This window comes from Janthinobacterium woesei, assembly GCF_051380875.1.
Lineage (GTDB): Bacteria > Pseudomonadota > Gammaproteobacteria > Burkholderiales > Burkholderiaceae_D > Janthinobacterium.
In genome coordinates this window covers 1-57,312 of the sequence record NZ_JBNYXW010000009.1, presented here as the reverse complement: position 1 = coordinate 57,312, position 57,312 = coordinate 1, and the positions used below count along the sequence as shown (strand labels likewise).

Annotated in this window: 49 protein-coding genes and 1 pseudogene (1 of these 50 only partly in view); 12 read left to right on the top strand and 38 right to left on the bottom strand. The window is 62.2% G+C overall.

Annotation, left to right across the window (positions count from 1 at the left end):
* The 8 genes from cheA to flhD form a co-directional block, all read right to left on the bottom strand.
* A protein-coding gene (cheA, locus tag ACQ4W6_RS11890) for a chemotaxis protein CheA (protein ID WP_436567405.1) crosses the window boundary here: on the bottom strand, positions 1-823 show its 5' end (the start). The gene continues 1,394 nt to the left of window position 1, outside the view; 823 of the gene's 2,217 nt are visible here — the first part of the coding sequence; it begins with the start codon at positions 821-823; its stop codon lies beyond the left edge, outside the window.
* Positions 824-866: 43 nt separating this feature from the next.
* Positions 867-1,232 carry a response regulator gene (locus ACQ4W6_RS11885; RefSeq protein WP_436567404.1) on the bottom strand — a complete coding sequence of 122 codons (366 nt, stop codon included), beginning with the start codon at positions 1,230-1,232 and terminating at the stop codon, positions 867-869.
* A gap of 78 nt (positions 1,233-1,310) precedes the next feature.
* Positions 1,311-1,859, bottom strand: coding sequence for a chemotaxis protein (locus ACQ4W6_RS11880; RefSeq protein WP_436567403.1), 549 nt, complete (start codon positions 1,857-1,859; stop codon positions 1,311-1,313).
* A 47-nt stretch (positions 1,860-1,906) separates the two neighbouring features.
* On the bottom strand, positions 1,907-2,884 hold the full coding sequence (motB, locus tag ACQ4W6_RS11875) for a flagellar motor protein MotB (RefSeq protein WP_436567402.1): 978 nt from the start codon (positions 2,882-2,884) through the stop codon (positions 1,907-1,909).
* 58 nt (positions 2,885-2,942) lie between these two features.
* Positions 2,943-3,803 carry a flagellar motor stator protein MotA gene (gene motA / locus ACQ4W6_RS11870; protein WP_436567401.1) on the bottom strand — a complete coding sequence of 287 codons (861 nt, stop codon included), beginning with the start codon at positions 3,801-3,803 and terminating at the stop codon, positions 2,943-2,945.
* 218 nt (positions 3,804-4,021) lie between these two features.
* Positions 4,022-4,783, bottom strand: coding sequence for a class I SAM-dependent methyltransferase (locus tag ACQ4W6_RS11865; RefSeq protein WP_436567400.1), 762 nt, complete (start codon positions 4,781-4,783; stop codon positions 4,022-4,024).
* Positions 4,784-4,892: 109 nt separating this feature from the next.
* Positions 4,893-5,456, bottom strand: a complete 564-nt coding sequence (flhC, locus tag ACQ4W6_RS11860; RefSeq protein WP_436567399.1) for a flagellar transcriptional regulator FlhC — start codon at positions 5,454-5,456, stop codon at positions 4,893-4,895.
* A 42-nt stretch (positions 5,457-5,498) separates the two neighbouring features.
* On the bottom strand, positions 5,499-5,816 hold the full coding sequence (gene flhD, locus ACQ4W6_RS11855; protein ID WP_034758381.1) for a flagellar transcriptional regulator FlhD: 318 nt from the start codon (positions 5,814-5,816) through the stop codon (positions 5,499-5,501).
* A gap of 606 nt (positions 5,817-6,422) precedes the next feature.
* Between flhD and kynU the strand changes: the two genes are divergently transcribed.
* Genes kynU through ACQ4W6_RS11840 form a run of 3 tightly spaced genes read left to right on the top strand, consistent with a single transcriptional unit; the run spans position 6,423 to position 9,121 of the window.
* The gene (gene kynU / locus ACQ4W6_RS11850; RefSeq protein ID WP_436567398.1) at positions 6,423-7,673 is read left to right on the top strand and encodes a kynureninase; all 1,251 of its coding nucleotides are present in this window, start codon (positions 6,423-6,425) and stop codon (positions 7,671-7,673) included.
* Between the two features lie 20 nt (positions 7,674-7,693).
* Positions 7,694-8,566, top strand: a complete 873-nt coding sequence (gene kynA, locus ACQ4W6_RS11845) for a tryptophan 2,3-dioxygenase (protein WP_436567397.1) — start codon at positions 7,694-7,696, stop codon at positions 8,564-8,566.
* A gap of 9 nt (positions 8,567-8,575) precedes the next feature.
* A complete protein-coding gene (locus ACQ4W6_RS11840; RefSeq protein WP_436567396.1) occupies positions 8,576-9,121 on the top strand; it encodes an RBBP9/YdeN family alpha/beta hydrolase in 546 nt (181 codons plus the stop codon).
* A 58-nt stretch (positions 9,122-9,179) separates the two neighbouring features.
* Here ACQ4W6_RS11840 and ACQ4W6_RS11835 read toward each other — a convergent pair whose 3' ends face one another.
* From ACQ4W6_RS11835 to ACQ4W6_RS11825, 3 genes are all read right to left on the bottom strand, one after another.
* The gene (locus ACQ4W6_RS11835; protein ID WP_436567395.1) at positions 9,180-10,217 is read right to left on the bottom strand and encodes a hypothetical protein; all 1,038 of its coding nucleotides are present in this window, start codon (positions 10,215-10,217) and stop codon (positions 9,180-9,182) included.
* Between the two features lie 407 nt (positions 10,218-10,624).
* Positions 10,625-12,544: a molecular chaperone HtpG gene (gene htpG, locus ACQ4W6_RS11830; RefSeq protein WP_436567394.1), complete on the bottom strand. Its 1,920-nt coding sequence runs from the start codon at positions 12,542-12,544 to the stop codon at positions 10,625-10,627.
* 261 nt (positions 12,545-12,805) lie between these two features.
* A complete protein-coding gene (locus ACQ4W6_RS11825) occupies positions 12,806-13,369 on the bottom strand; it encodes a LysR substrate-binding domain-containing protein (RefSeq protein WP_436567393.1) in 564 nt (187 codons plus the stop codon).
* Here ACQ4W6_RS11825 and ACQ4W6_RS11820 point away from each other — a divergent pair.
* Complete coding sequence (locus tag ACQ4W6_RS11820) at positions 13,360-14,175, top strand: amidohydrolase (RefSeq protein ID WP_436567392.1); 816 nt, start codon at positions 13,360-13,362, stop codon at positions 14,173-14,175. The genes ACQ4W6_RS11825 and ACQ4W6_RS11820 overlap by 10 nt on opposite strands.
* Positions 14,176-14,284: 109 nt before the next feature.
* Here the strand turns inward: ACQ4W6_RS11820 and ACQ4W6_RS11815 are convergent, their stop codons facing one another.
* Positions 14,285-15,736 carry an aminotransferase-like domain-containing protein gene (locus ACQ4W6_RS11815; RefSeq protein ID WP_436567391.1) on the bottom strand — a complete coding sequence of 484 codons (1,452 nt, stop codon included), beginning with the start codon at positions 15,734-15,736 and terminating at the stop codon, positions 14,285-14,287.
* A 135-nt stretch (positions 15,737-15,871) separates the two neighbouring features.
* Here ACQ4W6_RS11815 and ACQ4W6_RS11810 point away from each other — a divergent pair, with 135 nt between their 5' ends.
* Both ACQ4W6_RS11810 and ACQ4W6_RS11805 read left to right on the top strand, forming a co-directional pair.
* Entirely contained in the window at positions 15,872-16,786 is a 915-nt protein-coding gene (locus ACQ4W6_RS11810; RefSeq protein WP_436567390.1) for a DMT family transporter, read from the top strand.
* Positions 16,787-16,938: 152 nt separating this feature from the next.
* Positions 16,939-18,132, top strand: a complete 1,194-nt coding sequence (locus tag ACQ4W6_RS11805; protein ID WP_436567389.1) for an aminotransferase-like domain-containing protein — start codon at positions 16,939-16,941, stop codon at positions 18,130-18,132.
* Positions 18,133-18,219: 87 nt separating this feature from the next.
* Here the strand turns inward: ACQ4W6_RS11805 and ACQ4W6_RS11800 are convergent, their stop codons facing one another.
* Entirely contained in the window at positions 18,220-18,534 is a 315-nt protein-coding gene (locus tag ACQ4W6_RS11800) for a hypothetical protein (RefSeq protein ID WP_436567388.1), read from the bottom strand.
* Between ACQ4W6_RS11800 and ACQ4W6_RS11795 the strand changes: the two genes are divergently transcribed.
* Complete coding sequence (locus tag ACQ4W6_RS11795; protein WP_436567387.1) at positions 18,533-19,891, top strand: diguanylate cyclase domain-containing protein; 1,359 nt, start codon at positions 18,533-18,535, stop codon at positions 19,889-19,891. The genes ACQ4W6_RS11800 and ACQ4W6_RS11795 overlap by 2 nt on opposite strands.
* Before the next feature lie 24 nt (positions 19,892-19,915).
* Here the strand turns inward: ACQ4W6_RS11795 and ACQ4W6_RS11790 are convergent, their stop codons facing one another.
* The 3 genes from ACQ4W6_RS11790 to ACQ4W6_RS11780 all read right to left on the bottom strand — a co-directional run bounded on the left by ACQ4W6_RS11790 (position 19,916) and on the right by ACQ4W6_RS11780 (position 24,767).
* Entirely contained in the window at positions 19,916-21,496 is a 1,581-nt protein-coding gene (locus ACQ4W6_RS11790; RefSeq protein ID WP_436567386.1) for an FGGY-family carbohydrate kinase, read from the bottom strand.
* Positions 21,497-21,567: 71 nt separating this feature from the next.
* The gene (locus tag ACQ4W6_RS11785) at positions 21,568-23,160 is read right to left on the bottom strand and encodes a glycerol-3-phosphate dehydrogenase/oxidase (RefSeq protein ID WP_436567385.1); all 1,593 of its coding nucleotides are present in this window, start codon (positions 23,158-23,160) and stop codon (positions 21,568-21,570) included.
* Positions 23,157-24,767 (bottom strand): FAD-binding oxidoreductase, encoded by a 1,611-nt coding sequence (locus ACQ4W6_RS11780; RefSeq protein WP_436567384.1) that lies wholly within the window; start codon positions 24,765-24,767, stop codon positions 23,157-23,159. Before ACQ4W6_RS11780 ends, ACQ4W6_RS11785 begins: the two co-directional genes overlap by 4 nt.
* A 176-nt stretch (positions 24,768-24,943) precedes the next feature.
* Here ACQ4W6_RS11780 and ACQ4W6_RS11775 point away from each other — a divergent pair, with 176 nt between their 5' ends.
* Positions 24,944-26,011 (top strand): AraC family transcriptional regulator, encoded by a 1,068-nt coding sequence (locus ACQ4W6_RS11775; protein WP_436567383.1) that lies wholly within the window; start codon positions 24,944-24,946, stop codon positions 26,009-26,011.
* 93 nt (positions 26,012-26,104) lie between these two features.
* Positions 26,105-26,887 carry a 3-hydroxybutyrate dehydrogenase gene (locus tag ACQ4W6_RS11770; protein WP_436567382.1) on the top strand — a complete coding sequence of 261 codons (783 nt, stop codon included), beginning with the start codon at positions 26,105-26,107 and terminating at the stop codon, positions 26,885-26,887.
* 78 nt (positions 26,888-26,965) lie between these two features.
* Here the strand turns inward: ACQ4W6_RS11770 and ACQ4W6_RS11765 are convergent, their stop codons facing one another.
* From ACQ4W6_RS11765 to ACQ4W6_RS11755, 3 genes are read right to left on the bottom strand one after another with little or no spacing between them, the layout of a single operon-like run.
* A complete protein-coding gene (locus tag ACQ4W6_RS11765) occupies positions 26,966-28,339 on the bottom strand; it encodes a c-type cytochrome (RefSeq protein ID WP_436567381.1) in 1,374 nt (457 codons plus the stop codon).
* Positions 28,340-28,357: 18 nt separating this feature from the next.
* On the bottom strand, positions 28,358-30,133 hold the full coding sequence (locus ACQ4W6_RS11760; protein ID WP_436567380.1) for a GMC family oxidoreductase: 1,776 nt from the start codon (positions 30,131-30,133) through the stop codon (positions 28,358-28,360).
* Positions 30,134-30,137: 4 nt separating this feature from the next.
* Positions 30,138-30,854, bottom strand: coding sequence for a gluconate 2-dehydrogenase subunit 3 family protein (locus ACQ4W6_RS11755; protein ID WP_436567379.1), 717 nt, complete (start codon positions 30,852-30,854; stop codon positions 30,138-30,140).
* Positions 30,855-31,124: 270 nt separating this feature from the next.
* On the opposite strand from ACQ4W6_RS11755, the gene ACQ4W6_RS11750 reads away from it, so the two are divergent.
* Positions 31,125-32,822 (top strand): methyl-accepting chemotaxis protein, encoded by a 1,698-nt coding sequence (locus ACQ4W6_RS11750; RefSeq protein WP_436567378.1) that lies wholly within the window; start codon positions 31,125-31,127, stop codon positions 32,820-32,822.
* 123 nt (positions 32,823-32,945) lie between these two features.
* On the opposite strand, the pseudogene ACQ4W6_RS11745 reads toward ACQ4W6_RS11750, so the two are convergent.
* The 3 genes and pseudogenes from ACQ4W6_RS11745 to ACQ4W6_RS11735 all read right to left on the bottom strand — a co-directional run.
* Positions 32,946-33,311: pseudogene (locus tag ACQ4W6_RS11745) on the bottom strand (methyl-accepting chemotaxis protein); the annotation flags it as partial.
* Complete coding sequence (locus tag ACQ4W6_RS11740; RefSeq protein WP_436567377.1) at positions 33,299-33,808, bottom strand: PAS domain-containing protein; 510 nt, start codon at positions 33,806-33,808, stop codon at positions 33,299-33,301. The pseudogene ACQ4W6_RS11745 and the gene ACQ4W6_RS11740, both read right to left, overlap by 13 nt.
* A 269-nt stretch (positions 33,809-34,077) precedes the next feature.
* Positions 34,078-34,656 carry a hypothetical protein gene (locus ACQ4W6_RS11735; protein WP_436567376.1) on the bottom strand — a complete coding sequence of 193 codons (579 nt, stop codon included), beginning with the start codon at positions 34,654-34,656 and terminating at the stop codon, positions 34,078-34,080.
* 251 nt (positions 34,657-34,907) lie between these two features.
* On the opposite strand from ACQ4W6_RS11735, the gene ACQ4W6_RS11730 reads away from it, so the two are divergent.
* Positions 34,908-36,998 (top strand): S9 family peptidase, encoded by a 2,091-nt coding sequence (locus ACQ4W6_RS11730; protein ID WP_436567375.1) that lies wholly within the window; start codon positions 34,908-34,910, stop codon positions 36,996-36,998.
* 81 nt (positions 36,999-37,079) lie between these two features.
* On the opposite strand, the gene ACQ4W6_RS11725 is transcribed toward ACQ4W6_RS11730, so the two are convergent.
* From ACQ4W6_RS11725 to ACQ4W6_RS11690, 8 genes are all read right to left on the bottom strand, one after another.
* Complete coding sequence (locus ACQ4W6_RS11725; RefSeq protein WP_436567374.1) at positions 37,080-39,134, bottom strand: esterase-like activity of phytase family protein; 2,055 nt, start codon at positions 39,132-39,134, stop codon at positions 37,080-37,082.
* A gap of 60 nt (positions 39,135-39,194) precedes the next feature.
* On the bottom strand, positions 39,195-40,145 hold the full coding sequence (locus ACQ4W6_RS11720) for a helix-turn-helix domain-containing protein (RefSeq protein WP_436567373.1): 951 nt from the start codon (positions 40,143-40,145) through the stop codon (positions 39,195-39,197).
* Between the two features lie 55 nt (positions 40,146-40,200).
* Positions 40,201-41,118 (bottom strand): helix-turn-helix domain-containing protein, encoded by a 918-nt coding sequence (locus tag ACQ4W6_RS11715; RefSeq protein WP_436567372.1) that lies wholly within the window; start codon positions 41,116-41,118, stop codon positions 40,201-40,203.
* A 16-nt stretch (positions 41,119-41,134) separates the two neighbouring features.
* Entirely contained in the window at positions 41,135-42,616 is a 1,482-nt protein-coding gene (locus tag ACQ4W6_RS11710) for a mannitol dehydrogenase family protein (RefSeq protein WP_436567371.1), read from the bottom strand.
* Positions 42,616-43,665 carry an ABC transporter ATP-binding protein gene (locus tag ACQ4W6_RS11705; RefSeq protein WP_436567370.1) on the bottom strand — a complete coding sequence of 350 codons (1,050 nt, stop codon included), beginning with the start codon at positions 43,663-43,665 and terminating at the stop codon, positions 42,616-42,618. Before ACQ4W6_RS11705 ends, ACQ4W6_RS11710 begins: the two co-directional genes overlap by 1 nt.
* 21 nt (positions 43,666-43,686) lie before the next feature.
* Positions 43,687-44,505, bottom strand: coding sequence for a carbohydrate ABC transporter permease (locus ACQ4W6_RS11700; RefSeq protein WP_071324500.1), 819 nt, complete (start codon positions 44,503-44,505; stop codon positions 43,687-43,689).
* A 10-nt stretch (positions 44,506-44,515) separates the two neighbouring features.
* Complete coding sequence (locus ACQ4W6_RS11695) at positions 44,516-45,376, bottom strand: carbohydrate ABC transporter permease (RefSeq protein WP_436567369.1); 861 nt, start codon at positions 45,374-45,376, stop codon at positions 44,516-44,518.
* Positions 45,377-45,593: 217 nt separating this feature from the next.
* Positions 45,594-46,904, bottom strand: coding sequence for an ABC transporter substrate-binding protein (locus ACQ4W6_RS11690; RefSeq protein ID WP_436567368.1), 1,311 nt, complete (start codon positions 46,902-46,904; stop codon positions 45,594-45,596).
* A gap of 309 nt (positions 46,905-47,213) precedes the next feature.
* Between ACQ4W6_RS11690 and ACQ4W6_RS11685 the strand changes: the two genes are divergently transcribed.
* Positions 47,214-48,482 carry a maltoporin gene (locus tag ACQ4W6_RS11685; protein WP_436567367.1) on the top strand — a complete coding sequence of 423 codons (1,269 nt, stop codon included), beginning with the start codon at positions 47,214-47,216 and terminating at the stop codon, positions 48,480-48,482.
* A 73-nt stretch (positions 48,483-48,555) separates the two neighbouring features.
* Here ACQ4W6_RS11685 and sorB read toward each other — a convergent pair whose 3' ends face one another.
* From sorB to ACQ4W6_RS11645, 8 genes are all read right to left on the bottom strand, one after another.
* Entirely contained in the window at positions 48,556-49,191 is a 636-nt protein-coding gene (gene sorB / locus ACQ4W6_RS11680; RefSeq protein ID WP_436567366.1) for a SorB family sulfite dehydrogenase c-type cytochrome subunit, read from the bottom strand.
* 10 nt (positions 49,192-49,201) lie between these two features.
* Positions 49,202-50,422 carry a SorA family sulfite dehydrogenase catalytic subunit gene (sorA, locus tag ACQ4W6_RS11675; protein WP_436567365.1) on the bottom strand — a complete coding sequence of 407 codons (1,221 nt, stop codon included), beginning with the start codon at positions 50,420-50,422 and terminating at the stop codon, positions 49,202-49,204.
* The gene (locus ACQ4W6_RS11670; RefSeq protein ID WP_436567364.1) at positions 50,415-51,848 is read right to left on the bottom strand and encodes an amino acid permease; all 1,434 of its coding nucleotides are present in this window, start codon (positions 51,846-51,848) and stop codon (positions 50,415-50,417) included. The genes sorA and ACQ4W6_RS11670 overlap by 8 nt, the downstream gene beginning before the upstream one ends.
* A gap of 284 nt (positions 51,849-52,132) precedes the next feature.
* Positions 52,133-52,927, bottom strand: coding sequence for an ABC transporter permease subunit (locus ACQ4W6_RS11665; RefSeq protein WP_436567566.1), 795 nt, complete (start codon positions 52,925-52,927; stop codon positions 52,133-52,135).
* A gap of 79 nt (positions 52,928-53,006) precedes the next feature.
* On the bottom strand, positions 53,007-53,822 hold the full coding sequence (locus ACQ4W6_RS11660; RefSeq protein ID WP_436567565.1) for a taurine ABC transporter ATP-binding protein: 816 nt from the start codon (positions 53,820-53,822) through the stop codon (positions 53,007-53,009).
* Between the two features lie 83 nt (positions 53,823-53,905).
* Positions 53,906-54,979, bottom strand: a complete 1,074-nt coding sequence (gene tauA / locus ACQ4W6_RS11655) for a taurine ABC transporter substrate-binding protein (RefSeq protein WP_436567363.1) — start codon at positions 54,977-54,979, stop codon at positions 53,906-53,908.
* 117 nt (positions 54,980-55,096) lie between these two features.
* Entirely contained in the window at positions 55,097-56,539 is a 1,443-nt protein-coding gene (locus ACQ4W6_RS11650) for an NAD(P)/FAD-dependent oxidoreductase (RefSeq protein ID WP_436567362.1), read from the bottom strand.
* 25 nt (positions 56,540-56,564) lie between these two features.
* Positions 56,565-56,990, bottom strand: coding sequence for a nuclear transport factor 2 family protein (locus ACQ4W6_RS11645; RefSeq protein WP_436567361.1), 426 nt, complete (start codon positions 56,988-56,990; stop codon positions 56,565-56,567).
* Between the last annotated feature and the right edge of the window lie 322 nt (positions 56,991-57,312).

Sequence of the window (57,312 nt, the reverse complement as noted above, 5' to 3'; positions counted from 1 at the left end):
GCGGCTGGAAGAAGCCATAACCGGGATCGGCTTCGGCTTGCGCGGCGGCAGGCGTACCCGGCAAGGGATCGAAGAAACCATAGCCCTGGGCTGTTTCCTGCGCCGCGCGGGCCGCCAGGATAGCCTCGGCTTCGCCGGGCGCCAACGGTGGCGCCTGCGTGATCACCATATCGTCCGGATTGAGCACGAACGAGCAGATGGCCAGGATATCGTCCAGGCTTTCATGCGTCGTCACTTCCAGCACCTTGCGCGCGTCGGGCAGCGTCGAGAGCACGACGTCGCCCAGCAAGCCCAGTTCGGCCGCCAGCGCATCGACTTCGCGCTGTTCCATCTTTGGCAATTCCAGACGGAAGCGCTGGCCGCCGGCGTGGCTGACAACTGCCTTTTCCGCCGTGTGAAAGGCCGGTGCGACGGGCGTGAGAGCGGCCACCGGCACGTCCTGCGAGAACGACTGCAGCATCATGCGCACATCGGCCACGGCATCGTGGTCGACGGCGCTGCCCAGGCGATGGCCGTCGAGCTGCATCTTGAGGATATCCTTGGCCGCCAAAAAGGCGTCGACATGCTCCGCCGTCAGTGCCATCTGGCCCTGGCGGATGCGGTCGAGCAGCGACTCGAGGATATGCGTCACCTCGCTCATGTCGCTCAGACCGAACGTCGATGCGCCGCCCTTGATCGAGTGGGCGGTGCGGAAAATGGCATTCAGGTCTTCGGCGTCGGGCGCCGCAATATCGACGGCCAGCAGCAGCCGTTCTTTTTCAGCCAGCAGTTCCTCGGCCTCATCGAAAAAGACCTGGAAAAACTGGCTAATATCGATGGTCATAGAGTGACTCCGTCAATTGCATCGTTGCGCTGCGCGGCTGGCATCAGCCAATCACCTTCTTGACCACCTCGATCAGGCGCTGCGGATCGAACGGCTTCACCAGCCAGCCATTGGCGCCGGCGGCACGTCCTTTCGACTTCATTTCGTCGGACGATTCCGTCGTCAGCATCAGGATAGGCACCTTCTGGTAGGTTGGCAGTTCGCGCAGCAGCTTGATCAGCTCCAGGCCGTCCATGCGCGGCATGTTCTGGTCCGTCAATACCAGGTCCACGGTTTGCAGCCTGGCCTTTTCCAATCCATCCTGGCCGTCCACGGCCTCCACCACCTGGTAACCGGCGGCTTTCAGGCTGAACGCCACCATCTGGCGCAATGAGCTGGAATCGTCCACTGCAAGTATCGTTTTGGCCATCTTTACTCCCACTCTCGTCCGGGCATCTTGCCCGTGTGTGATTAATCCATGCAACCGCAAGCGTTCTGCATCCTCATGCTAGAACAGCTCGATGTCGCCACTTTCCAAATGCTGCTGACTGACCGCCTTGCGCAGCACGCTGCGCAACTCCAGGCTTTGAATCGCCAGCGCCATGCTGACCCGCCCCAGCGAGGCGACAATTTCTTCGTTGTCGCTCTCAGGCAATATTTCGGCGCCATGCGAACCCAGGGTGCCGAGAAACTCGCGCAAGCCCATCACGCGCTTCAAGGTGCGCTCGATCAGCTGGCTGGTCATGTCCTGGAACTGCAGGCTGGTGATGGCGGCATTGACATAGCCGCCCACCTCGTCCTGCAACGCCAGCAGCTTTTCCCGCTGCTGCTCGGCCGGCACGCCGCCTTCGAGCAGCATGGCGATGGTGCCTTGCTGCGCCGCAACGGCAGCATGGATCGCCATGAAATTGAAGGACAGCTTCTCGATCGCCTCTTCCAGCAAGACGCCGGTCTGCACCAGGTCGGTTTCCACCTCCGTCAGGTGCTTGCGGCCATGGTCCGACACGCCAGACAGCAGGCGCTTCACATGCGAGCCAAGTATTTTCTTTCTTGTCATAAAGGTCTCATTGTTTCAATACACCACGCGCTGACGGTCCTTGCGTGTTATTTTTTCGCCGCTACCGGGCTGGGGACGGGCGCTGCCGGGGACGGCGAACTGGCCACCAGCCCCGACGCGACAGCGGCGGAAGCGGCATCGGTCACCGGCAAGTCCATCGCCGAACCATCGCGCAGGACGTTTTCTTCCGTGCGCTTGTTCATGACGATGATGCTGATGCGCCGGTTGATCGGATTGAACGGATCGAGCTTGTCCAAATGCGCAGCCGAGCCCAGCCCCACTACGCGCAAGACCTTGTCTTCACTCATGCCGCCGATAATCAGTTCGCGCCGCGAGGCATTCGCGCGGTCGGCCGACAATTCCCAGTTGCTATAGCCGGCATCGCTCATGTATGGCGTCGAGTCCGTATGGCCGGACAGGCCGATGCGGTTCGGCACTTCGTTCAGCACGGAACCGATGGCATGCAGGATTTCCTTGGTGTATGGTTGCAAATTGGCATTGGCCAACGCAAACATGGGGCGGTTTTGCTCGTCGACGATCTGGATGCGCAAGCCTTCGCTGGTGATATCGAGCAGCAACTGGTTCTTGTATTTCTTGAGCAAGGGATTGGCGTCGATGGTCGCCTCGATGCGCGCCTTCAGCACCTGCAGACGGCGGCCTTCTTCGCGTTCGAGCGCGGCCTTGGCCGAGTTGAGGTCGAACGACTTGCGCTGCGGCTCTTCCTGCGCCTTGCGCACTTGCCCATCCTTACGCGACAGGTCCTGGCCGCCGCCCTGGATCACGGAATTACTCTCGCCGCTGCCGGAACCGCCCGCCATCGCCACTTTCAGCGGTGTCTTGAAGAATTCGGAAATGCCGTTCAAGTCGCCCTTCGAGGTCGAGCCGAGCAGCCACATCAGCAAAAAGAAGGCCATCATGGCCGTGACGAAGTCGGCATAGGCGATTTTCCACGCCCCGCCATGGTGCCCGCCAGCCGTCTTCTTGATACGCTTGACGATAATCGGGCGCATGCCTTCATCGGCCATGGCATTCCCCTTCCCTGTACTGCAATTGACTCATGATATCTTTGCGTGTGTTCACTGCTTACTTCGTTTTCGATTTCTTGATGTGCTCTTCGAGCTCAGTGAACGTCGGACGCTCGGTCGAGAACAGTACCTTGCGGCCGAACTCCACGGCCAGCGCCGGCGCATAGCCGTTCAGGCTGGCCAGCAGGGTTACCTTCACGCACTGGAACATCTTGCTCGACTCTTCCAGCTTCTGCTCCAGCAGGCTGGCCAGGGGGCTGACAAAACCGTAGGCCAGCAAGATGCCAAGGAAGGTGCCGACCAGCGCGTGCGCGATCAGCATGCCCAGTTCTGCCGGCGGAATGCCCACCGATTCCATCGTGTGCACCACGCCCATGACGGCGGCGACGATACCGAAAGCGGGCAAGCCGTCGCCAATCTTGGAGATCACGTGGGCCGGCACGGCGCCTTCGTGATGGTGCGTCTCGATCTCGTTATCCATCAGATTTTCGATCTGAAAGGCGTCCATATTGCCCGATACCATCAGGCGCAGGTAATCGGTCATGAATTCGATGATATGGTGGTCGGCCAGCACGGCCGGATACTTGGAAAACAGCGGGCTTTCCTGCGGGCTGTCGATATCGCCTTCGATCGACATCAAGCCTTCCTTGCGCACCTTGCTGAGCACTTCAAACAGCAGTGACATCAGCTCCATGTACAGCTCTTTGGTGTAGCGCGATCCCTTGAAGATGCTGGGCAAGGCGGCCAGGGTGGCCTTGATGGCCTTGTTATTGTTACCAACAAGGAAGGCGCCCAGGGCGGCGCCGCCGATCATCAGCAGCTCCACCGGCTGAAACAGCGCCGCCAGATGGCCTCCCGCCAGCGCGAAGCCGCCAAAAACCGAGGCGCAGACGACGATGTATCCGATTATGACTAACAAGTGCCCTGACTCCCAATTAGGGCCGGGCTTTCGCGCCCGGCATGCTCAAACCAGCTCCCGGCGGCCAGCGGTTGTGCCGCGGGCGGGGAACAGCGACAAAAAGTAACCAAAAGTCGATTGAAATGACCAGCATTTCAACACAATCCAAACAAAATGCCGTGTGGAACTACAATAACGTGAGATTGTCCTCCGAGCAAGCAAATAACGCAGACAATTGCTTAAAAGCACCATATGTAGAGCAAGGGGCCACCCGCTGTGGCGGCAATGGTCTTATCGGGCTCACGCGCCGCAATCTTGAATTCGTAACTAAGAAGCATACTACCGGACAACATTTCCGCTTCGGCCTTGCGCCACAGGGCCGGCATCGCGGCCGGCGACAGGTAGGCAAACACCACATCGTACAGGCCGAAATCGAGCGCCTCGTAGTCGCCGCGCAGGAAACGGGCACGGCTGCCGCTCGCCAGTGCACGCACGCGGCTCACCAGCCACGGCAGCGGCGCCAGTTCGATGCCGTCAAATTGCCCGTCGGGACGGCGCCGTGCCAGATCCAGTACCAGGCCACCCAGGCCGCTGCCGATGTCGACCAAACGCACGCCGGGCCGCTCACTGATCAATTCAGCAACGGCTTGCCATGCTTTCGGACCCGACGGATAAAACGGCACTTGCGTACGAAACGTGGACCAATACAGGCTCAACAGAAAGACAAAGGCCGCCAGGAAGAGCGCCGGCGGCAAGTCCAGCATGCTCGCACCCAGCAAGGCCGGTGCAAACAGCAGGCCGATGGCGCACCACCAGCGCGCCAGGCCCGCGCGCCAGGTGATGGCCGCCGCCAACCCGCCCTGCACGCTGGCCACGGCCAGCAGCGACAGGCTGACGCCGGCGCGCGCCAGGCCATACACCAGCAGTAACATCAGGGGCATGGCCAGCAGCTGGATCAGGATGGCCTTGAACGCGGGCGCGCGCAGGATTTGTTGCAGCATGGGCAAGTCGAAGGAGGAAAAACGCAGTGTACGGCGAAAACGCCATGAAAAACCGGAGTCCGGTCTGGCGACCGGCTCCGGCTTTCGTTATCCATACAGGCTCAGCGTATCAGGCAGCCAGGGCCGACGGCGCTGCGGCGGCCGCTTCATCGCGCGCCTTCTTGGTCTTGCCGGCACGCGAAGGCATGTGGCACAGGCCGCAGACATAATCGGCGTTCAGGTCGAGGCAGTTGACGACAAACTTGCCACCGCACTTGCCGCAAGGCGCCATGGACAGCATCTTACTGCTGAAAAAGCGCACCAGGGTCCAGGCGCGGGTCAGCGACAGCAGCGGCTCCTCGCCTGCTTCGGGCGGCATCTGCTCCAGATACAATTTGTAGGCTTTCATCACCGCCTCGATGCCAGTCGCACCGGCGTGCTCGACGAGGAACTTGTGGATATTGATGAACAGCGAGGAATGGATATTCGGTTGCCAGGTGATGAACCAGTCGGTGGAAAACGGCAGCATGCCCTTGGGCGGCGAGACGCCCTTCAATTCCTTGTACAGATTCAACAGGCGTTCGCGCGACAGCGAGACTTCGGTCTCCAGCAATTGCAAACGGGCGCCCAATTGGATCAATTCGATGGCCAGCTGGATTTCTTGTGCTTCCGATACGACACTTTTCTTGGCCATGCTAGTTGCTCCGGGATTGAGTCAGGTCAAACAGGGGCATGATCAAGCGATTTCTTCGACGCCCTGGCCGGCCATGAGAATGGCGGCGTGCGACTGGGCCAGCGAGCGGTCTTTATTGTAGTTCGTCAGCATGCCAAGGATGGCACTGTCGTCGAAACGGAAACGGGCCAGCATCATGTTGCCACCAGCCAGTTTCAGGATCTGCGCATTGCTCATGCCTTCGATCAATTCGGCGATTTCGGCGGCAATGCCCAAACGAAAGATGGCCGTTACTTTGTCCGCACGAATCATTTGCTGAGCCAGCATCAGGTAGCTCAGGTTGGCGTCGCGAATCTCAGCCATCATATCGTTAGCAGTCATTGTCCATCTCCTCAATCCGTTGAATTCAGCTGACAGTATGTTTGTTGCCAGTGGGATACATTCTGCAGGAGCAACATCAAACGCAACAGAGGCGTAGCACTGTATTTTTGGTCGGGAAATGGCGGATACAAGCGTAGGTGTTTGTCTGACAAACACTGCGCAATCATGGTCGCACGCCCGTAAAGGCGTGGATACTGGAGGGTGCATGGCGTCAGATTTAGCTGACTTTTGGCCTGCATTTAATATCACTTTTCTACAACAACTTGACCTCAGTCAAGCCCATCTACCTATGTAACGGCAGCCTCAACAGGAACTTTAGGACTTTTTTGAAAAATGTTTCAAAAAACTTGCTCACCCTGCCGACAGATTTTCACCGTTCATGTAATCGTTGACGGCAGCGCCTTGCAAAACTTTAGGGAGTTTTGAAAATATTTTAAAAAATCGTGATTTTTTTCGTTGACGCCCCGCAAACGGGTATTTTTCGCCATCCTGCATGCAGGTAATCACGCTTTCATGGCTGGATTTGTTACACTGCCACTTTTGCGTGATACTTTAAGCTTCAAGCAATATCATGCCATCCAGACAAGTATCGACATGAAAGCCACCATGATTTCTCGACATGATTGCAATGCGCGCGACCTCGACGACCCGCTGGCGCCGCTGCGCCTGCAATTCGAGTTGCCCGCTGGCGTGATTTACCTCGACGGCAACTCGCTGGGCGCGCGGCCGAAGGCGGCCCTGGCCCGCGCCCAGCAAGTCATCACGGCCGAATGGGGCACGGACCTGATCCGCAGCTGGAATACGGCTGGCTGGTTCGACTTGCCCAAGCGCCTGGGCGACCGCCTGGCGCCGCTGCTGGGCGCTGGCTCGGGCGAAGTGGTCATCACCGACACCACCTCCATCAACCTGTTCAAGGCCCTGGCCGCCGCCCTGCAGATGCAAGCGGCCGATCCGGCGCGCGCTGCGCGGCGCTGCATCGTCAGCGAACGCAGCAACTTCCCCACCGACTTGTATGTGGCACAAGGCCTGGCTGCCTGGCTCGATCGCGGCTACACCTTGCGCCTGGTCGACAGTCCAGAGGAACTGGTACAGGCCATCGATGCCGATTGCGCCGTCGCCCTACTCACGCACGTGAATTACCGCAGCGGCTACCAGCACGACATGGCCGCCGTCAGCAGCCATTGCCACGCGCAGGGCGCGCTGGCGCTGTGGGACCTGGCCCACTCGGCCGGCGCCGTGCCGCTGGACCTGAACGGCGCGGGCGCCGACCTGGCCGTCGGCTGCACGTATAAATACCTGAATGGCGGCCCCGGTTCGCCCGCCTTCATCTGGGTGCCGGAAAAGCACCAGGCGCGCTTTCGCCAGCCCTTGTCCGGCTGGTGGGGCCACGCCGCGCCATTCGCCATGGAACCCGGATTCACCCCGGCCGACGGCATCGCCCGTGCCCTGTGCGGCACGCAGCCTATCGTCTCGCTGGCCCTGGTCGAATGCGGCCTGGAGATCTTCGCGCAAACGAACATGGAAGCGATCCGCCGCAAGTCGCTGGCCCTGACCGATTTGTTCATCGCACTGGTAGAACAGCGCTGCGCCAGCCATCCGCTGGGCCTCGTCACGCCGCGTGAACATGCACGGCGCGGCAGCCAGGTGAGTTTGACGCACCCGCACGGCTATGCCGTAATGCAGGCGCTGATCGCACGCGGCGTGATCGGCGACTACCGCGAGCCTGCCATCATGCGCTTCGGCTTCACGCCGCTGTACACCAGCTTTGCCGACGTGTGGGATGCCGTCGAGATCCTGCGCGACATCCTCGACACGCAAGCCTACGACATCGCCGCCAAGCGCGACGCGGTCACCTGAACCCGGATAACGAGAAGACCATGAGCAAAGAAAACAGCAGCGGCTGCCCAATGCACCCCAGCGGCCCGCAGGACGCGCAGTGGCATGGCGCGCAGATGGACTTCAGCGAATCGATGAGCTACGGCAATTACCTGGCGCTGGACCGCATCCTCACGGCCCAGCATCCGCTGTCGCCCAACCACAACGAAATGCTGTTCATCGTGCAACACCAGACCAGCGAATTGTGGATGAAGCTGATGCTGCATGAAATGCACGCCGTGCGCGCCAACCTGCAAAGCGGCGAGCTGGCGCCCGCCTTCAAGATGCTGGCCCGCGTGGCGCGCATCATGGACCAGCTGGTGCACGCCTGGGACGTGCTGGCCACCATGACGCCGCCCGAGTACACGGCCATTCGCCCCTACCTGGGCGCCTCGTCCGGCTTCCAGTCCTACCAGTACCGCGAAATCGAATTCATTTTGGGGAACAAGAACGCCGCCCTGCTGAACGTACATACCACGGCACCCGAGACATATGCAGTGCTCGATGCCGCCCTGCGCACGCCGTCCGTCTACGATGAAGCCATCAAGCTGCTGGCGCGCAGCGGCCTGCCTATCGCCCCCGAGCGCCTGAACGCCGACTGGACCCTGCCCACCAGCCCCGACGCCTCCGTCAAGGCGGCATGGTTGGAAGTCTACCGCGACCCGTCGAAACACTGGGCCTTGTATGAACTGGCCGAAAAGCTGGTCGACCTGGAGACGGCCTTCCGCTTCTGGCGCTTCCGCCATGTGACGACGGTGGAGCGCATCATCGGCTTCAAGACAGGCACGGGCGGCACGGCTGGCGTGAGCTATTTGCGCAAGATGCTCGACGTGGTACTGTTCCCGGAGTTGTTTGCACTACGTACAGAACTTTAAGGAGCGTCGATGTCGCCTCTCGTCCTGACCCTGGCCGGCCTGTGGAATTCCGGGCCGCAGCACTGGCAAACCCACTGGGAAGCGCGCCACCCGCAATGGTCGCGCGTGCCGCACCGGGAATGGCAGACGCCGGACAAGGACGAATGGGTGGCAGAACTCGATCGCGCCATTGCCGCCTGCCCGCGTCCACCCGTGCTGGCGGCGCACAGCCTGGCATGCGCGCTGGTGGCCCACTGGGCTGCCGGCGCTTCGCCGCACCGAATCGCCGGCGCCCTCCTCGTCGCCCCCAGCGATGTGGAAGCGCCCTCCTACCCTGCCGGCACGACGGGCTTTGCTCCCATGCCGCTGCAAGCCTTGCCCTTCCCGACCCTGGTCGTCGCCAGCGGCGATGATCCCTACGTCAGCTTCGCACGGGCGCGCGCGTTTGCCGCCGCCTGGGGCAGCGAATTGACCATGATTGGCGACGCAGGCCATATCAATGGCGATACCGGCTACGGTCCCTGGGCTGATGGCGAACAGATGCTGCTGGACTTCTGCGCCGCACACCAGCCCTGAGCCTGTATCAAGGCAACCGCAGCGCATCGACAATCCAGGCCATAGCAATTAGATACAATCAGCGGCTGGCCGCCAGCCTGCGCTGCCACAGCGCCACGTCAATCATGACACCGTCCGCACCCGTATTGCGGATGTAGACGCGGTAGCTGCCCAGCCCCAGGTTGCCATCGAGGTAGGCGGTGCGCTCGTTGCGCTGCAGCCTGGCGCCCTTGGCCATCTGGCGGTAACGCTCGACCACGCTGTCGAAACTGGCATAACTGCGCAGCGCCACTTCCAGGTCGCGCGGCGGGCGCCCTTCGGCGTGGTCCAGCACATTGTTCTGTTTCTTGCCCTTGAGCGTGAGCGGATAGGCAAACACGCCGGCGCCGGCCGACGTCAGCACCGTCGATTTCTCCAGCAGCAACGGCAGCAGCGCAGGCGGAAACGCGGGCGGCAACTGGGCGCGGTTCCAGCCTGGCAGCGCAGGCTGCGCCAGCACATATTCAACACTGGCGATCTTTTGCCCGGCGGCCCCCGTCTCCTTGTCACCGGCGATCAGCGCCAGCATGGGCGGCAGCTGCCTGGCCCAGGCCAGCAAGGGCGCCGCCTCGCCCACCAGCATGCCCTTGCGGTGAAATACCGTCAGCACCGCATTCGGATCGGGATTGCAGACCTTCGCCAGCGGCTGTCCATCAAGACGGCAATGGCCGTTGACCAGGCCAAAGGCGATGATGGCGCCGCGCTTGTCGAGCAGCATGGCACCCCGTTCGCGGCCCTGCATGCGGTCGTTCATCGACGCCAGCAACTGGCGGCCATCGGGCAGCAGCGTGCGCGTGGCGTCGCGCTTTTCGCTGATCGCTTCGAGCGCCTGCTCCAGCAGTAATTCATCGTCTTCCGTGTAGTTGCCACGTGCATAGCCGAAAAAATCGAACAGGGCAGCCCGCACTTGCGGGTCTTCGCTCAGGCGCGGCAAGGGGCCGCCCGCCAGCAGCGAGGACAGGCTTTTCCCGGATGCCGGCGCTTGTGCCGCACTGGCGCTGGCTATCTGCGAAAGGAAACTGGCGGCCACCAGCAAGGCGCCGCCCAGGGAACGGTAGTTCGATAAGGTGATATGCATGTTTCTGTCTGCCTGGGATCTACCCATTATTCCGGCCACGCGTGGCGCGTCGGCGATTTTAGCATGGCGCCAGCGCGCACGCCGTGCGGCTGGCGCGCGGTGTGCGGCCGCCAATCCGACATGTGCGCCCTGATTTTGTGCTGCTCCTTCGTGCGCAATCCACGCCCCCCTGCTGGCGCCCGGCACACAGCTGGCTGATATCACCGCCCCGCACATGCTGCTGCAGGCCGCGCCGGAAGCGGCCGCAGATGCGGTCACCGCCTTTTTCACTGGCCTGTCAGCCCCGCAAGTACCCGCTTAAGCGCGCCCAGGCCAGCCATCAGACGGCTCTTCATGATGCGCCCCAAAGAAAAAGCCGGCCCTCTCACTGGGAAAGGGCCGGCCAGGCTGCGTCTACGACAAGGAGATTACTTCGCCGAATTGAGCAGCAATTCGTTGAGGCGCTTCACAAAACTAGCCGGATCGGCCAGCGAACCGCCTTCGGCCAGCATGGCCTGGTCGAACAGGATGTTGGCCCAATCGCCGAACTTGCCACCTTGCGCATCTTCGTACTTCAAGCGCGCCACCAGCGGGTGATTCGGGTTGATCTCCAGAATCGGCTTCGATTCCGGCGCACTTTGACCGGCAGCTTTCAGCATGCGCAGCAAATTGCCCGACAATTCATTGTCATCGGCCACGAGGCAGGCTGGCGAATCGGTCAGGCGGAAGGTGACGCGCACGTCCTTGGCCTTGTCGGCCAACACGATTTTCATCTTGCCAACCAGGTCGGCGTACGACGTTTCCGTTTCTTCGTGCTCTTTCTTTTCCGCTTCGTCTTCCAGCGCGCCCAGGTCCAGGCCGCCCTTGGCAACGGAGACCAGTTCCTTGCCTTCGAAGTCTTGCAGGAAGGACAGCATCCATTCATCGACACGGTCCGTCAGCAGCAGCACTTCGACGCCCTTCTTGCTGAAGATTTCCAGGTGCGGGCTGTTCTTGGCAGCGGCGTAATTGTCGGCCGTGACGTAGTAAATCTTGTCCTGGCCTTCCTTCATGCGCGCCACGTAGTCGGCGAACGAAGTAATTTGCCCGTCGCTGTCGTTGGCCGTCGAGGCAAAGCGCAGCAGCTTGGCCAGACGCTCCTTGTTGGCCGCGTCTTCGCCGATGCCTTCCTTCAGCACCTGGCCAAACTCCTTCCAGAAGATGGCGTACTTGTCCTTCTTGTCCTGCTCGTCGGCGTTCGCCAGTTCTTCCAGCATGCCCAGCACGCGCTTGGTCGAACCTTCACGGATCACCTTGACGTCACGCGATTCCTGCAGGATTTCGCGCGACACGTTCAGCGGCAGATCGGCCGAATCGATCACCCCGCGCACGAAGCGCAAATAGGTTGGCATCAGCTGCTCGGCATCGTCCATGATGAAGACGCGCTTGACGTACAGCTTGATGCCGCCACGCTTGTTGCGGTCCCACATGTCGAACGGCGCCTTGGCCGGGATGTACAGCAGCTGCGTGTATTCGCTGCGGCCTTCGACCCGGTTATGGGTATATGTGAGCGGCGCCTGGAAGTCGTGCGAGACGTGCTTGTAGAATTCGTCGTACTGTTCCGGCGTGATGTCGGCCTTGTTGCGGGCCCACAGGGCGCTGGCCTGGTTGACGGTTTCGAATTCGTCCTTCAGGACGGTTTCTTTCTTTTCTTCGTCCCACTCTTCTTTCTGCATCACGATCGGCAGCGAGATATGGTCCGAATATTTGCGGATGATGGACTTGATCTTCCAGCTCGACAGCAATTCGTCTTCACCTTCGCGCAAATGCAGGGTGATGTCTGTGCCGCGGCCCGTTTTTTCGATGGTCTCGATGCTGTAATCGCCTTCGCCAGCCGATTCCCAGCGCACGCCATCAAGGGCGTCCACGCCGGCTCGGCGCGTTTCCACGGTAATCTTGTCGGCGACGATGAAGCCCGAATAGAAGCCCACGCCGAACTGGCCGATCAGGGCCGCGTCTTGCTGCTGGTCACCCGACAGCTTGCCGAAGAATTCCTTGGTGCCCGACTTGGCGATGGTACCCAGGTGCGAGATCGCCTCGTCACGGGTCATGCCGATGCCGTTGTCGGAAATGGTGATGGTGCGCGCATCCTTGTCGAAGCTGACCTTGATCTTCAATTCGTGATCGTTACCGTACAGGGCGTCGTTATCGATCGCTTCGAAGCGCAATTTGTCGGCCGCGTCGGAGGCGTTCGAGACCAGTTCGCGCAGGAAGATTTCCTTGTTCGAGTACAGGGAATGGATCATCAGATGCAGCATTTGCTTTACTTCAGTCTGAAAACCCAGGGTTTGCTTTTCGGAGACAGCCATGTTTACCTCATAGTCTTGTGGATGGATGGGACGGATTTTATTGAATTGGGGATGATCGAGGCGATTTCAAGATGCCAATAAGCAAATCCCCCCCCGCTCCAGATCAACACCGGAGAGGAGAGAGATGCTCTCCCATCCTGATGCCCGCGTACAGGCAGCCTGAACGGCCAGCCAGGAGCTGCCAGCCTTCCAGCGCGCGCACCCGGCGCGACAGCCTGACAGCGAACAAGCCCGTGTTCCTGAAGCAGGATCTGGGTATGTTCAATCTTGAAAATGGTCGTGTGCAAAGCCTCGAAACAACTTCAAGGGGGGAGGCTCGCTGCATCCCGCCATGCTGACCAGCGCATACCGCCCCAGGCGCGCAACGCTGGGCTGGACCTCGATGACCTGCAGCTTGCCTGCGGCGATCCTTGCCTTGGCGGTCGCGAACATGCCGAAAAAAATAGCGTCGGTGACTTCGACGACGTCCAGCATGCCGTTGATATCTTCGCTGTTAATCGCCATTATCCCATTCGGATGCGCCTCGGCGCCCAGTTCGGTGGCCAGATTGCGCGAAATTTCATCGCTCAAAGGCGTCGACATCACGGGATATTGACGCAACATGGTGAGATCAATCTGCTGCTGGAGCCGCAGCGGATGGCCGGCGCGACCAATAAAGCCGCCCGCCAGCGGAGTCAGTGGCTCGATGCGTAAATCTTCGAAGGCGGTCAATGCCCTCAGGTCAATTGCAATGATATTAACCGTTTCATTGCGCAATGCCTGGGTGAGCAGGCTGACCGATCCCCGCGAAACATGCACCTGCACTTTTGGATTATATGTTGCCATCTGAATCAGAAACGGCGCCACACAGCGAAGATGAACACATCGGCGCGCGCGCCATGATGGACGCGGGGGTGTTGGACAATCCAAAAGTGGACGCGGTGTTCGGCTTGCATCTCATTCCGGGGTATTCCGTGAGCACGATCGGCTACCGGCCAAGCGCGATCCTCGCGTCGGGCGACACCTTTGCGATCAAGGTGAGCGGCAAGCAGACGCATGGCGGCTTCCCATGGAATGGCATCGATCCGATCGTCAGTGCCGCACAGATCGTGATGGGCCTACAGACCGTGGTTAGCCGTCAATTGAACTTGACGAAGGAGGCCGCTGTTATTTCCATCGGTTCGATCCACGGCGGAAATCGCGAGAATATCATTCCCGAGAACGTCGAATTGCGTGGAACGGTGCGCACCTTTGATAATCAGATGCGCGACGACACGCTCAGCCGGATGCGCATCACGGCCGAATCCATTGCGCAAGCAAGCGGCGCGAAGGCGGAGGTCCATTTCTTGAAGCCGTCTTACCTGGCCACGGTCAATGATGCGAACTTGACCGAGCAGATGCTGCCGACGATGAAGCAAATTGCCGGGCAAAAAGCCATCCTGGTGCCGAAATCGAGTGCCTCGGAAGACTTTTCCGAGTTCCAGCAAAAAGTGCCGGGCGTGTTCTTTTTCCTCGGCTCGACCGATCCTAAAAAGGATGCGGCAACAGCTGCGCCCAACTATTCGCCCAAGTTTGAAATCGATGAGGCGTCGCTGGCCATCGGCACCCGGGCGATGACCGCACTGGCGCTCGACTTCCTGTCGCTGCCGTAAAGCGAGCCGGCGCCAGGTGCGCGAGCAGGCGCGTGCCAGGCCGAAACCGCACAAGCACATGCAGCAAAAATCATGTTGAAGTGCCAGACAATTCCTGACCTGGGTGGGCTCAACGTCCCAGCTCACGGGCAAAAAATGCCCACACGCGTTCATCCTGCACGGTCGCCAGGTTCAGGCGCATGCAGGTCGATGGCAGCTGGCGCGGCGAAAACAGGCTTCCCGGCGCCAGCACCAGCCCTTCGGCCAGCGCCTTTTCAGCCAGCACATTGGTGTCGCAGGCTGCATCGGCCCAGACAAACATACCGGCCGGCGCAGGGTCGAAATGCAGGCCGGCCTGCTCGATGCGGCGGTAGCTGGCGTCGCGCACCTTGTCGAGGCGCGCGCGCAGGCGCTCGGCGTGCTTGCGGTACAGCCCCTGCGAGAGGATTTTATATACCACCCGTTCGCCGATATCACTGGTGGTGAGCGTGGCGAGCATCTTGCGGTCGGCCAGGCGCTGCGCCCGCTCCGGCGAAGTAGCGATGAAGCCGACGCGCAGATTGGCCGACAGGCTCTTGGAAAAGCCGCCCAGGTAAATCACGCGGCGCAACTGGTCCAGCGCGGCCAGGCGCGTGGCCGGCTGCACCAGGCCAGCTGCACCGGGATGCATGTCGCAGTAAATATCATCTTCGACGATGAGGAAATCGTGCTGTTCGGCCAGACGCAGCACCTGGAAGGCCTTGGCCGCCGACAGCGATGTCGAGCTGGGATTGTGCAGCACCGAGTTGATCACAAACAGCTTGGGACGGTGCAGCGCTGCCATCTCGGCCAGCAGCGCGATATCCGGGCCGTCGGCCAGGCGCGGAATGCCGATGACGTTCATGCCCATGGCGGCAAAGGCGCCAAACATCATCCAGTACGCGGGGTCGTCGACGAAAATGGTGTCGCCGGGACGCGCAAACTCGCGCGCCACCAGGTCCAGCGCCTGCATCACGCCTGCCGTGGTGACGATCTGCTCGGGCGGGCAGGCGATTTCCAGCCCTCCCAGTTTCAGCTGCAACTGTTGCCGTAGCGGCAAAAATCCCTGCGGCATACCGTAACCCAGCAGCAAGGCGCCCGGCTGGCGGCTGACCTCACGCAAGGCGCGCGCCACCAATTCGCCATCGAGCCACTCGGCAGGCAGCATGCCGGAGCCAGGCGCGGGGCCGCCTGGCGTCTGGCGGAACATATTGCGGATCAGCCAGACCACGTCCATGGGCTGCGCCCGCAGCTCGACCGCGCCAGGCGGCTGCGGCAGCGGCAGCGGCGTATTCAGCGCCGAGCGCTCGCGCACGAAAAAGCCGGCCCCACGCCGCGATTCGAGGTAGCCGCGCGCCACCAGCTTGTCGTAGCTGGCCACCACCGTGGCGCACGACACGCCAAGGCTGGCAGCGCACTGGCGGATGGAAGGCATGCGCGCGCCGCCGCGCAGCAGCTTGTCGTCGATGCGCGCCGCCAGTGAACGGACGATCTGGTCGATCAGGGTTTCGCCCGAGGCGCGCGACAGCAAAGGCAGCGGTGGTGATGCAGGTGTATTGCTCATCTGACCATCACAGTATAGGAAATTATGCATCAAAGTGTATTTGTACTGTACTGCTATTCAGTTCTAGGATAGCAGCATAGGGCACATAAAACACATACATTCACGCGCCCCCACCCCACCAGCACCAGGAAACCCATGCCATTGCACGCCAGCGCCGCCCCCGCCAGCCAGCCGCCCCGCCTCAGCGCCGACCGCAAGGGTCTGCTGCTGGGCTTGATCGCCGTCGCGCTCTTCAGCCTGACCCTGCCGTTCACGCGGCTGGCCGTGGCCGAACTCGATCCCACCTTTGTCGCCCTGGGCCGCGCCCTGGTGGCGGCCACCTTGGCGGGCCTGTGGCTGTGGCACCGGCGCGCGCCCTTGCCGCAGCGCGAGCAATGGCTGCCGCTGGCGCTGGTGTCGCTGGGCTGCGTGCTGGGCTTCCCCTGGCTGACCTCGATCGCCATGCGCAGCCTGCCCGCCTCGCACGGCGCCGTGCTGGTCGGCATCTTGCCGCTGGCGACCGCCGTGTTTGCCGTGCTGCGCGGCAAGGAGCGCCCCTCGCCTGGTTTCTGGCTAATGGCGCTGGCTGGCACGGCGCTGGTGGTGGTATTCGCGCTGCGCCAGGGCGGCGGCAGCTTCCACCTGGCCGATATGCTGATGTTCGCCGCCGTGCTGCTCGGTGCGCTGGGCTATGCGGAAGGCGGGCGCCTGGCGCAAGCCATGCCGGGTCAGCATGTGATTTCCTGGGCGCTGCTGCTGGCCGTGCCGTTCGTGCTGCCGGTGGTGCTGTGGAATGCCTGGCCGCAGCGCGCGCTGATGGCGCAGGCCAGCGGCGCGGCCTGGCTGGGCTTTGCGTATATTTCCGTGTTTTCCATGTTCATCGGCTTTTTTTTCTGGTACCGCGGCATGGCGCTGGGCGGCGTGGCGCGCGTGGGCCAGACGCAATTGCTGCAACCATTCCTCACCCTGCTGGGTGCTAACGTGCTGCTGGGCGAGCCATTGACGGGTGCCAGCCTGCTGTTTGCTGGCGCCGTGATCGCCGTGGTGGCGGCCGGACGCAAGCTGAAATAAGGCGCGGATGCACCGCAGTGGGCTTCCTGACAAGTACGTCGTACAATACCGCAGCAGTTTGGGCGGCGCCTACCCGGCGGCGCCTGTTCAAGGCCGCCACAAGCGGACCATAAAACCAGCCGGCGCAGCTCGGCATCTTCTGTGAGACTCGTATGAAAATTGACAATCCGAATCCGATCCAATGGCGCTTTGCCGAACGCGCGGAACAGCTGCAAAGCTCGTTCATCCGCGAAATCCTGAAGATCACGCAGCGCCCTGAAATTATCTCGTTTGCCGGCGGCCTGCCTTCGCCCGCCACCTTCCCCGTCGAGGAAATGAAGACCGCCTTCGACAAGGTCCTGTCGAACAATGGCAAGGTGGCCCTGCAATACGGCCCCACAGACGGCTATCTGCCGCTGCGCCAGTGGATCGCCGACTCGCTGTCAAGCACGGGCAGCAGCATCGCGCCGGAACAGGTGCTGATGACGTCCGGCTCGCAGCAGGCGCTGGACTTGCTGGGCAAGGTACTGATCGACGAAGGCAGCCGCGTGCTGGTGGAAACCCCCAGCTACCTGGGCGCGCTGCAGGCGTTTTCCGTCTACCGTCCCGAATTCGTTTCCGTCGATACCGATGATGAAGGCCTGGTGCCGTCCTCCATCGCCCCCGTCGCCGATGGCGCGCGCCTCCTGTACGCGCTGCCGAACTTCCAGAACCCGACGGGCCGCAGCCTGTCCGTGGCGCGCCGCGTGGAATTGGTGGAAACCTGCGCCCGCCATGGCCTGCCGCTGATCGAAGATGATCCGTACGGCGCCTTGAGCTACAGCGGCGAGCCGTATCCGAAGATGATCAACATGAATCCAGATGGCGTGATCTACATGGGCTCGTTCTCCAAGGTGCTCACGCCCGGCATCCGCCTCGGCTACGTGGTGGCGCCGCTGCCGCTGGTACGCCGTTTGGAACTGGCCAAGCAGGCGGCCGACCTGCACACCTCGCAGCTGACGCAGATGGTGGTGCATGAAGTGATCAAGGACGGCTTCCTGGATCGGCATATCCCCAGCATCCGCAGCCTGTACGGCAATCAGTGCCAGGCCATGCTGTCGGCGCTGGAAGAACACTTCCCGGCCGGCGTCAGCTGGACCAAACCGGAAGGCGGCATGTTCATCTGGGTCACCCTGCCGAAACACATCGACGCGATGAAACTGCTCGACGAAGCCATCGCCAGCAAGGTGGCCTTCGTGCCGGGCGCGCCGTTCTATGCGAACACGCCGGAAACGCACACCCTGCGCCTGTCCTTCGTGACGGTGCCACCAGAACGCATCCGCGAGGGTATTGCCATCCTGGGCAAGCTGATCGCCGCAAAAATGTAATATGCTCTTCACGCCCCGCAGCCAGCGGGGCGTCCCCCTCTTCCCCCACCAGCACCGGCACGTCTCTTTTTCCTTCAAAAACAGTCTTTACGGCAACAACTTCGTACATTTATTTTTAAAAATGTCATAAATATAATATTCTACTGCATTATAGAGTGTCGATTTTTCACCCAAAGAATTGGCAAAGCGGTATGATTTGGCCAACGTATCAGATTTGAATCCGGTCAGCCTTTGACTACACGTGTACATGCGCTCACGGTCCGCGCTCTGCGGCCAGGGCAACACCTCCGTCACCACCATGTCCGCCGCCATCTTCGGCGGCCATGGCTTGCGGGGCTTCGGCATCACCGAAAGTGCAGCAAACGCTGGCTCAGCGCAGAACATCCGAAAGGCCGGTACCATGAGTCCAGGCAGTGTGGGGTATCCCCAGCGGCGCGAAGCCGCCATTTTGATTGTCGATGATGCGCCGGCCAACCTTGAGCTGCTGCGCAAGCTCATGAGCGAACAGGGGTATCAGACTTACGTTGCCACGTCCGGCGAACGGGCGCTGGCGATCGCCCAGCGCGCCCACCCTGACCTGATCCTGCTCGACGTGCTGATGCCGGGCATGGATGGCATCGAAACGTGCTACCGCCTCAAGCAGCATCCGCTGACGAAGCGCATCCCCGTCATCTTCATGAGCGCCAAGACGGAAACGGAAGACGTGGTCGCCGGCTTCGACTGCGGCGCCGTCGATTACATCAGCAAGCCGCTGCGCATGGCCGAAGTGTGCGCGCGCGTGCGCGCCCAGCTGCAGATCCGCAGCAATAACGAAACCCAGCAGGAACAGGCCGAACGCCTGCGCACCATCGTCAACAACATGGCCGAGGGCCTGCTGATCATCGAGGCCGATGGCCGCATCCAGTACACCAATCCCGCCTGCGACCAGTACCTGGGCTACCGCGAAAACGAACTGACCGGACGTTCGATCGGCGAGCTGCTCAGCCCTCTGGAGACGCAGGAGTATCTCGATTATTTTGCCATGTACGCGGCCAATCCGGAAACGGCGCACAACCACGGCACGCGCGAAGTGGCGATCCGCCACCGCAATGGCGAGGCGCTGAGCATGGACCTGACGCTCACGCCCATGTATCTACGCCAGCCCCTGTATATCGGCCTGCTGCACGACATCACGCACCACAAGCAGTCGGAAGACGCACTGCAGCGCGCCGCCTACCTCGACCCGCTGACAAAGATCGCCAACCGCCGGCATTTCGACAGCTTCCTGGAAAAAGAATGGCAGCGCGCCGTGCGCGGCGGCAGCGCCCTGTCGCTGGTGGTGCTCGACGTCGACCACTTCAAACTCTACAACGACAGCCTGGGCCACCCGGCCGGCGACAGCTGCCTGCAGCAGGTGGCGCAGGCCATCGCCTCGCACGCCGGCCGTTCGGGCGACCTGGCGGCCCGCTACGGCGGCGAGGAATTCGTCCTGCTGTTTGCCGAGACGGACGCCGACAGCGCCCTGCACCTGGCCGAAGCCATCCGCGCCCACATCGAAGCGCTGCAACTGCCGCACCCCCGCTCCGCCACTTCGCCCTGGATCACCGTCAGCATCGGCGTGGCGACCATCCACCCGCACCAGCTGGACGACCGCAAGGCACTGTTCGTCGCCGCCGACCGCGCCCTGTATGTGGCCAAGGAAGGGGGCCGCAACCAGGTCCGCGCCACACATTCGGGCAGCACGGCCTGGGAAACGGTCAAGGCGCTCGTCCTGCGCTAGCTGCTTTCACATTCACCTTCACCTTCACTTTTCAGGATAGCCAGTAATTTCCGCGATCTCGCGGTATAGCGGTTGCAGCCGCGCATACATCTTCTGGTACACGCGCCGGTACAGCTGTTCATAGATTTTCCGGTGCTCGGGATGCGGCTGGAACACCCGGCCCTTGCGCGTCATGGCTTGCACGGCGGCGGGAAAGTCAGCATGCCAGCCCAGGCCCACGGCGGCGGCAATGGCCGCGCCCAGGCCCGAACTTTCATACACGTGCGCGCGCGCGGCGGGCAAGCCGAAGATATCGGCCGTCAGCTGCATGGCGGCGTCGCTTTGCGAGCCACCGCCGGCGATGCGCAGCTCGGTGATAGGGATGCCGCTGCGCTGTTCGATGCGCTCCTTGCCTTCGCGCAGCGCATATGCCAGCCCTTCCAGGATGGCGCGGTACATGTGTGCGCGCGTATGCACGTCGCCAAAGCCGATCATGGCGCCCTTCGCTTCCGGCCCCGGCACCTTGATGCCGGGACTCCAGTACGGCTGCAGCATCAAGCCCATGGAACCGGGTGGCACGGCGTCGACCAGGCGGTCGAACAGCGCCTCGGCGGAGAGTCCCGTGCCATCTTCGGCGGCGGCGGCCCGTTCGCGGTCGCCAAACTGTTCCTTGAACCAGTTGACCATCCAGTAGCCGCGAAAGATCTGCACTTCCGTGCTATAGGCGCCCGGCATGGCGGCCGGATACGGCGGGATGAAGCGCGTCACTTCCACGTATTTGCGGTTCGTCGTGTTGATGGTGGCCGTGGTGCCGTAGCTGAGGCAGGCCACGTGCGGCTCGACGCAGCCGGCGCCCAGCACTTCGCAAGCCTTGTCGGCGGCCGCCGCCAGCAAGGGCGTGCCCTCCGGGATGCCCGTCGCCGCAGCGGCAGCCTTTGTTATGGCGCCCATGCGCGTGCCCGGCGTGACCAGTTCGGGCAGCATCGAAGGCTTGAGCGCGAGAGCCTGCCACTTCCAGTCGAAGCGCCCGGCCCAGGCGTGGCGCTTGTAGTCGAACGGGATATACGCCACTTGCGAACCCGTCGAATCGAGATACTTTCCGCACAGGCGGTGGTTCAAAAACCCCGACAACAACAGGAATTTATGCGTACGGCGCCAGATCTCGGGCTGCTGCGCGGCGATCCAGTTAATCTCGGCCTCGCGGCGAAAATACGCGATCGTGCCATCGAGGCGCGTGGCGCGAAAAATGGCCCGCCACCAGGGCGCCAGCCGGGGAATGTCGCGCGTGCTGCGCTGGTCCAGCCAGGTGATTGCGGCACGCAAGGGCGCGCCATGCTCGTCCACGTTGACGACCGTGCCGCGCTGCGTGGTCACGGCCACGCCATGCACCGATGATTTTTCAATGGCTGTACTGCGCCACAGCTGCTGGCACGCTTCGCACACGGCTTGCCAGTAGCCATCGGCGTCATGCTCGGCCCAGCCAGGGTGCGCGGAAAAATACGGTTCCAGGAACACTTGCGCCTTGGCCGCCAGCTTGCCTTCTTTATCAAACAACAGCGCACGCACGCTTTGCGTGCCATTGTCGATAGAGAGGATATAGGGACCGGCATGCAGCGGCGCGCTCATGGCAACGCCAACGCCAGGTCAAACAGGATGGTCTCGATGCTGTTCTCCTTTTTATATTTTTTATCATTTATTCATTCGCCCTGCGGCACGCTGTAATGGCTGCGCCACAGGGCCAGGTAGCGCTCCTGCTCCGCTTCCCAGCGCGCATCGTCCCAGCCAAGTTCGCCCTGGCAGATGGCGCGCAGGCGCGGCATGATGGCAAGCGCGCCGCCAGCGAGCTGCAGGCCGAGGCGCGTGCGCCGCAGCAGCAAGTCGTCCAGGTGCTGCACATCTTCCTGGCGCGCGCCCCAGCGCAGCTGCGCCCACAGGGTTTGCGTGCCGGGCACCGGCGCCAATTCGCCATCGTGCGCCGCATCGCACAGCGCCTGCGCGGCCGCGCCATGGCGGCCCAGCAGGCGCTCACGCTGTTGGCCATCGAGCGCCATGGCCTTGCCAGCCAGCGGTGCTGGCTGGTCGAAAATGGGCAACGGCCGCAAGTGCGCCTGCCAGCCTGGCAGCAGCGGCGCGGCGCGGCGCAGCGCGTCGAGGGCGATCACGCGGAACGTCGTCAGCTTGCCGCCCGCGACCGTCAGCAAGCCGTTTTCCAGCCATAGCGCATGTTCGCGCGCTTCCTTTGACGGGTCAAGCTGGCCGCTGTCGATCACGGGGCGCACACCGGAAAACGTGGCCAGCACATCTTTTTCACCCAGCGCCAGCTGCGGGAACTGCCACTGCAATGCGGCGAGCAGATAGGCGAGTTCAGCGCGCGTGATGGCCGCCTCGTTTTCCAGGCTGCCAGCGTGATCGACATCGGTGGTGCCCACCAGGGTCACGCCCTCCCACGGATAGGCAAACACGGGGCGGCCATCGTGCGGATGCATCAGGCTGACGGCTTGCGCCAGCGGCAAGCGCCAGGCGGGCAGCAGCAGATGGCTGCCGCGCAAAGGCCGCAGTTTCGGCTGCGCACCCACTTGCCCGCGCAAGTTGTCGGCCCAGGCGCCCGTGGCGCTGATCACCAGGCGCGCACGCACGGCAGGCGTGGCGCCGCCAACGGCATCTTTCAGCGTGGCGCCCACGACTTTTCCTGTTTTTTCATCCCCCTCGCGCAGCAAGGCGTCCACGCCCAGGTAATTGACGGCCACGCCGCCGTGGCGCCGCGCTTCCTGCAGCACGCGCAGCACCAGGCGCGCATCGTCCGTCTTGGCATCCTGGTACAGCATGCCGCCGCGCAAACCCTCACGTTCGATGTGCGGCGCCAGCATGGCAAAGTCCGCCGCATCGACGTAGCGGCGCGCGCGCCGGCCAGCCATGACGTCATAGATGGCCAGGCCCAGCATGAACTGGCGCCGGCCCGGCTTCCTGCCGAGATAATCGCCAAAGGCAAAGCCTTGCGGCTCGACCAGTCCCGCCGCATCCGTCAGCAAGGCTTGCCGTTCATGCACCGACTCGCGCGTCATCGCGAACTGCCCCTGTTTGAGATAGCGCAAGCCGCCGTGCACCAGTTTCGATGAGCGGCTCGACGTGCCCCAGGCGAAATCGCGCTGTTCCACCAGCAGGGCTTTCAAGCCGCGCCGCGATGCTTCGAGCAAGATGCCGGCGCCCGTGATGCCGCCGCCGACGATCAGCACATCCCACTCGCGCGCCAGGATGGCGGGCAAATCTTCCCTGAGCAAGCCATGGTTCACAATATGGCCCCGGCATCAGGCAGCAATTTACCGGGATTCATCATGCCCTGCGGGTCCACCTGCCGAAACAGCGCGCGCATGGCCGCGATACCCAGCTCGCCCTTTTCGGCCGCCAGCCACGGCGCGTGATCGGTGCCCACGCCATGCTGATGGCTGATGGTGCCGCCGTTGGCCACGATGGCCGCGCTGGCCGCGTCTTTCAGGCTGCGCCAGCGCGCCATGTTTTCCTCGAACGTGGGCGCCAGCCGGTACACATAGGTGGTGTAGACGCTGGCGCCCTGCGCGTACACGTGCGACAGATGCGTGTACGCGTGCACTTGCTCGCCATGCGCGGCCAGCGCAGCGGTACCGGCCTGCTCCAGCGCCGCCATCATCAAAGTCACGCGGGGCCAGTCGACGGCCGTCTCCACCGTGTCGATCACGTAGCCATGCTCCCAGGCGCCATTGCGCAGATACACATTGCGAAAGCGCCCCTGCTTCCATTTGTCGCCCATGTGGCGCCCCACGTGCACGCCTTTGTTGCGCCGCGCCAGCGACAAGGCGCCACGCAAGGCCGCGCGCGCCGGCCCCGCTTCCCCGCTGACGCCCACCATCAGCATGCACTTGCCGTCGCCGCAGCCGCGCAGGGACAAATAACGTTCCAACAGTCCCACCAGTTTCTTGTGCCCGGCCAGGGTCAGCATGGTTTGCGTCTCCAGTGCATTCGACAGGCGCAGCATGGATAGCTGCAGATCGGCCTGCGCCAGCGCCCGCACGGCCGCTTGCGCCTGCGCCCAACTGGCAAAGAACACGGCGTGGAACGCTTCATAGGGCGGCAGCGGCACGATGCGCACGGTGGCCTGCGTGACGATGCCCATCCTGCCTTCCGAGCCAAGTACCATTTCGCGCAGGTCGATGCCAGCGGCCGAGGCAGGAAACGTGGGGATCGTCAGGGTACCGGCCGGCGTTTCCACTTCGCCGCCCGCGAACAGATGCTCGATGCGGCCATAGCGCAGGGACTGCTGGCCAGACGAGCGCGTGGCGATCCAGCCACCCAGGGTCGAATACTCGAACGACTGCGGATAGTGTCCCAGGGTATAGCCGTGCGCGCGCAACTGCGCTTCCAGGTCGGGGCCATACACGCCCGCGCCAAACGTGGCCAGCTGCGCTTCGCGGTCCAGGTGGCCCAGCGCGCACAGATGCCTGAGGCTGAGCGCCAGCACGGGACGCGCGCCCGGCGCCACCGTCAAATGCCCGGCCACGCTGGTGCCGCCGCCGTGTGGAATCACGGCCACGCAAGCCTGGCGTGCGTAGTCGAGCAACTGGCGCACCTGCTGCGCGCTGTCTGGAAAGGCCACGCCATCGGGCACGGCACCGATGCGGCCGTGGCGCAGCTTGAACCAGTCGGGCAGGCTTTGACCCAGCGCATGGCGCACGCGCGTGGCCGGCGCAGTATCGATCAGCGGATGCGGCACCAGGCGCGAAGCGGGCACCCGCGCGCAAGCGTCTTCGAAGCTGGCGTCCACGCTGGGGCTGCCCGGCCCCAGCCGCTCGCCCAGGAATGCCAGCGCCTCCCCGCTCAGCGCATACACGATGCTCTCGTCCCCCCAGCCATTCCAGCGTTGCATCAATGCTCCCTTGTCAGTCCCAGTTGCGCGCCACGGCGGCTTGCTATACTGTTCTTTCCTGATCTATTGCCTGATCTATTGCCTGACCTTCTTGCCAGATCTAATTGCCAGATCAATAGCATATGCCGCCACAGACGACGGGTATTGGTTTTTCATGACAATCGCATTGTTCCATCATGACACGCACTGACAGCCACCACGCGCAAGGGCGGGTCGCGGCCGCCTATCTGCAGCCGCTGCTGGAGGCGGCTGGCGCGCATGGCATTGATGGCGCCACCCTGGCGCAGGCAGCGGGCGTGGCGCCGCACAGCTTGGAGGCGCCTACGGCCACCCTGGCCGCGCGCGACTATGTGCGCTTGCTCGACGCAGGCGCCAGCCTGGCGGGCGACGCGCATTTCGGCCTGCACGTGGGCCAGCGCGTGCGCATGGGCACGTATAGCGCCTATGGCTTGATCTTGCTCAGTTGCAAGGACGTGGGTCAGGCGCTGGAACAGACGGCCCGCTATGAACGGCTGGCGCACGACCTGGGCCGCTCTACCCTGCTGCGCGACGGCGCCCTCGCGCATTACCGCTGGACCAGCCACTACCCGGCCGCCAGCCGGCACCTGGTCGACAGCGTCTTTGCGGGCATCCGCGTGTGCGGCGACTGGCTGGCCGGCATGCCGCTGCCGCCGGCCCAGCTGGCGTTCACCCACGATGGCGGCGGCGACTTGCTGTGCCACGCCACGCACCGCGACGAATACGTGCGCGTGCTGGGCAGCCTGCCCGCCTTCGGCGCCGACGCCAACACGGCCACGTTCGATGCACAAGTACTGGACTGGCCCGTGCCGAACGCCGATGTCAGCCTGTATCCCGTGCTATGCCTGCATGCGGAGCAATTGCTGGCGCAGCGCCAAGGCAATGCTGGCAGCGTGGAGGGCATCGATGCGCAGGTGCGCACTGCCATCGCCGCCGGCCTGCGCCACGGTGCGGCAAGGCTGGCCGATGTGGCCGCCGCACTGGCCGTCACGCCGCGCACCCTGCAGCGCAAGCTGGCCGACGCGGGCACCAGTTTCCAGGCCGTGCTGGACCAGGTCCGCTATGGCCTGGCGCGCGACTACCTGCGCCAGCCGGGCGTGTCGCTGGTCGACATCGCCTTTTTATTGGGCTACCAGGAGCAAAGCGCCTTCAACCACGCGTTTCGCACCTGGGCCGGCACCAATCCCGGCGCCTGGCGCGAACAGGTCCGCCAGCAAGCCTTGTAGGCGTGTTCCTGGCATGCGCAGCAGGTTTTCTGGCTATACTGGCATAGGCTATGCTTCCCACGATCACTCCAACCCGTAATGCAAAGGATTAATATGCAACTCAAGGACAAAGTCGCACTGATTACCGGCGCCGCCAGCGGCATCGGCAAGGAAATGGCGATTGAATACGCGAAACAAGGCGCCAAGGTCGTCATCGCCGACCTGGCCCTGGAAGCGGCCAGCAAGACGGCCGAGGAAATCAAGCAGGCGGGCGGCCAGGCGTTTGCCGTCGCCATGGATGTCTCCAGCGAAGAGCAGGTCGACAAGGGCGTGGCCGATGCCGTGGCCCACTTCGGCGGCATCGACATCCTGATCAGCAATGCCGGCATCCAGATCATCAGCCCCGTCGTCGATTACCCGTTCGAGCAGTGGAAAAAGATGCTGGCCATCCACCTGGACGGTGCTTTTCTGACCACGCGCGCCTGTATGCGCGAAATGATCAAGGAGGGCCGCGGCGGCGCCATCATTTACATGGGCTCCGTGCACTCGCACGAAGGTTCGCCCTTCAAGAGCGCCTATGTTGCAGCCAAGCATGGTCTGCTGGGCCTGGCCAAGGTGGTGGCCAAGGAGGGCGCGAAAGACGGCATCCGCGCCAACGTCATCTGCCCCGGTTTCGTACGCACGCCGCTGGTCGACAAGCAAATCCCCGAGCAGGCGGCCCAGCTGAACATCAGCGAAGAAGACGTGATCAAGAAAGTGATGCTGAAAGACACCATCGACGGCGAATTCACCACCACGCAAGACGTGGCGCAAACTGCCGTCTTCCTGGCCGCCTTCCCGTCGACAGCCTTGAGCGGACAATCCATCGTGGTGAGCCACGGCTGGCATATGCAATAACACCTGCAATAAGCCGTCCTTGCACGGCAGCAAAAAAATGAGGCGCCGAAGCGCCTCATTTTTTCATGCACGCACCGCTCAGGAAGCGGTGACCAATTCCACCTTGGCCGGCTTGGCCGCCTCGTGCAGCACCGCCTTGCGCACGCTCGCCACTTCACTTGCCGTGGCGGCCGGCGCCTGGTTGCCCCAGCTGTGGCGCACGAACGTGGCCAACTGCGCCACTTCCTCATCCGTCATGCGCCAGGCAAAGCCCGGCATGCCCAGATTCGATGGCGCGCTTTGCGTCGATGGCAAGGTCGAGCCAGCCAGGATGACGCGGATCAGCGAGGTCGGATTGCCGGCCAGCACGGACGGATTGCCCGCCAGCGCAGGGAACACCTTCGCGTTCGACACGCCATCGCTGCGGTGGCAGGCCGCGCAATTATCGAGATACAACTGCGCACCCCTGCCCTCTTCGCGCCCCGCCTTGAGGGCGAGGGCCGTATCGTTGCTGGCCCGGTAACTGCCCGGCTCCGATGCTGCTGCGGGCAGAGTTTTCAGGTAAGCGGCGACGGCTTGCAGATCCGGCTCGGTCAAGTGCTGCGTGCTGTGCTTGACCACCTCGGCCATCGGACTGCCGAGCACGGCATAGCGGGCATTGCGTGCACCACGCAGCGTGTCGACGATGTCCTGCTCGGACCAGCGGCCCAGGCCGGCCGCCTGGTCGCCGCGCAGGTTGACGGCCAGCCAGCCGTCGATCACCGGGCCGCCCGACAGGTAGCGCGGGTCGCCGTCGTCCAGCGCCAGCTCCTGCAGCGTGGCGGCGCGCGGCGTGTGGCAACTGCCGCAGTGGCCCAGGCTTTGCACCAGATAGGCGCCGCGCGCAATGGCGCCATTCTGGTACTTCGACAGCATCAAAGGCGCGTCCGGCACGGCTGGCGCGAAGGTCTTGCGCCAGATGGCCAGTGGCCAGCGGATCGACAGCGGCCAGGCGATGTCGCTGTCGCGGTTAGCCGTCGGGACGGCCGCTACGCCTTGCATGAAGTAAGCATACAGCGCCCGCACGTCGTCATCCGTCATGCGCGCATACGAAGGATAGGGCATGGCCGGGTACAGCGTGCCGCCCTGCGGCGTCATGCCGTGCCGCACGGCGCGGTCAAAATCGTTCAGGCTGTAATTGCCGATGCCGTACTGCTTGTCGGGCGTGATATTGGTGCTGTACAGGGTACCGATCGGCGTGGCCATGGCCAGTGCGCCGGCGAACGGCTTGCCGCCCGGCGCCGTGTGGCAGGCGATGCAGTCGGCCGCGGTGGCCACGTAGCGGCCCGTATCGATCAGGGCCGCCAGCTCGCCATCGGCCGCTACCGGCGCGATGGCGCGCGTGGAGGTGGACAGCATGGCGTAGCCGAAGGCGCCAGCGAGGCCCAGCACGACAATACCGGCGGCGCCGGCCAGGCATTTTTTGGAAGTCATTTTTCTCATCGCTTGTCCTTATGCCTGCACCAGCGGGCCGGGGTTCTTCAGATACTGCTCGCGGATCGCCGTAGCGCACCAGTAGGTCAGCGCGCCGACCATGCCGGTCGGGTTGTAGCCATTGTTTTGCGGGAAAGCGTTGGCGCCCGGCGCAAACACGTTCGACACATCCCACGATTGCAGGTAGCGGTTCAGCGGCGACGTTGTCGGATCGCTGCCCATGATGGCGCCGCCGCAAGTGTGCGTGGACTGGTACTGCGTGATGTTGTAGTGCGAGCCATCCTTCTTGGCGTCGCCCTTCATCGCCTTCGGCCCCAGCACCTTGCACATGTCGGTGGCCTTCTCGACCAGGTATTGCGAGGCCTTGATCTCGTTGTCATGCCAGTCGAAGGTCATGCGCAGCAGCGGACGGCCGAACGCATCCCGGTAGGTCGGATCGAGATCGAGGTAGGCGTCGTCGTATGCCATGCACGAACCTTGCACCTCGTAGTAGAACGAGTGCAGGAAGGAGTCCTTGACGCCCTTCTTCCACGCGCTGCCCCAGTTCGGCACGCCAGGCTCGGTCTGGATGCCGCGCACCGGGCCGGCGCCGGGCTGGCGCGCCCAGATGATGCCGCCGCCGATGTAGCCGGTCTTGGCGCTGTCGTTGCGGTTGCCGTTGAGGTCGTCGAAGGTGGCGCCGCCGCCGCCGATGCCGATGAAGCCGTTGGCGTGCACGCTCTTGTCGAAGAACATCACCACCCGGTTCAGGTTCTGGTACGAGTAGTTGCGGCCCACGGTGCCGGTCTTGCTGACCGGGTCGTACGGCTTGCCGATGCCCGACACCAGCATCATGTGCACGTTAAACAGCGAGAACGCGCACAGCAGCACCAGGTCCGCCGGCTGCTCGGTCTCACGGCCCTGCGCGTCGAGGTAGGTGACGCCGGTGGCCTTCTTCTTGTCCGCCGTCAGGTTCACCTTCAGCACCTGCGCCAGCGTGCGCAGCTCGAAGTTCTTGCGCCCGCGCAGGACCGGGAAGATACTGATGTTCGGGCTGGCCTTCGAATAATTCAGGCAGCCGTAGTCGGAGCAGAAGCCGCAGGCGTTGCATGGCGCCATCTGGCAGCCATAAGGGTTGGTATACACCGCCGAAGCGTTCGAGGCCGGGATCGGGAACGGGTGGTAGCCCACCTCCCTGGCGGCCTTGTGGAACCATTCGGCGCCCAGGTAGTTGGGATTCGGGCCGAGCGGGTATTCTTTCTTGCGCGAGCCCTCGAACGGGTTGCCGCCGGCAAGAACCTGCCCGTTGACGACGCCGGCCTTGCCGGAGGTGCCGCACACATCTTCAAAGTGCGAGAAATGCGGTTCCAGTTCGTCGTAGGTGACAGGGAAATCCTGCACCGTCATGTTGGCGGGAATGAATTTCTTGCCGAAGCGCTGCTCCAGGCTGCTGCGCACCGTGAAATCCTCGGGCAGCGCGCGAAAGTGCGCGCCAGACCAGTGCGAACCGGCGCCGCCGACGCCGGTGCCGGGCTTGAACGAGCCCATCTGCCGGTACGGCACGGCCGTGTCGTTGATGCCGTGGCGCGCGGTCACGGTTTCCTTCGACAGCGATTGCAAGTACTTGCGGTGCACCGAGCCTTCAAGCTCGTCGACCACGCGCGGGTAGGCGAAATCGGGCTGCGTGTCGCGGTCGGGGCCGCGCTCCAGGATCACCACGTTCAGGCCGGCGTCCGTCAGTTCCTTGGCCATGATGGCACCGGTCCAGCCAGCACCGACGATGACGGCATCTACTTTGTTTTTTACGATAGTCATGCTGTTATCCCCTGCGTCCTGCGAGATCGACTGGGCCGATCGGATATGGTTTGTCGCGTACTTCCACCCAGTCCAGGTAATCGGCGCGCATGCCGGGGTAGCCGATCATCTTCCACGCGCCCATGTCCTTGTTGCCGCCATGTTTAGGGTCGGCAAAATAGCCATTGCGTACTTCGCCAAGCAAGTTGGAAAAGAACAGCTTGGACGAGATATCTTCCAGCTTCAGCTCGCCCTTCTCGGCCGCCTTGAGCAAGCCTTCCTGCTGGCTCTTGTCAAGGTCGGCGAAGACCTTGCCCGGATTCTGGCTGGTGACATAGCCGTCCACGGCCTTGATGCCGACGCGCAAGATGTCGCGCAGCGCCAGCTTGCCCTGATAGCCAAATTCCGGCGCGGCCTTCAGGAACGGGCCCTGCATATACCAGGTGTCGCCGGCCGCATACGGTGTCTGCATGTGGCGATCGAGGAACTCCAGCACGCCCAGCTCGATGGCGCCGGGACCGTGCTCATCGTGCGGGATCAATCGGTCGACGGCAGCGTTGAGGAAGCGCCATTCGATGGCACTGAAAAAGGCTGGCGTGTAGGCATTGGGCGTACCGGCCGGCGCGCCACTGGTGTCGGCGGCCTGCAGGCCGCGCACCGCGGCGCCAGCACCGACGGCACCGATCGGCATGAAGACGAGGCTCTTGATGAGCCATCGCCGCGAAGGGGATTGTTCTGACATGGTGCTCTCCTGAAAAGACTGGAAGGGGCTGAGGGGCGACATGGCGAGGGTCATGGACCGCCGCAAACAGCAGATCCAGGCGCAATACGCCGCAGCAGGGCGTTATGATAATGAAACAATTTCCTTAAGGCAATAAATAGGAGTTTTATATTCTTGTTTTTTTACCTTACGACAACTTTAATATACAATATCGTCTATATAGCTTAAATGGCAAATGTTGCAAAACACCTCTTCCTCTCCGATCCCCTCTCTTCTACACAAAGAAAACTTATGAATGTAAGAAACTTACGTATCGGCACACGGCTTAGCCTGGGTTTTGGCCTCGTGCTGGCTCTGATGGCGTTAATGATCGTGATCGGCGTGTTCCGCCTGCAAGATATCGGCAGTGCCACCAACACCATGGTCGAACGCGACCTGGTTCGCGAACGCATTGCCGCCGAATGGATCGGCATCATCGACAGCAATGGCGCACGTAGCGACGCCGTCGTCAAAAGCAATGACCCTGCCATCCAGGAATACTTCAAGAAACAGATGGCCCTGTACTCGAAGCGCGCCACGGAAATCCAGAAGCAACTGGAGGAGAGCGTTACCGGCGCCGAAGACCGCAAGGTGCTCGACGCCATGCTGGCGCAGCGCAAGCACTTCAACGACACCCGCAACGAGATCTTCAAACTGAAGGAGTCGGGCGAGAATGACGCCGCCAGCGCCGCGTTTGACAGCAAGATGGCGCCCGCCATGCAAGCGTACTCGGACAGCATCCGGGAACTGGTCAAGTTCGAGCGCGGCGTGATCGACGGTGCCGCCGTCAACATCGACAGCGATTTCCGCTCGGGCCGCAGCCAGATGCTGGCACTGGGCGCAGCCGCCCTGCTGATCGGCCTGGCCGCCGCCTGGCTGATAGCGCGCAGCATCACCACACCGCTGGGCCATGCCGTCGAAGCGGCCAAGGCCGTCGCTGGCGGCGACCTGAGCCGCACTATCGCCATCGACAGCGGCGACGAGATCGGCCAGTTGCAGCAGGCGCTCAAGGAAATGAACCAGAGTCTGCTCAATACGGTGCGCGAAGTACGCACCGGCGCCGACACCATCGCCACCGCCTCGGCGGAAATTGCCAGCGGCAACCTGGACCTGTCTTCGCGCACCGAAGAGCAAGCCAGTTCGCTGGAAGAAACCGCCTCGGCAGTCGAGCAATTGTCGTCCACCGTGCACCAGACGGCCGACAATGCGCGCCAGGCCAGCCAGCTGGCGCAGTCCGCCTCGGCCGTGGCGGCCGAAGGCGGCGCCGTGGTGCAGCAAGTGATCGACACCATGGGCGCCATCCATACCTCATCGGGCCGCATTGTCGACATCATCGGCGTGATCGACGGCATTGCCTTCCAGACCAATATCCTGGCCTTGAATGCAGCAGTGGAAGCGGCGCGCGCGGGCGAACAGGGCCGCGGCTTTGCCGTGGTGGCCACCGAAGTGCGCAGCCTGGCCCAGCGCAGCGCGGCGGCGGCCAAGGAAATCAAGACCCTGATCGGCGATTCGGTGGACAAGGTCGATACCGGCACGCTGCTCGTTGAAAAGGCCGGCAAGACCATGGCACAGGTGGTTGAGGGCGTGCAGCGCGTGACCGACATCGTCGCAGAAATCAGCTCGGCCACGCAGGAACAAAGCACGGGCATCGCCGAAGTCAACCACGCCATCACGCAGATGGACCAGGTGACGCAGCAAAATGCGGCCCTGGTCGAGGAAGCGGCCGCCGCAGCCAATGCGCTACAAGACCAGTCCGCGCGCCTGGCCGAACTGGTCAGTACCTTCAAGCTCGACGAAATGGCGCAGCGCAATGTGCTGCATGCCACTGCCCGCCCCCAATCACGCGCACCGGCGCGCCCCGCCGCCAGCCGCTTGACGGCACCCAAAGCTGCCAGGTCCGCCAAGTCCAGCAAATCGGCCAGTGGCCAGAGTGAGTGGGAAACGTTTTAAAAGTCGCTGACCGGCTGGCTCGCCGACCTGCCTTGTAATGGCGCTGCCCGGCCAGAGCGGCGCCTGTTGTAGCGCGGCGCCGTTCCAGCTTGAACAGGCCCATGGCCTGCTCCAGTTGCAAGGTCTGATCCTGCAGCGAGGCCGAGGCGGCTGCCGATTCCTCCACCAACGCCGCGTTCTGTTGCGTCACTTCATCCATCTGCGTGACGGCCATGTTAACCTGGCCGATGCCGTGGCTTTGCTCGCGCGAGGCGGAAGCGATCTCCGCCATGATGCCGTGCACGCCCTGCACGGCACCCAGCATTTCTGCGCTGCTGGCGCCCGCCTGCACCTGCGCCAGCGACGCCGTGATCAATTACTTGATTTCCGTAGCCGCCGCCGCGCTGCGCTGCGCTGGGCCAGGCTGCGCACTTCACCGGCCACCACGGCAAAACCGCGCCCCTGGTCGCCCGCGCGCGCCGCTTCCACGGCCGCGTTCAAGGCGAGGATGCCAGCGCCAGGTCGCGCAAACTGAGCACTTTGGCCAGCCAGCCCGTGCGCACGGCCGCGCCCTGGCTGATGAGGATGCCATCGGCCTGCCCCGCCTTGATGCGCGCGTACAGGGCGGCGGCCTGCGCCACCTGCTGCCGGCTCGGCTTGGTGCGCACGGACATGTAGCCGACGGCCACGCCATCTTCGACCACCGGCGTCACATTCGCCAGCACCCAGTAGTAATCGCCATTCTTGCAGCGGTTCTTGACCATGCCGCTCCACGAACGGCCTGAACGGATGGTGGCCCAGAAATCGGCAAACGCTTCCACTGGCATGTCCGGGTGGTGCAGGATGTTTTGCGGCGCACCGATCAATTCTTCCGCACTGTAACCGCTGATGGCGATGAAATACGGATTGGCATAGGTGATATTGCCTTGCAAGTCGGTAGCCGAGACGATGGTCTCGGTATCGCTCAAATTGATCTCGGCATTGCTGACGGGAAGATTGAGTCGCATGGTGGGATCCTTGGCTGTAGCCCGTGCGCAGACGGCAAACGCGGGAAATGCAGGGCGGCACCGCCGGGGTGGCAGTCTGCACCGATACATTAATTTTAATATTGAATTATTAATTCAACTGGGCAATTTTGTGCTCTGAATTACCTGTCGAATCGGCAACCATTGCAGGGGGCGGCGTGGCCGCCGGGATGGAGCGTTGAGATTGGAAATAACGCGCCGGACAGCGTGGCTGTCCGGCGGGAAAACAGTGATCCGAAAACAGTGCTCGCCTAGCGCGGCACGTAGCGCCAGCCCGTGCTCTCCAGCATGAACGTGAGTTCCGTCTTGATGTCGTCGGGACGGCTAGGCACGCTCAGCACGCTATCGCACGCCAGATAGCCCGTCTTGCGCTTGACTTCGCACTCGTTGATCGCCTTGACCTGCATGGTGCTCTGCGCTTCTTGCATCTGCGCATCCTTGGCCGCTTCCGGGTCCCGCGCCACTTCTTCCTTGGCCCAGGCGCGGATCATGGCTTGCGCCTCGGCCGGCGATGGTCCCGCAAACTTGGCATGCTTGCGCTCAACGCCGACCCAGGTGCCGCCATCGTTGCGCAGCGGCAAGACCATAAAGCCATCGCGCATGCCGGCGCTCATGCTGACCAGGCAAACTACCTCGCCTTGCACTTCCTGTGTATCCTGGCAGCCCAGCACACTGGTGACCTTGACAGCGATCGGCATGGACGATTGGGTCTTGGCTTGTGTCTTGGCCACGCCCGCCTGCACGGCGGCGTGAATTTGCTCTTGCGTCGGTATGGCAGCCGCATGGGCCGGCAAGGTGGCGAACAGGGCGGCGAAGGTGAGTGCGAGCAATGTGGGGCGCATGGAAATAAAAGTCAGTCTCAGGAGGCCACCAGTCTAGCACTTTCCATAAAAACAGCTGTTTCTGTAGGAAAACATCTACGCCTCCAGCGCACTCGACCAACTGGCGCCAAAGGCAGGCTAACCACCGGTCAACTCCCTCTGGAACGGCCTCTTTATTGCTATGATGTCGGGCTGCCGGCGGTACTGCCGGCCTCGTCAGTATCATATCGATAACATCGCAATAATAAACGGGAGTTTGAATGAGTTTACGTCTGCTGCTCTTGGGGGCATTCGGTGCCGCCCTGGCCACCGCCACCGTCACGCCGGCACTGGCCGCGCCGCGCGGTTTCACCGTGGAAGACATGGTTTCCATGGAACGGGTGGGTAGCCCCGTCCTGTCGCCGGACGCCACGCGCGTCGTCTACACGGTGCGCAGCACCAACCTGGATAAGAACCGCGGCAACACGCAGCTATGGATGATCGACCTGCGCGCGTCCAACGCGGCGCCACGCCAGCTCACGCGCAGTGAAGCCGGAGCCAGCGCCAGCGATCCGCAATGGTCGCCAAACGGCGACGCCATCTTCTTCCTCTCAAGCCGTTCCGGCTCCTCGCAAGTGTGGCAACTGCCCTCGAATGGCGGCGAAGCGGCCAAGGTCACCGACCTGGCGCTGGACGTGGACACCTACCGTTTGTCGCCGCAGGGTGACCGCCTGGCCTTCAGCATGGGCGTCTACCTCGATTGCGCCGATATCGATTGCACCAAGAAACGCTTGGATGAGAAAGCCAAGGACAAGGCCAGCGGCAAGGTCTACGACCAGATGTTCGTGCGCCACTGGGATACCTGGGCCGACGGCCGCCGCAATGCACTGTATTCGGCACCGATCGACGCCGCCGGCAAGGTCAGCGCCGCGCCCGTCAGCCTGAGCGGCACCCTGATTGGTGACGCGCCTTCCAAACCGTTCGGCGACAACGGCGAATACCACTTCAGCCCTGACGGCAAGACCGTGGCCTTCTCGGTGCGCGTGGCCGGCCGCAGCGAATCGTGGTCGACCAACTTCGACGTCTACACGATTGCCGCCATCGGCGGCCAGGCGCCGCGCAACCTCACAAGCGACAATCCGGCCTGGGATGCGAAAGCCACCTACTCGCCCGATGGCCGCACGCTGGCGTATGTCGCCATGACCAAGCCGGGCTTCGAGGCGGATCGCTTTCATCTAGTATTGATGGATGTCGCCACCGGCAAGAAACGCACCGTGGCCGACGACTGGGACCGTTCCGTGGCCGACTTCCGCTGGACGCCGGACAGCAAGGGTTTCCTCGTTTCCGCCGACGACGTGGGCCAGCACCGTTTGTTCAACATCGACGCTGCCAGCGGCAAGGTCACTGCCCTGACTGGCAAGGGCGCCGTCGGCGAATTCGACGTGCGCGGCAATACCATCGTGCTGGCGCAGGCGAACCTGGCCTCGGGCGCGCAGCTGTACACACGCAAACTCGACGCCAAATCGGAAACGGCACCGATGCAGCAGTTGACGAAGCAGAATGCGGCAGCGCTGGCCGATGTACGTTTCGGCGAGTACGAGCAGTTCTCGTTTGCCGGCGCGGATGGCGCAACCGTGTATGGCCATGTCATGAAGCCATGGAATGCCAAGGCGGGCGAAAAGTATCCGATCGCCTTTTTAGTCCACGGCGGCCCGCAAGGCAGCTTTGGCAATAGCTGGAGCTACCGCTGGAATCCGCAAGTATATGCAGGCGCCGGCTACGCCACCGTCTTCATCGACTTCCACGGTTCGACCGGCTATGGCCAGAAGTTCACCGACTCCATCAGCGGCGACTGGGGCGGCAAGCCACTGGTGGACTTGCAAAAGGGCCTGGAAGCGGCCACCAGGAAGTTCGCCTGGCTGGACCGCGAACGCAGCTGCGCGCTGGGCGCGTCGTACGGTGGCTACATGATGAACTGGATCGCCGGTAACTGGCCGGACGGCTTCAAGTGCCTGGTCAACCACGACGGCGTGTTCGACACCCGTGGCATGGCTTACGCGACGGAAGAACTCTGGTTCACCGAGTGGGAAAACGGCGGCCCGTACTACGATGCAGTGGCCAAGCACGAGCAGTTCAATCCCGTCAACTACGTGAAAAACTGGAAGACGCCGATGCTGGTGGTGCAGGGCGACCTCGATTTCCGCATCCCGACCACGCAAGGCCTGGGCACCTTCACGGCGCTGCAGCGCCAGGGCATCCCGAGCAAGCTGCTGGTCTTCCCGGACGAGAACCACTGGGTGCTGAAACCGGCGAACTCGTTGCTGTGGCATCACACGGTGCTGAACTGGCTCGATACTTATACTAAAAAGTAAGCCTGGCCAACAGTCAAAAAGCCGCACAGTTCACACTGTGCGGCTTTTTTTCACCCATCACTGCGCTGCATCAATACGCCATCAATAGCTATTGAGCGGCTTGGCGAATTTCACGATCCACAAACGGCTTGGACGCTCGCGGTCGTCGCCGCGCGCCACGCGGATGCTGTTGGCCGCGTTGCAGCCGGCCGCGCTGCTGGTGACGATGACGCCATTCGCGTCCACCGTGCACTTGGTCACGTCGGCGTCCGCCACTTCCACGCCAGACGCGTCAAAGATTTTGGTCTTCATGCCAAAGTCGTTGTCGTTGGCCAGCGCGATGGTGGAATCGTCGACCAGGGTCAGGCCTTCGGCCTTTTCCGCTGCCCAGCCGATGGCGTTCAAGTCCAGCAACAGGGTTTTCTTCAGCGGCGCGACTGCAGCCCAGTCGGCGCCATTCACGGCCACGCCGCCCATGCTGCTTTTTTCCAGGTCGGAGGTGCTGGCGTTGAAGGCGGCGGCCGCAATATCGGTAGCCCCCTTCAATTCCACCAGCATCAGCTTATTGAATACCTTGCCCGACGGCGCGGCGCCCTGCTCGATGACGAGGAATTTTCCACCGCCCAGCGCCACCATGTCGCCCAGCTTGGCGTTGCCCGTGCGGCCATCCTGGTAGTCAGCCGCGTCCAGCGGATACGCAAACATCTTGCCGCTGGTGCCCGTGCTTGGGTCGAATTCGATCCAGCGCGTGAAGCGCGCAAAGCGCTCGACCTGCTCGGCCTTCTTGGTCACCGAATACATGGCCGTGCCGTCCGTCAACGGGCTTTGCAGGAAGGCGTACAGCTTGTCGTTGCTGGTGTCGAGCGTCATGCCTTCCATGCCCCGGTTGGCGCGGCGCTTGGCGAACAGCGCCGGCAAGCCCTTGCCCGGCTCATACTTGGCCTGGATGACGCCCGTGGCGGCATCGAGCTTGATGATGAAGGGGCCATATTCGTCGGACACCCACAGCGCATTGCGCTTGGCATCGACAACGATGGCTTCCGAATCGAGGCCGCCCGCATTGAAGACGGCGCGGCTGGCCGCATCGAACTTCATCGCATCCATGACGGGAATCTCGGCCGAATTGCCCACCGCGCCCGCGGGCACGGGCAAGCCCGAGCTGTTCACGCTGGCAGACACCTTGATCGGCGTGCTCGATGTCAGCACGGCGCCGCTCTTGCCCACCGTGATCACGCCAAACGAAGGCGTGAAGCTGGGCGACGGGAAGATCTTGCTGCCGCTGGTGCCCTTGCCCGATGGGTCGGGCACCAGTGGGCCGTCGCCGTTCGGGCCACGGTCCGTCAAGCCATAAAATTCCAGCTCGCCAGCCGCGTTTTTGCCCTTGTAAGCCAGGCCCGAGCCATACGACGGCAAAAAGCCGATCGGGAATTCACCCTTGATCTTCGCGTTGGTGCCTTCGTACGGCACGTAAAACTTGCTGTCCGCCTGGATCTGGTAGCGCGTCACCGTGACTTTCACTTCGCCCACCGGATTGGCCTGCGTCAGCGCCTCGTTGACGGGTGCGCCCACTTTCGACGCCAGGGTATCTTCAAAATGCTCGCGCACCAGCGCGCGGCGCTCCGCGTCCACCGTGCGGGCGGCGAACTTTGCGCCCAAGGTAACCAGATGCACTGCCAGCGCCGGGTTGAAGGCGCCGGCGGCGGCGGAAAAGTCCAGCGTCTTGCCTGCCAGCGCCGTCTTCACTTCGGGCGTGATCTTGATGCCGTTCGACGGATCGCTGTCGTCGTCAAGCAATTGCAGCGCCAGCAGGCGGTTGACGACCTTATCGTCGGCCACATTCGTGCTGGCAGACAGCGCCAGCGGCGTGATGACCGCACTGCACAGCGCAGAACCCAGGGCCAGGCCGCCCACGCTGAACGCCAGCGTATCGCCAGGGTTGCAGGTAAATTCGCCCTTGGCATTGGTGCTGGCCTTGGCTGCGCTGCCGGCCACGTAATCGAGGCCTTCCACGGCACCGTCGAGGAATACCCCGGTCTGCGCCACGGGCTTGGTCGGTTCGGCTGGCATGTTATCGCTGCCGCCACAGGCGGACAGGCACAGGCCGGCGGCGATGGCCAGCAGGGTCAGTTTCGGGATCGGCGTTACGGCAGTATGCATGCATTCCTCGGCTCAGGTTTGGAGTGTAGCCGTGGAGATTAACTGGATAAAATGACAAGCTCATGACAGCGACGTTGCTAGTGGCGCATCTGCAACAGGTCCGCCGATGCCGCCAAAGCGGCCGTCGGTCTGGCGCCGGAACTCTTTCGGCGTGATGCCCTTCACCTGCAAAAAGCGGCGGTTGAAATTGGCCACGTTCTGGAAACCCACGTCGTAGCAGACATTCGAGACGTATTGGTCCGTATCCATCAGCAACTGGCACGCCTTGTTGATGCGCAAACGGCTGATAAAGTCCGTGAAGCTGTTGCCCGTCGCCTTGCGGAAGAAGCGCGAAAACTTACTCAGCGACATGCCCACCTGCTCGGCCAGCATTTCCGCCGAAATCGGCTCGCGGTAGTTGTCCGTGATGTAGTTGAGGACGGAATTGACCTTGGCCAGGGTGGCGTCGTCGTCATACGAGCGCAGCGAGGCGCTCGACAGCAAACGGTAGTTGGCCGTGCGCGCCAGTTTGCTCATCAGCTGCACGAATTCGGCGAAACGCTCGGCGCCATGCGTAGCGCGGATGCGCGCCAGGTGCTGCTCGGCGTCGTGGCCCATGTCGAAGAACTCGACGCCATAGCTGGAGCGTTCCAGCAGCGCCAGCAGCTCGCGCAGTTCGGGAATGACGCGCGCGGCAGCGGCCAGCGGCGCGTGCGCAAACTGCACGATCATGTCGCGCAGGGCCACGCCCCCTTCCGGCATCACGTTCGATATCCAGTTGTGCGGCAGGCGGGGGCCCGTCAGCACCAGGTGCCCGGGTGAGAACTCTCCGATATAGTCGCCCACGAACAGGCGTCCGCTGGTGGCGACGATCAGGTGCAGCTCGTATTCTTCGTGGCAGTGCCAGCGCACGCGCGAACTGGGATAGCCATGTTCCAGGTAATTGATGATGCCGTCATAGCTTTCGCGCTCCAGTTCGGGCGCCTTGCGCTCGCTGTCGCGGTAGCCGTCCTTCTGCCATGTGTGTTCCATGCTCGTCTCTTTCAGGCTGTTGCTAGCCTTTGCCTTCCAATGTACTCCAATTTCCTCATTCCCCAAAGCGGCCCAACGCCTGCTGGCGAAACTCCTTCGGCGTCATGCCCTTCAATTCCAGGAAGCGCCGGTTGAAATTGGCCACATTATTAAAACCCGCCTCGTAGCAGATGTTGCTCACATAACGCTCCGTCTCCATCAGCAACTGGCAAGCCTTGTTGATGCGCAGGCGGTTGACGAAGTCCGTGAAGCTGTTGCCCGTGGCGCTGCGAAAAAAGCGCGAAAACGTGCGCTCGGGCATGTCCACCTGCTCGGCCAGCTGTTTCAGCGAGAACTGGCTGCTGTAATTGTGCACGATATAGTTGATGGCCGAACTGATACGCGCCAAGGCCACGTCGTCATCGCTCGACTGCATCGGCACCGTCGACAGCAGTTGATAGTCGCTGGTCTGCGCCAGCTCGCCCAGCAAGGTCAGAAATTCGATGAAGCGCGGCAAGCCGCTCGTGTCGCGGATGCGCTGAAAACGCCGCAGCGACTGCTCGCTGGCGCCGAAGAATTCCACCCCGTGCAGGGCCCGCTGCAGCAGCGGGAAAATCCCTTTCAGTTCAGGGATGACGGCCGCCATCGAAGCGAGCGGCGGATGTGCGAACTGGATCACCATGTCGCGCAAGGCCACGCCCTCGGCAGGCGTATCGAGCGAGACCCAGTTGTGCGGCACGCGTGGCCCCGTCAGCACCAGGTGGCCAGGGGTAAACTGGCCGATATAGTCGCCCACGAAGACCTTGCCACTCGTCTCGACGATCAGGTGCAGCTCATACTCGTCGTGGTAGTGCCAGCGCACCAGCGAATTGGGAAAGCCATGCTCCAGGTAGCGGATGAAGCCGAAACTGCCTTTCGGCTCGAAGCCGGGCGTGGCGTCGCGCTGCTGTTCCAGCTCCATCTGCGGCTGCGGATACTCGGCCTTGCGTATCATGGCGCCCCCTCTCCCGTCAGGCCACGATCTGTTCGAGCGCGGCGCGCGCGCCCTGGCCATACAGGCTGGCCAGCGACTGTCCCACCGCCTGCGTGAACGCGGGCGTGTCGCCCAGGTCGCCGAACAGCTCGCGCATGGACAACAGGGCCGTGGCATTCGGCCCGCCGTGCAGCGCCAGCTGGCGCAGGCGGGCCGCGTAAGGATCATTCAACGGCATCTCGCGCCCTGCCTCGTCGTGGCCTTCCAGGTAGCGCAACCAGCACGCTACCGTGAAGGCCAGCAGCTTGATGGCGCCGCCCTGGGCCAGCGCCTCGCGCACGGAGGGCAGCACGAATTTCGGGATGCGTGCCGAACCTTCCGTGCCGATGCGCGCCAGCTGGTCGCGCACGGCCGGATTCGAGAAGCGCTCGATCAGCGTGTCTTTATACTGCGCCAGGTCGATACCCTCCACTTCGTCCAGCAGCGGCGTGACTTCGTCATCCATCATGCGCCGCACGAGCGTGCGTATGCCCGCGTCGCTCATCGCTTCATGCGCAAACGTGTAGCCGAGCTGCATGCCAATGTAGCACAGGGCCTGGTGGCTGGCATTGAGCAAACGCAGCTTCATCTTTTCATATGGCAGCACGTCGTGCGTCATCTGCGCGCCCACCAGTTCCCATGCCGGACGCCCCTGCGGGAATGCATCTTCGATCACCCATTGGCGAAACGGCTCGCACACCACGGGCCAGGCGTCGATGATGCCAAAACGTTCGCGCACCAGCGCCCGGTGTTCATCCGTGGTCGCTGGCGTGATGCGGTCAACCATGCTGTTGGGAAAGCTGCAATGCGTGGCCAGCCAGCGCGCCAGTTCCCCGTCGCGCAGGGCGACAAAGGCCAGCAGCATCTTGCGCGTCACGTCACCATTGTTTTGCAGGTTGTCGCAGGACATGATGGTAAATGGCAACAAGCCACGCTGCTGGCGCAGGGCCAGGGCGGCGGCCAGGTAGCCGAACGAACAGCGCGGCGCCTGCGGGTGCGCCAGTTCATACACGATGTCAGCATGATCTGCATCAAACTCGCCCGTGCCCTGGTTCACATAGTAGCCGCCCTCGGTAATCGTCAGGGAGACGATGCGCGTGCCCGGGTCGGCCAGTTTTTCCAGCACGGCTTGCGGGTCGTCTGGCGCATACAGATAGCCGGCCACGCAGCCGATGATGCGCGCGAAGTCGCCGGCCGCGCTGCGCTCGACCACCGTATACAACCCGTCCTGCGACTGCATGGCGTCGCGCATGGCCGCGTCGTGTTCCAGCAGGCCCACGCCGCAATAGCCCCACTGCGCGTGCTCCTGGCCAGGCAAAGCCAGTAAATCATCGAGATACACGGCCTGGTGGGCGCGGTAAAAGCCGCCCACGCCGATATGCACGATGCTGGGCACGAGCGCCTCGCGCGCATACGCGGGCACCGCCACCTTGACCGGGAGTTGCGCCAGATTTGCCTGTTTCAATGCGATAGCCGTCATCACAGCGCTCCTTTTGCCGCCGCGTAGGTCTTGCCGGCGCGGTCAAAATAATGGGCGAAGCCCGGCTCGAACGTCAAATGCGTCTGCTGGCCCGGCTGCAGGCTGCTGCGCTCGGCGCCGCGCGAGACCACCTGCACATTGTTCGGCAGGCGCACATAGGTCAGGGTTTCCACGCCCAGGGACTCCACCAGGTCGACGGTGACGGGCACGCTGCCCGGTTGCGCCGCGCCCAGGTGGACGTGTTCGGGGCGGATGCCGACAAAGCCGTCGGCCTGCGCTGCGCTGCCCGCCTGCGCCAGCAGCTGCGGCGCCGCGTCTGCCGGCACCACGTTCATGCTGGGCGTGCCGATGAATTGCGCCACGAAGCGGTTGGCCGGGCGGTCATACAATTCCAATGGCGAGCCATGCTGCTCGATCTGCCCGTCACGCAGCACCACCACGCGGTCGGCCAGGGTCATCGCCTCGACCTGGTCGTGCGTGACGTAGATGGTGGTGGCGCCCAGTTCGCGGTGCAGCTTGGCGATCTCGATGCGCGTCTGCACGCGCAGCGCTGCGTCCAGGTTCGACAGCGGTTCGTCGAACAAGAACACTTTCGGGTCGCGCACGATGGCGCGGCCGATGGCCACGCGCTGGCGCTGGCCGCCCGACAGCTCCTTCGGCGTGCGTTCCAGGTATTTTCCCAGGTCGAGGATGGCGGCCGCCTTGTCGACCTTTTCGCGGATGATGGCCGCATCGACGCCGGCTAGTTTCAGGGCGAAGGACATGTTCTGGAACACCGTCATGTGCGGGTACAGCGCGTACGACTGGAACACCATCGCCAGGTCGCGCTTGGACGACGGCAGCGCCGTGATGTCGCGTCCGTCGAGCGCCAGCTTGCCGCCGTCGATCGGCTCCAGGCCCGCGATCAGGCGCAGCAAGGTTGATTTTCCGCAACCGGACGGTCCCACGAAGACGACGAATTCGCCCTGCTCGATTTCCAGGTCGATGCCCTTGATGGCGCGGTGTTCGCCAAAGAATTTCTCGATATTGCTCAGTTGAAGGTAAGCCATGATTATGTCTCTATTCTGTAGTTATTTAACGGCACCAAAGGTCATACCCTGGACCAATTGTTTCTGGCAGAACCAGCCCAGTGCCATGATTGGCGCGATCGCCATCAGGGACGCGGCCGACAATTTGGCCCAGAACAAGCCTTCCGGGCTGGAATACGAGGCGATGAGCCAGGCCAGCGTGCCCGCGTTGGAAGCGCCCAGGTTCAGCGACCAGAATGATTCATTCCACGACCACACCATGCACACCAGCGCGGTCGAGGCGATGCCGCCCACGGACAATGGCAGCACCACGTGGCGAAACTCGTCCCACACGGTGGCGCCATCCATGCGCGACGCTTCCAGGATTTCACGCGGCAGCTCCTTCATGCTGGTGTACAGCAGCCAGATCATGATGGGCAGGTTCATCAGCATGAACATGATGGTCAGGCCAATGCGCGTGTCGAGCAGGCCGAAGTACTGGTAGCAGATATAGATCGGCATCAGGGCGCCCACGCCGGGCATGTAGCGCGAGCTGAGCATGAATTTCAGCAAGCCGATGGTGCCACCCGTGGGGAAGAAGGCCATCGAATAGGCGGCCGGGATGGCGATCAGGAGGCCAATGGCCGTCGACACCACGCTGGTAAACAGCGAGTTCCAGGCGTAGCCAAAGTAATTGTCGCGCGCCAGCACTTCGCGAAAGCTGTCCAGCGTGGGCGTGAAGAACAGCAGCGGTGGCGTGGAAATGGCTTGCCCTTCCGTCTTGAAGGCCATCAGACCCAGCCAGAAGATGGGAAAGAACAGCAACAGGGCGAACAGCCAGGCGGCGGCCGTGCGGCCATACAAGTTGAGTTTGCTATGCATCAAGGTCTCCTTATTTCGACAGGTTCTTGCCGATGACGCGCATCAGGAAGAAGGCGGCGATGTTGGCGATGAGCACGGCGAACAGCGCACCGGCCGAGGCCGCTCCGATGTCGTAGGACAGCAGTGCCTGCTGGTAAATCATGAAAGTGATGGTGGTCGTATCGAAGCCGGGACCGCCGCCTGTGGTGGTAAAGATTTCCGCAAAGATCGACAGCAAGAAAATCATCTCGATCATCAGCACCACTGAGACGGCGCGGCCCAGGTGGGGAATGTAGAGATAACGCAACTGTTGCAGATAGGTCGCGCCATCCATGCGCGCCGCTTCGAGCTGTTCGCGGTCCATCGATTGCAGCGCCGTCATGAAGATCAGGCAGGCGAATGGCAGCCACTGCCACGACACCATCATGATGATGGAAAACAAAGGGTGGGACGACAGCCAGTCGACGGGCGTCAAACCGAAAAAGAGGCTGATCTGCGCGAACAGGCCGTAAATCGGATTGAGCAGCATGTTCTTCCACATCAGGGCGTTGACGGCAGGCATGACGAGGAAGGGCGAAATCAGCAGCACGCGCACGATGGCGCGTCCCGGGAAAGCTTCATTGATCAGCAGCCCCAGCGCGGCGCCCAGCACCACCGTGATCAGCATGACGGAAAACAGCAAGGTGAAGGTGTTTTGCAATGCCGGAAGGAAAGAGGCATCGGTAAAGAAAAAGTGGAAATTGGCCAGGCCATGGAAAGGATGGCCGCTCGGATCGAGCATGGAATAGCGCACGAACGAGTAAAACAAGGTGATCAGCAGCGGAATGACGGAAATGACGGAGACGGCGACCACGGCCGGCGTCAGCAAAGTCCGGGGGATAATGCGTTTCATAGGATTCTCTTGGGGCGTGAGGGAGTGCCGGAGGAATTAAAGCTAGCCATCCCATCACTGGTTTACCAACCAGGCAATACAACAGCATTTACGGCACCTGACAGTACCGTAGCGAGCGGCAGTGATTTGTGGCCGAGAAGCGCAACCGTACTAAAGTACGGTGAGCATCGCAGGCCGCAAAGCGCGACGCGCAGTAGGTACTGTCAGGTGTCATCCATTACTTGTAGTAGCCGCCCTTACGCATCTCGCGCTCGGCCGTCTGCTGCGACAGCTCCAGCGCCTGATCGACCGTGACCTTGCCCAGGAGCGCCGCGGCCATCTGCTGGCCAGCGGCCACGCCGATCACCTGGAATTCGGGAATCGACGCAAATTGCACGCCCACGTAGGGCGACGGCAGCATGGTGCTATTCACGGCGCGCGTGGTGGACAGGGCCTTGCCTTCGGCGACGGCAAATTTCGCCACTTTCTGGAACTCGGGGCTGGCATAGGTGGATTTGCGCGTACCGGTCGGCACGTTGGCCCAACTGGTTTCCTTGGCAACCAACTTCACATAGTCGGGCGAGGTGGCCCAGTTGATGAAGCGTTGCGCTTCATTCGGGTGCTTGGAACTCGATGGGATGGCCAGCGACCAAATCCACAGCCAGTTGGCGCCCCGCTCCGTCACGCCGACGGGAGATTGCGCAAAGGCCACCTTGTCGGCCACCTTGCTTTGCTTGGGGTCGGTGATGAACGAGGCGGCAATCGTCGCGTCGATCCAGATGCCGCACTTGCCCTGGTTAAACAGCGCCAGGTTTTCATTGAAGCTGTTGGCCGCCGCACCGGGCGGGCCGTATTTCTTCATCAGGTCGACATACATGGTGACCGCGTCTTTCCACGGCTTGCTGGTAAATTGCGGCTTCCATTGCATGTCGAACAGCTGGCCGCCGTAGGAATTGGCCATGGTGGTGATCAGGGCCATGTTGTCGCCCCAGCCCGGCTTGCCGCGCAGGCAGATGCCGTACACGCCGTTGGCAGGATCGTGCAGCTTGGCCGCCACGTCGCGCAGCTGGTTCCACGTCGGACGGTCTTCGATCGTCATGCCGGCCTTTTTGACCAGGTCGCTGCGGTACATGATCATCGAGCTTTCGCCATAAAACGGCGACGCGTACAACTTGCCGTCACCCGACAGGCCTTCGCGGATGGCCGGCAGCAAGTCGTCGATATCGTATCTGGCGTCCGGCTTGATGGGGATCAACCAGTTTTTCTTGCCCCAGATCGGCGTTTCATACAGGCCGATGGTCATCACGTCGAACTGGCCGCCCTTGGTGGCGATGTCGGTGGTCATGCGCTGGCGCAAGACGCCCTCTTCCAGGGTCACCCACTTGAGCTTGATGTCAGGATTGGCTTGCTCGAAAAACTTGCTGAGCTTTTGCATTTCGATCATGTGGCCGTTGTTGACGGTGGCGATGACGAGGTCGGTTGCGGCAAAGGCGGAAGAAGCGAAGCAGAAAGCGCCGGCGCACAGCGCGGCAATGGCGGTATGTTTCATTGTGTGTCTCCAGTGTTTTTTGTCGTTGGCAATGCTCAGGTACTTAGCACCACGAACATAATGTAGCACCGGGACTTGATACTTTCTGATACTCCAAAACCGCAATTCAATACTTTTTTGCAGTGCAGCTATGCGCAAGAGTATCGACATTGAGCAAAAACAACACTTTGAAAGAAAGTATCGCGACTTGTGCGTTTTGTATCAGGGTGCTTAAAAATGCGCTGCTAGACTTGGTTTTCGGCATAAGACCGAGCGCGGTTGCCGCTTTCCTGGACGCACCGCTTCAATCTACATCTTTCTGGAGACCGCATGAACCGTACTGCATTGAAAGTTTTGCCTGCCCTGCTCCTCGCCATCGCCAGCGCATCCGCCGCTGCCGACCCTATGTACCCGACTGACTCCGAAGGTTTCCACGGCTACCTGCGCGCTGGCGCCGGCAGCAATACCTCCGGCGACGGCGGCTCGCAAGGCTGCTACGGCCTGGGTGGCAATACCATGAAATACCGTTTGGGCAATGAGTGCGACGCCTACACGGAATTCGGCTACACCAAGGCCGTTGCCAAGTCCGGCGACGTGACCTACATGGCCACGTTATGGGTCAACGCGTATGCACCGAACTCCGATTTTGGCGACAACAAAGTCGGCATCGTCAAAGCCTATGTGGAAGCCCAGGGACTCGACTTCCTGAACGGCGGCACGGCCTGGGTCGGCAAACGTTTCTACTACCGTCCTGACATCCACATGCTGGACTTGCAGTACATCAATATGAACGGCACCGGTGCCGGTCTGGACCGTATTCAAGCAGGCCCGGGTAAATTCTCGTATGCCTTCTTCAAGGACAACGACATCAACAGTGTTTCGCCGACCGGCATTGTCAGCACCAAGTCGGCCGTGCGCCAGAACTTCATCTATGGTGAAATTCCGGTCAACACCAACGGCACGCTGGACCTGGCTGCGACCTACATCATCGGCGAAGGCAAGGACAACGACGCTTTCGGCGAAAAGCATAATGGCTGGCAACTGTCGGCATTCCACCGTCAAGGTAAAGTTTTCGGCGGCGGCAATACCTTCGGCGTGCAGTACGGCGTCGGTCCTGGCGTGGGCAAGGGTGCCCAGTTTGGCGCCGCAGGCGACACCTCGTTCGGTTCGGACGTCAAGCGCACCCGCGTGTTCAATGACATGGCGATCCAGCCGATGGAAAACTTCGGCATGGAATTCGTCGCCCTGTGGCAAAAAGACGAGTCGAACGCCACCGGTTCCTCGACCTGGACTTCGGTCGGCGTGCGTCCTGTGTACGCGTTCACCAACAACTTCAAGCTGGTGGGCGAACTGGGTACGGACCGCGTGACGCAAGCGGGCGGCCTGCCAGCCAAGCGCTTGACCAAGCTGACCATCGCGCCGACCATTTCGGCCGGCCCTGGCCTGTGGTCGCGTCCTGAACTGCGCGCCTTTGTCACCTACGGCAAATGGAACGATGCGGCCACCGCCTCGGTCAACGCGTCGAACAACGGCGGCCCGATCTACAACAACAATACCAGCGGCACTTCCTACGGCTTCCAGGTGGAAACCTGGTTCTAAACACCCGAGAAAACCAGATGAAGAAGGGCGGAACCGCGGTTCCGCCCTTCTCTGTTGACGCTACAGCAGTGCACTACCGGGACAACACGTAGCGCGCCAATACCGCCGCGTCGGCCTCGCTCAATTGGCTGAACGGCGGCATGGGCACGGCACCCCATTTGCCGGAACCGCCATGGCGGATACTCACCGCCACGGCGACGGAACTATCCGTATCGCTGCCCTTGTATTTGGCAGCCACCTCCGCAAAACCGGGGCCGACCACGCGCTGGCCGATGGCGTGGCAAGCCATGCAGCCATTGCTTGCTAACAAGGTTTTTGCATCCTTGCCCCCTGCACTTGCAGCAACTGCGGCGGCCGGCTGCGCCGTCGCTGGAACGGTTGCGGCTGCGGCGCCCCGCTCGGCGCCATAGGTCTTCACCAGGTAATCGACCATGGCCGGCACATCTTCGTCGGCAAACTGCGCGCCGAAGGGCTTTTTCATCTTCTTGACGGTCGCTTCCCAGTAGGCGCGGGGCGAGGCCGGCGGCTGGCTCGACGCATACTGTGCCGCGTGGCAAGTCATGCAGTTGCGCTGCACCAGCTGGTAGCCGGGCAATGTACTGGCTTTGTAGGTCGCCGTTTCCGGTGGCAAGGCGATTTCCAGCGCGCCAGCGCTGCCGGCCGCCAAGAACACCAGCGCCAGCGCGGCAAATAACATGTTCATACGCATGTGCATCTCCTCAAACAACTTCGATGCGCGTGGTTTCCACCACGTTGCGCATATAACCCATGGGATTCCACAGGGCCTTCATGGGCTGGCTCTGGCCGATGCGGTTGACGGCGCGCACCATCAGCACATGCTTGCCCTTGCGCGGCGCCTTCAGCACGGCCGTCCATTCGCGAAACGAGAAACGCCCCAGGTCACGGCCCAATTTGGCTTCCTGCCAGCTCTGGCCGCCATCAGACGAGATGGCCACCTCGCTGATGCCATGGCCGCTGTCGAAGGCGATGCCGCGCAAGGCCAGGTCCCGCCCCGCCTTGACCTGCGCGCCATCTTGCACGCTGGTAATGAAGGAGCGCACGTTCAGGCGGCTGATGGGCGTCGTCTTGCCCACGGGCGTACCCGGTTCGACAAAGCCGGAGCCATTGTCGGGAATGCGGTAGCCGGTGCTCATCCAGAAACCATCGAACGGCTTGTCCAGCACCGTGATATCGCTCAGGTGCTTGACCCAGTAGGTGCCGTAATAGCCGGGCACGATCAGGCGCAGCGGATATCCGTTCAGGAAGGGAATGTCTTCGCCATTCATGGCCCAGGCCAGCAGTACGTCGCCGGCCATGATGTGCTCGACCGACAGCGCCTTTTGAAAATCAGGGCCGTCGCCCACGGGCGGCGTTTCCAGGCCATTGAAAGCCACTTGCACGGCGCCAGGCGCGATGCCGGCTTTTTCCAGCACGGTTTTCAGGGGCACACCTGTCCAGCGGGCATTGCCCATCGCGCCATTGCCCAGCTGCCCGCCATTGGCGCGCGGCGCAAAGAAGCCGCGGCTATTGCCCGAGCATTGCGTGACGGCCACCACGTCCACGGGTGCGGCCAGCTGTTTCAGTTCCGCCAGCGATAGCTCAAGCGGCGTTTTCACCAGGCCTCCGATGCGCAGCCGGTAGCTGCCGCCATCGATGCTGGTGGGCAAGCCGCTCCAGTGGTAGCGCACGAAAAACGCGTCGTTGGGCGTGATGGCGCCCTCATTGAAGACGCTGAAGGGCGTTTCCAGCTGCGGCGGACGGCTGGTCAGCAAGATCAGCGGGCGCTTTTGCGGGAAGGCCACCAATTCGCGCTCGCCATTTTCAAATGGCAAGGTGACGCTAGCTGCCAGGGATGGCCCGGCCACGGCGGCGGCGCCCAGTGCTGCCGTATTGCGCAGGAAGCGGCGCCGGCCTGCAGGCAGCAAGGTAGTGTCAGACATGTTTGAGCTCCACTTTGACGTCGGCGGAGGCACCGCCATTGCGGTCATCGTTGACCAGTTTCTTGATGTAATACATGACGCTCATGATGGCCACGCTCAAGAGGCCGAACCAGAACGAGACGCGCTGCTCCGTATCGGACGATATGCTCATGGCGCCCAGGATCACCAGCATGGCGAAGATAGTGAAATAAGTCAGGTAGGGGAACAGCCACATGCGCACCTTGATGCGTTCCGGGCATTCGCGTTCCAGGCGGCGGCGCAGGCGCAATTGAGAAATCGCAATCAGCAGGTAGACGAAGAGGATCAGAATGCCATAGGAATTGACGATGAAGGGGAACACCAGGTCGGACGACACATACGAGACGGCAATGGCGAAGTAGGCGAACAAGGTGCTGAACAGGATGGCGCGAATGGGCACGCCGTTCTTGCTCAGTTTTACCAGGCCCGTCGGTGCATCGCCGCGGCGCGTCAGCGCAAAGATCATGCGCGACGAGGCATACAGGCTGGAATTCAAGGCCGACAGCACCGCCGTCAGGATGATGGCGTTCATGATGTGCGCTGCGTACGGGATGTTCATCACTTTCAGTGCGCTGACGAATGGCGTGGCGATGGCCGGTGAATCCCAGGGCACGATGCAGACGACGACAAACATGGAGCCAACATAAAACATCAGCACGCGGGTGATGACGGAGTTGGTGGCGCGGGCGATGGCCTTGGCCGGATCCGACGTTTCGGCGGCAGCGATGGTGACGATCTCGGCGCCCGAATAAAAGGCCGTGGCGGCGACGGCGCCGCTGAGCACGGGGCCCCAGCCGTGCGGCATGAAGCCGCCGTGGCTGGTCAAAAAGCCCAGGGTCGGGATGCTGTTGGGCAAGCTGCCCGTGATGAACAGCGCGCCGACAAACAGGAAGACGACGATGGCGACCACCTTGATCGAGGCGAACCAGAACTCGAATTCGCCAAAGGCTTTCACCGAAAACAAATTGAGCACGGTCATCGAGACGAGCAGCACCAGGCTGATCGACCACGATGGCACGTCGGGCAGCCAGAAATTGACCAGTTTCGCGCCTGCAATGGCTTCCAGGGCCACGACGACGACCCAGAAATACCAGTACATCCAGCCGCTCATGAAGCCGAGGAATTTCGATACCTTGGGTTTGTCGTCGAAGGCCAGGCGCGCATATTCATAGAAAGAGCCGACCACGGGCAGGGACGACGCCAGCTCGCCCAGCATGCGCATGATCAGGACGACCAGGCCGCCCGTGAGCAGGAACGACAGGATGGCGGCCGGGCCGGCGGCCTTGGCGATGACGCCGCTGCCGACAAAGAGGCCGGCGCCGATCACGCCGCCAATGGCGATCATGCTCATGTGGCGTTGCTTCAGCGAATGCTGCAGGCCGGTGTTGTTGTGTGATTCGCTAATCATGTTTGTCTCCTAGTAATATCTGAAGCTCAGTGCGCCCTTGCCTGCTGCGGCTAAGTTACTGCCGCGCGGCATTCCTTTTTTCTTGGACAACACTGTCAAGCAGCATCGATACATCGTCTGAATCAGTCTGGTTGGCTGCCATCCATAAGTCAATCTGGAAATGCAGCGGCCCGGCGCGGTTGCCATGGGGCAAACGCGCTGGAGGATACTTGCAGGGTATGGCCGGGTTAAAAAACAGGAGCGGTGGCAACACTTGTGGCGCTGGCACCACTCCCGGGAACGTCTTACACCTTGCCCTTCCATGGCACGAGGGTACGTTCGAGGTAGCGCATCATCAAATCAAACAGGAAAGCAAAGAAGCCGATCACGATAATGCCCATGATCACGACATCGCTGGCCAGGAACTCGGAAGCGCTCAGCACCATGTAGCCGAGGCCGCGCGTGGCCGCCACCATCTCGCCGGCCACCAGGGTGGTCCAGCCGACGCCGATGCCGATACGCATGCCGGTGAGAATTTCCGGAATTGCCGCCCGCAGGATCACGTGCACGATCACCTGAAAACGCGTGGCGCCCATCGAGTACGCAGCGTGGATTTGCTCCAATGAAACAGAGCTGACCCCGGCGCGGGCCGCGATCGCCATCGGCGCGAAGATGGCCAGGAAGATCAGGTAGACCTTCGAAAACTCTCCGATGCCGAACCAGATAATGACCAGTGGCAAGTAAGCGAGCGGCGGCAGCGGACGGTAAAACTCGATCAAGGGGTCGAAAATGCCGCGCGCCACACGGTTCACGCCCATCATCACGCCGATGGGAATGGCGAACAAGCAAGCCAGGCCAAAGGCGCCGAACACGCGCGCCAGACTGGCGACAGTGTGTTCCCACAGGGTGGCGCCGCCGAAACCGGTGGTGGCCGCCATGATGAATTTCTCGTACACGGCTTGCGGCGAGGGCAGGAACAGGGGCTTGACCATGCCGGTAGCCGTCACGGCGAACCACAGTAGCAGCACGGCGATGACGGTGACGCTGGCAATGCGGCTGGAATTGCCCTGCCCCGGTGCGCCGAACGCTTCGCCTGGCATGGCGCAGCGAGGGGCGAACAGGCGCGCCAAGAAACCGGCGCGCTTGGCAGTGGTGGGAGGAAATCCCACGACGGATGGGCTATGCATGGGACACCTCCAGTTCCTTGTTCACAGCGCGCTCGTCGCCATAAATGATGTTGAGCACGGTTTCGCGCATCTTGATGAAGTCCGGGCTCGATTTCACGGCGCGCGCATCGCGGCATTCGAGGAAGCGCTTGTTGAAATCGAGCTCATACGTGTGCGTGATGCGGCCCGGACGGGGCGACATGACGATCAGCCGGTTCGCCAGGAACAGCGCCTCGTCGACGCTGTGGGTAATAAAGAAGAACATGGTGCTGGACTTGGCCCAGATATCGAGCAGCAATTCCTGGATGGTTTCGCGGGTCAGCGCGTCGAGCGCCGCCATCGGTTCATCCATCAGCAGCATGGCTGGATTGCTGGTCAGGGCACGGGCGATGCCGACCCTCTGCTGCATGCCGCCCGACAATTGATAAATCATGTTGTCGTGAAAATCCTTCAAGCCCACCAGCGCCAGGTTCTTGGCCGCCTGTTCGCGCCGCACGGCTTTCGGCACGCCTTGCAGCTTGAGGCCGAATTCCGCGTTTTCCATCACGTTCAGCCAGGGCAGCAAGGCATGTTTCTGGAACACCACGCCACGGTCGGCGCCCGGCCCTTCCACCTTGTTGCCGCCCAACATGATTTCACCCTTGGACGGGGCGATAAAACCCGCCATCAGGCTCAGCAAGGTTGTTTTACCGCAACCCGAAGCGCCCAGCGCGACGACGAAATCGCCACTATTGATGGTCAGATTGATATTATTTAAGGCGTGTACGCGTTCACCGGCCGTCTTGCCCGGATAAATCACGCTGACATCCTTGACGTACAGGTTTTCCATCATGTCCCCGCATAGGTGGTGTAACTTCAGTTCAACGTATTCTGTTCAGTCAGCGCGCCCGCAGGCGCGCCATCGCACAACGTTTACTTCAGCAGGCCAGCAGCCTGTGCATACTTGGGTGTGACATATTTGGCGTAGTCTGTTGCCAGGGTGTCGATCTTGCCTTCGCCCTTCAAGAATTGCGCGGTGGCCAGCAAGGCTTGCGCCACGCCGCCTTTCGCGCCGCCGCCCAGCCAGGCGGGCGACGCCTGGTCCTGCAGCGAAGGATAGGCATACAGGGCCACGGAAGCGGCCACGTCCTTGGCGGCGGCGCCCGAATGCTTGACGTTGGCTTTGACTTGCGGTGAATCGACGGTCCACGCCTTCGGATTGGCGCGGTAATCGGCATCGGCAGCCGCCATCACCTTGACGAACTTGGCCATGAAGTCGGGGTTCGCTTCGCCCCAGGCGCGCTCGACGGCCATGCCGTCAAAGGTTGCCTTGCCCTTCTTGCTCAGTTCGCCGGAGGTAACCAGCACCTTGCCGTTTTGCTTGAGTTTGCTCAAGGCCGGGTCCCACACGAAGGCCGCATCGATGTCGCCCCGTTCCCAGGCGGCGGCGATCTGGTTCGGCTGCATGTTGAGCAGTTTCACTTCGGATGGCTTGATGCCCCAGGTTTCCAGCGCGAACATGGTGTGGAAGTGCGTGGTGGAGACAAATGGCACGGCGATCTTCTTGCCGCGCAAGTCCGTGGGCTTGCTGATGCCGGCGCCATTGCGCGCCACCATCGCTTCGGCTTCGTTGATGTCGTCGATGATCCAGAACAGCTGCAAGTCCACGCCACGGCTGACGGCGGCCGTCAGCGGGCTCGAACCGATGACGCCGATCTGCACGTCGCCCGAGGCCATGCCCGTGGCCACCTTGGCGCCCGAGTCGAACTTGCGCCAGTTGATCTTGTAGCCGGTGGTTTTTTCAACTTCGCCGCTGGCGATGGCCACCAGGAAGGGACCGTTGATTTCCTGGTAGGCAATCGTCACTTCCTTGCCTTGCGCAAAAGCCGTACCGCTGGACGCGGCGATGACGCCCAGCGCCAGGGTGCCCAGGACGGCGCGGCGCATCGATGAAAAAACAGTCTTGCTCGTGCTTTTGCTCGGGGTTTTGCTCGTAATTGTGTTCATGTCTCACTCCAAGTTTATTGTTATGTGAACGTGCGGGCAATCGCTGCTCCTTGCGGAACAGGCACCGCTGGTTGATCTTCGTCAACACATGCGGCGGCTTGAACGACAGTGCTGCTGTTAGAAAACTTCATCCTTCAAGTGATACCAGCGGTACAGGAAGCGCTGGCCCAGGCGGCGGAACGGGGCGAAGGCTTGCGACTCGACCAGTTCCATCATGTTGGGATACGGCAATTTCGAGTTGAAGATCGGCAAGCCCGTGTCGCTGGCCTTGCCGGCGATGCGCTCGGCCATGCGCCGCCCTGCCTGGGCCGAATACATGACGCCGTTGCCGCCGTAGCCGAGCGAGTAGAAAATCGACTGCTTCGGGTCGGGTTGCACGATGCGCGGCATCATGTCGTGGCTGACGTCGACCCAGCCCCACCACGAATAATCGATGCCGATGCCGGCCAGCGCGGGGAACTTGCGGTGCAGGTCGTGGACCAAGGATTGCTCATACTTGCCTTCCGGCGCGTCGGCGCCCGTAATGGCGCTGCGGCTGCCGATCTGCACGCGGTTGTCCGGCATCAAACGGTAGTAATGGCGCAGGATGCGCGTATCCGTGAGCACCTGGTGCGTACGGAAGTTGCAAGCCTCGATTTCCGACTTGGTTAGCGGCCGCGTGACGATCGAGTTCGACAGGATCGGCAGCAAGCGGTTTTTCACTTGCGGATGCAGATGGGGCGAAGTGTAGCCGCCCGTGGCCACGGCCACGGCGCGGGCGCGCACCACGCCGCCCGGCGTTTGCAGATAATGCACGCCGTTGCGCGTTTCCCAGCCCATCACGGGACTCGATGGATGCACCTTCGCGCCCAGCGCGCGCGCCTTGCGCAGGTAGCCGAAGGCCAGCTTGCCCGCGTGGATGCCGATGCCTTCCGGCTCGTGCAGCGCGCCGGCTGCTTCCTTGTCGTCCACATACTCGCGTTTGACGGTGTCGGCGTCGAGGATGCGGGCGTCATAGTTGAAGATCTCCCGCATCAGCTTGGCTTCTTTTTCAAGCGCAGGCATGGCTTTCGCTTTGTGGGCGATATACAGGTGGCCGCCCGGCTGCGGGTCGCAGTCGATGTCAGCCGTGATCTTCTTGAACGTTTCCATCGCATCGCACACTTCCGTGTGCAACTTGAGGGCGGTTTCCAGGCCGTAGCGCTCTATCCACTGCGAGCGCTTGAGGCGGCCCGTCGTGCATTGCGCCTGGCCGCCGTTGCGCGTGCTGCAGCCCCAGCTGACGCGGTTCGCTTCGAGCACGGTGGCCTTGATGCCGTGTTCCTGAGCCAAAAAGATGGCGCAGGTCAAGCCCGTGAAGCCGGAACCGATGATGGCCACGTCGACGTCGATGTCATGCGTGATGGGGCCGTCGTCTGCCGGCGGCTCGCCTGCCGTGCCGATCCAGTAGGTCGGCGCGTAGGCATTGCCGTGGCCGGGGCGCTGCGCCACCAGCGGATCGTAGGCAGGATCGTAAGGCGTGCGGGCGGCGGTGCTGCTGCTACCAAGTACGCCAGGTGGAGTGTCGACAGGTTTGTTCATGGTCATTCCTGGTGAACGTGCTGGCTCAGGCTTTGGCAGCGGTGACGACCGGAGGGCGATCCTTGCGGAAGGCGTTCTTCACGGCGATCTTGCCATCGCGGAAGGTAAAGATATCGACCATGCGCGCCTCGATGCGCGTGCCATCGATCTTGCTGCCGGCAAAGGTCGATTCCGTCACGCCGCGCTCGCCGCTGACGAAATGCTCAGGCTCCAGCCAGGCGGCGTCCGGGAAGGTTTGCCAGGCCAGCTCAAAGCCGGCGCGCACGGCGTCGCGGCCAATGAAACTCTTGCCCAGCAAATCAGGACCGGCCACGGCGTGAAATTGGCAGTCATCCGTCATGGCGGCCATCAAGGCCTCGATATCGTGGCGGTTCCACGCATCGCCGAACGCTTGCAGGAAATCGACGCTGACAGCGTCCGTAGTAACAGCTGTAGGTGCGCATGTGTTCATTTTTGTCTCCATGATTCAAATTTGGTACTTCACGTTCCGTTTTTTGGTATTTTTATTGAATTTAAGCTGAAAGTCTGTGCTTGTCAAATCAAATAATTCAAATACCGGGACGGTTTGTATTCTTTATTGAAATTTCGATGCCCAAGTAACAATGTGTGAGAATTTCGTCACACTGTTACCCGGGCCAGGACTTGCTACGATTTAGACGTAGTCTTTGTACTTGTCCAGGTGACGGATGGGCTTACTCAGCGCATCACGGCGGAACGGGTCGCCCAGTTCGCGCGTGCACATGATTTCGATGATGGTAGTCTTGCCTTCATTC

Coding starts and splice junctions, on each gene's coding strand:
- ACQ4W6_RS11765 (WP_436567381.1), bottom strand. CDS start 28,339: ATGACTTCCAAAAAATGCCTGGCCGGCGCCGCCGGTATTGTCGTGCTG.
- ACQ4W6_RS11710 (WP_436567371.1), bottom strand. CDS start 42,616: ATGACGGCTATCGCATTGAAACAGGCAAATCTGGCGCAACTCCCGGTC.
- ACQ4W6_RS11790 (WP_436567386.1), bottom strand. CDS start 21,496: ATGAGCGCGCCGCTGCATGCCGGTCCCTATATCCTCTCTATCGACAAT.
- ACQ4W6_RS11750 (WP_436567378.1), top strand. CDS start 31,125: ATGAATGTAAGAAACTTACGTATCGGCACACGGCTTAGCCTGGGTTTT.
- ACQ4W6_RS11755 (WP_436567379.1), bottom strand. CDS start 30,854: ATGTCAGAACAATCCCCTTCGCGGCGATGGCTCATCAAGAGCCTCGTC.
- ACQ4W6_RS11775 (WP_436567383.1), top strand. CDS start 24,944: ATGACACGCACTGACAGCCACCACGCGCAAGGGCGGGTCGCGGCCGCC.
- ACQ4W6_RS11665 (WP_436567566.1), bottom strand. CDS start 52,927: ATGCCAGGCGAAGCGTTCGGCGCACCGGGGCAGGGCAATTCCAGCCGC.
- ACQ4W6_RS11695 (WP_436567369.1), bottom strand. CDS start 45,376: ATGAAACGCATTATCCCCCGGACTTTGCTGACGCCGGCCGTGGTCGCC.
- ACQ4W6_RS11760 (WP_436567380.1), bottom strand. CDS start 30,133: ATGACTATCGTAAAAAACAAAGTAGATGCCGTCATCGTCGGTGCTGGC.
- ACQ4W6_RS11725 (WP_436567374.1), bottom strand. CDS start 39,134: ATGCATACTGCCGTAACGCCGATCCCGAAACTGACCCTGCTGGCCATC.
- ACQ4W6_RS11720 (WP_436567373.1), bottom strand. CDS start 40,145: ATGGAACACACATGGCAGAAGGACGGCTACCGCGACAGCGAGCGCAAG.
- tauA (WP_436567363.1), bottom strand. CDS start 54,979: ATGAACACAATTACGAGCAAAACCCCGAGCAAAAGCACGAGCAAGACT.
- kynU (WP_436567398.1), top strand. CDS start 6,423: ATGATTTCTCGACATGATTGCAATGCGCGCGACCTCGACGACCCGCTG.
- ACQ4W6_RS11825 (WP_436567393.1), bottom strand. CDS start 13,369: ATGGCAACATATAATCCAAAAGTGCAGGTGCATGTTTCGCGGGGATCG.
- ACQ4W6_RS11810 (WP_436567390.1), top strand. CDS start 15,872: ATGCCATTGCACGCCAGCGCCGCCCCCGCCAGCCAGCCGCCCCGCCTC.
- ACQ4W6_RS11840 (WP_436567396.1), top strand. CDS start 8,576: ATGTCGCCTCTCGTCCTGACCCTGGCCGGCCTGTGGAATTCCGGGCCG.
- sorA (WP_436567365.1), bottom strand. CDS start 50,422: ATGTCTGACACTACCTTGCTGCCTGCAGGCCGGCGCCGCTTCCTGCGC.
- ACQ4W6_RS11670 (WP_436567364.1), bottom strand. CDS start 51,848: ATGATTAGCGAATCACACAACAACACCGGCCTGCAGCATTCGCTGAAG.
- ACQ4W6_RS11660 (WP_436567565.1), bottom strand. CDS start 53,822: ATGGAAAACCTGTACGTCAAGGATGTCAGCGTGATTTATCCGGGCAAG.
- sorB (WP_436567366.1), bottom strand. CDS start 49,191: ATGCGTATGAACATGTTATTTGCCGCGCTGGCGCTGGTGTTCTTGGCG.
- ACQ4W6_RS11780 (WP_436567384.1), bottom strand. CDS start 24,767: ATGCAACGCTGGAATGGCTGGGGGGACGAGAGCATCGTGTATGCGCTG.
- ACQ4W6_RS11740 (WP_436567377.1), bottom strand. CDS start 33,808: ATGCGACTCAATCTTCCCGTCAGCAATGCCGAGATCAATTTGAGCGAT.
- ACQ4W6_RS11820 (WP_436567392.1), top strand. CDS start 13,360: ATGTTGCCATCTGAATCAGAAACGGCGCCACACAGCGAAGATGAACAC.
- ACQ4W6_RS11795 (WP_436567387.1), top strand. CDS start 18,533: ATGAGTCCAGGCAGTGTGGGGTATCCCCAGCGGCGCGAAGCCGCCATT.
- ACQ4W6_RS11880 (WP_436567403.1), bottom strand. CDS start 1,859: ATGACAAGAAAGAAAATACTTGGCTCGCATGTGAAGCGCCTGCTGTCT.
- ACQ4W6_RS11730 (WP_436567375.1), top strand. CDS start 34,908: ATGAGTTTACGTCTGCTGCTCTTGGGGGCATTCGGTGCCGCCCTGGCC.
- motB (WP_436567402.1), bottom strand. CDS start 2,884: ATGGCCGATGAAGGCATGCGCCCGATTATCGTCAAGCGTATCAAGAAG.
- ACQ4W6_RS11650 (WP_436567362.1), bottom strand. CDS start 56,539: ATGAACAAACCTGTCGACACTCCACCTGGCGTACTTGGTAGCAGCAGC.
- ACQ4W6_RS11705 (WP_436567370.1), bottom strand. CDS start 43,665: ATGGCTTACCTTCAACTGAGCAATATCGAGAAATTCTTTGGCGAACAC.
- ACQ4W6_RS11885 (WP_436567404.1), bottom strand. CDS start 1,232: ATGGCCAAAACGATACTTGCAGTGGACGATTCCAGCTCATTGCGCCAG.
- ACQ4W6_RS11815 (WP_436567391.1), bottom strand. CDS start 15,736: ATGAGCAATACACCTGCATCACCACCGCTGCCTTTGCTGTCGCGCGCC.
- kynA (WP_436567397.1), top strand. CDS start 7,694: ATGAGCAAAGAAAACAGCAGCGGCTGCCCAATGCACCCCAGCGGCCCG.
- ACQ4W6_RS11805 (WP_436567389.1), top strand. CDS start 16,939: ATGAAAATTGACAATCCGAATCCGATCCAATGGCGCTTTGCCGAACGC.
- flhC (WP_436567399.1), bottom strand. CDS start 5,456: ATGGCCAAGAAAAGTGTCGTATCGGAAGCACAAGAAATCCAGCTGGCC.
- ACQ4W6_RS11835 (WP_436567395.1), bottom strand. CDS start 10,217: ATGCATATCACCTTATCGAACTACCGTTCCCTGGGCGGCGCCTTGCTG.
- ACQ4W6_RS11645 (WP_436567361.1), bottom strand. CDS start 56,990: ATGAACACATGCGCACCTACAGCTGTTACTACGGACGCTGTCAGCGTC.
- ACQ4W6_RS11715 (WP_436567372.1), bottom strand. CDS start 41,118: ATGATACGCAAGGCCGAGTATCCGCAGCCGCAGATGGAGCTGGAACAG.
- flhD (WP_034758381.1), bottom strand. CDS start 5,816: ATGACTGCTAACGATATGATGGCTGAGATTCGCGACGCCAACCTGAGC.
- ACQ4W6_RS11690 (WP_436567368.1), bottom strand. CDS start 46,904: ATGAAACATACCGCCATTGCCGCGCTGTGCGCCGGCGCTTTCTGCTTC.
- ACQ4W6_RS11865 (WP_436567400.1), bottom strand. CDS start 4,783: ATGCTGCAACAAATCCTGCGCGCGCCCGCGTTCAAGGCCATCCTGATC.
- htpG (WP_436567394.1), bottom strand. CDS start 12,544: ATGGCTGTCTCCGAAAAGCAAACCCTGGGTTTTCAGACTGAAGTAAAG.
- ACQ4W6_RS11800 (WP_436567388.1), bottom strand. CDS start 18,534: ATGGTACCGGCCTTTCGGATGTTCTGCGCTGAGCCAGCGTTTGCTGCA.
- ACQ4W6_RS11770 (WP_436567382.1), top strand. CDS start 26,105: ATGCAACTCAAGGACAAAGTCGCACTGATTACCGGCGCCGCCAGCGGC.
- ACQ4W6_RS11700 (WP_071324500.1), bottom strand. CDS start 44,505: ATGCATAGCAAACTCAACTTGTATGGCCGCACGGCCGCCGCCTGGCTG.
- ACQ4W6_RS11685 (WP_436567367.1), top strand. CDS start 47,214: ATGAACCGTACTGCATTGAAAGTTTTGCCTGCCCTGCTCCTCGCCATC.